This window comes from Aerococcus sp. 1KP-2016, assembly GCF_002252085.1.
Lineage (GTDB): Bacteria > Bacillota > Bacilli > Lactobacillales > Aerococcaceae > Aerococcus.
Genome location: NZ_NEEY01000002.1, coordinates 1 through 57,671, shown reverse-complemented (window position 1 = coordinate 57,671; position 57,671 = coordinate 1). Strand labels below are relative to the sequence as shown.

The 57,671-nt window shown below is 38.2% G+C and carries 51 protein-coding genes, 1 tRNA gene, 2 other RNA genes and 2 pseudogenes; 48 read left to right on the top strand and 8 right to left on the bottom strand.

The features are described from left to right. Positions 1–17 precede the first annotated feature (17 nt). Positions 18–89, bottom strand: a tRNA-Arg gene (locus tag B9P78_RS00905). Between the two features lie 214 nt (positions 90–303). Here B9P78_RS00905 and clpP point away from each other — a divergent pair. The 9 genes and pseudogenes from clpP to B9P78_RS00860 form a co-directional block, all read left to right on the top strand. Further along, positions 304–903, top strand: a pseudogene (gene clpP, locus B9P78_RS00900) (ATP-dependent Clp endopeptidase proteolytic subunit ClpP); the annotation flags it as partial. Between the two features lie 280 nt (positions 904–1,183). Next, positions 1,184–2,221, top strand: a complete 1,038-nt coding sequence (locus tag B9P78_RS00895) for a sugar-binding transcriptional regulator (RefSeq protein ID WP_094517720.1) — start codon at positions 1,184–1,186, stop codon at positions 2,219–2,221. Positions 2,222–2,258: 37 nt separating this feature from the next. Continuing rightward, positions 2,259–3,272 carry a type I glyceraldehyde-3-phosphate dehydrogenase gene (gene gap / locus B9P78_RS00890; protein ID WP_094517719.1) on the top strand — a complete coding sequence of 338 codons (1,014 nt, stop codon included), beginning with the start codon at positions 2,259–2,261 and terminating at the stop codon, positions 3,270–3,272. 105 nt (positions 3,273–3,377) lie between these two features. After that, positions 3,378–4,571, top strand: a complete 1,194-nt coding sequence (gene pgk, locus B9P78_RS09915; protein WP_094517718.1) for a phosphoglycerate kinase — start codon at positions 3,378–3,380, stop codon at positions 4,569–4,571. A 48-nt stretch (positions 4,572–4,619) separates the two neighbouring features. Further along, the gene (gene tpiA / locus B9P78_RS09910) at positions 4,620–5,372 is read left to right on the top strand and encodes a triose-phosphate isomerase (RefSeq protein WP_094517717.1); all 753 of its coding nucleotides are present in this window, start codon (positions 4,620–4,622) and stop codon (positions 5,370–5,372) included. A 3-nt stretch (positions 5,373–5,375) separates the two neighbouring features. After that, positions 5,376–6,908, top strand: a complete 1,533-nt coding sequence (gpmI, locus tag B9P78_RS00875) for a 2,3-bisphosphoglycerate-independent phosphoglycerate mutase (protein WP_094517716.1) — start codon at positions 5,376–5,378, stop codon at positions 6,906–6,908. Between the two features lie 92 nt (positions 6,909–7,000). Continuing rightward, a complete protein-coding gene (gene eno / locus B9P78_RS00870; RefSeq protein WP_094517715.1) occupies positions 7,001–8,302 on the top strand; it encodes a phosphopyruvate hydratase in 1,302 nt (433 codons plus the stop codon). A gap of 212 nt (positions 8,303–8,514) precedes the next feature. Further along, entirely contained in the window at positions 8,515–10,158 is a 1,644-nt protein-coding gene (locus B9P78_RS00865; RefSeq protein ID WP_094517714.1) for a peptide ABC transporter substrate-binding protein, read from the top strand. Between the two features lie 196 nt (positions 10,159–10,354). Continuing rightward, a complete protein-coding gene (locus B9P78_RS00860) occupies positions 10,355–12,046 on the top strand; it encodes a peptide ABC transporter substrate-binding protein (protein ID WP_094517713.1) in 1,692 nt (563 codons plus the stop codon). 436 nt (positions 12,047–12,482) lie between these two features. Here B9P78_RS00860 and B9P78_RS00855 read toward each other — a convergent pair whose 3' ends face one another. After that, positions 12,483–12,857: a DUF3899 domain-containing protein gene (locus B9P78_RS00855; protein ID WP_094517712.1), complete on the bottom strand. Its 375-nt coding sequence runs from the start codon at positions 12,855–12,857 to the stop codon at positions 12,483–12,485. 60 nt (positions 12,858–12,917) lie between these two features. Between B9P78_RS00855 and opp3b the strand changes: the two genes are divergently transcribed. From opp3b to B9P78_RS00805, 10 genes are all read left to right on the top strand, one after another. Then, positions 12,918–13,862 carry an oligopeptide ABC transporter permease gene (opp3b, locus tag B9P78_RS00850; protein ID WP_094517711.1) on the top strand — a complete coding sequence of 315 codons (945 nt, stop codon included), beginning with the start codon at positions 12,918–12,920 and terminating at the stop codon, positions 13,860–13,862. 1 nt (position 13,863) lies between these two features. After that, positions 13,864–14,904 carry an oligopeptide ABC transporter permease gene (gene opp3C, locus B9P78_RS00845; RefSeq protein WP_094517710.1) on the top strand — a complete coding sequence of 347 codons (1,041 nt, stop codon included), beginning with the start codon at positions 13,864–13,866 and terminating at the stop codon, positions 14,902–14,904. Positions 14,905–14,918: 14 nt separating this feature from the next. Then, positions 14,919–16,094: an ABC transporter ATP-binding protein gene (locus B9P78_RS00840; RefSeq protein ID WP_094517709.1), complete on the top strand. Its 1,176-nt coding sequence runs from the start codon at positions 14,919–14,921 to the stop codon at positions 16,092–16,094. Next, positions 16,087–17,028, top strand: coding sequence for an ABC transporter ATP-binding protein (locus B9P78_RS00835; RefSeq protein ID WP_233487627.1), 942 nt, complete (start codon positions 16,087–16,089; stop codon positions 17,026–17,028). The genes B9P78_RS00840 and B9P78_RS00835 overlap by 8 nt, the downstream gene beginning before the upstream one ends. Positions 17,029–17,159: 131 nt before the next feature. Next, positions 17,160–17,393: a preprotein translocase subunit SecG gene (gene secG, locus B9P78_RS00830; RefSeq protein WP_094517707.1), complete on the top strand. Its 234-nt coding sequence runs from the start codon at positions 17,160–17,162 to the stop codon at positions 17,391–17,393. A gap of 159 nt (positions 17,394–17,552) precedes the next feature. Next, the gene (locus B9P78_RS00825) at positions 17,553–18,311 is read left to right on the top strand and encodes a carboxylesterase (protein WP_094517706.1); all 759 of its coding nucleotides are present in this window, start codon (positions 17,553–17,555) and stop codon (positions 18,309–18,311) included. Between the two features lie 4 nt (positions 18,312–18,315). After that, the gene (gene rnr, locus B9P78_RS00820; protein WP_094517705.1) at positions 18,316–20,778 is read left to right on the top strand and encodes a ribonuclease R; all 2,463 of its coding nucleotides are present in this window, start codon (positions 18,316–18,318) and stop codon (positions 20,776–20,778) included. A 19-nt stretch (positions 20,779–20,797) separates the two neighbouring features. Beyond that, positions 20,798–21,280 (top strand): SsrA-binding protein SmpB, encoded by a 483-nt coding sequence (gene smpB / locus B9P78_RS00815; protein WP_094517704.1) that lies wholly within the window; start codon positions 20,798–20,800, stop codon positions 21,278–21,280. A 785-nt stretch (positions 21,281–22,065) separates the two neighbouring features. Beyond that, the gene (locus tag B9P78_RS00810; RefSeq protein WP_094517703.1) at positions 22,066–24,036 is read left to right on the top strand and encodes a fructose-1,6-bisphosphatase; all 1,971 of its coding nucleotides are present in this window, start codon (positions 22,066–22,068) and stop codon (positions 24,034–24,036) included. A gap of 17 nt (positions 24,037–24,053) precedes the next feature. Then, positions 24,054–24,782 (top strand): histidine phosphatase family protein, encoded by a 729-nt coding sequence (locus B9P78_RS00805; protein WP_094517702.1) that lies wholly within the window; start codon positions 24,054–24,056, stop codon positions 24,780–24,782. Positions 24,783–25,177: 395 nt separating this feature from the next. On the opposite strand, the gene ssrA is transcribed toward B9P78_RS00805, so the two are convergent. Next, positions 25,178–25,542: a transfer-messenger RNA gene (ssrA, locus tag B9P78_RS00800) on the bottom strand. 153 nt (positions 25,543–25,695) lie between these two features. On the opposite strand from ssrA, the gene B9P78_RS00795 reads away from it, so the two are divergent. The 16 genes from B9P78_RS00795 (at position 25,696) to B9P78_RS00720 (ending at position 38,621) form a co-directional block, all read left to right on the top strand. Further along, positions 25,696–25,923, top strand: a complete 228-nt coding sequence (locus tag B9P78_RS00795; protein WP_233487626.1) for a CsbD family protein — start codon at positions 25,696–25,698, stop codon at positions 25,921–25,923. Positions 25,924–26,038: 115 nt separating this feature from the next. Further along, positions 26,039–26,986 (top strand): nucleoside hydrolase, encoded by a 948-nt coding sequence (locus B9P78_RS00790; RefSeq protein WP_094517700.1) that lies wholly within the window; start codon positions 26,039–26,041, stop codon positions 26,984–26,986. An 11-nt stretch (positions 26,987–26,997) separates the two neighbouring features. Further along, entirely contained in the window at positions 26,998–27,702 is a 705-nt protein-coding gene (locus tag B9P78_RS00785; protein WP_094517699.1) for a DNA alkylation repair protein, read from the top strand. Between the two features lie 101 nt (positions 27,703–27,803). Continuing rightward, positions 27,804–28,145 carry a DUF2187 domain-containing protein gene (locus B9P78_RS00780; RefSeq protein WP_094517698.1) on the top strand — a complete coding sequence of 114 codons (342 nt, stop codon included), beginning with the start codon at positions 27,804–27,806 and terminating at the stop codon, positions 28,143–28,145. 449 nt (positions 28,146–28,594) lie between these two features. Then, entirely contained in the window at positions 28,595–28,822 is a 228-nt protein-coding gene (locus tag B9P78_RS00775) for an acyl carrier protein (RefSeq protein ID WP_094517697.1), read from the top strand. 47 nt (positions 28,823–28,869) lie between these two features. Next, positions 28,870–29,826, top strand: coding sequence for a nitronate monooxygenase (locus B9P78_RS00770; RefSeq protein WP_094517696.1), 957 nt, complete (start codon positions 28,870–28,872; stop codon positions 29,824–29,826). Between the two features lie 79 nt (positions 29,827–29,905). After that, positions 29,906–30,838 carry an ACP S-malonyltransferase gene (gene fabD, locus B9P78_RS00765; RefSeq protein WP_094517695.1) on the top strand — a complete coding sequence of 311 codons (933 nt, stop codon included), beginning with the start codon at positions 29,906–29,908 and terminating at the stop codon, positions 30,836–30,838. Positions 30,839–30,853: 15 nt separating this feature from the next. Then, entirely contained in the window at positions 30,854–31,588 is a 735-nt protein-coding gene (fabG, locus tag B9P78_RS00760) for a 3-oxoacyl-[acyl-carrier-protein] reductase (RefSeq protein WP_369824298.1), read from the top strand. Positions 31,589–31,599: 11 nt separating this feature from the next. Next, the gene (fabF, locus tag B9P78_RS00755) at positions 31,600–32,841 is read left to right on the top strand and encodes a beta-ketoacyl-ACP synthase II (protein ID WP_094517693.1); all 1,242 of its coding nucleotides are present in this window, start codon (positions 31,600–31,602) and stop codon (positions 32,839–32,841) included. Between the two features lie 3 nt (positions 32,842–32,844). Next, positions 32,845–33,348 carry an acetyl-CoA carboxylase biotin carboxyl carrier protein gene (gene accB / locus B9P78_RS00750; protein WP_094517692.1) on the top strand — a complete coding sequence of 168 codons (504 nt, stop codon included), beginning with the start codon at positions 32,845–32,847 and terminating at the stop codon, positions 33,346–33,348. 17 nt (positions 33,349–33,365) lie between these two features. After that, positions 33,366–33,800: a 3-hydroxyacyl-ACP dehydratase FabZ gene (gene fabZ / locus B9P78_RS00745; RefSeq protein WP_369824293.1), complete on the top strand. Its 435-nt coding sequence runs from the start codon at positions 33,366–33,368 to the stop codon at positions 33,798–33,800. Between the two features lie 92 nt (positions 33,801–33,892). After that, positions 33,893–35,272 (top strand): acetyl-CoA carboxylase biotin carboxylase subunit, encoded by a 1,380-nt coding sequence (accC, locus tag B9P78_RS00740; RefSeq protein WP_094517691.1) that lies wholly within the window; start codon positions 33,893–33,895, stop codon positions 35,270–35,272. Between the two features lie 16 nt (positions 35,273–35,288). Beyond that, a complete protein-coding gene (gene accD / locus B9P78_RS00735; protein ID WP_369824292.1) occupies positions 35,289–36,194 on the top strand; it encodes an acetyl-CoA carboxylase, carboxyltransferase subunit beta in 906 nt (301 codons plus the stop codon). Positions 36,195–36,237: 43 nt separating this feature from the next. Further along, entirely contained in the window at positions 36,238–37,026 is a 789-nt protein-coding gene (gene accA / locus B9P78_RS00730; protein WP_369824297.1) for a carboxyltransferase subunit alpha, read from the top strand. A gap of 158 nt (positions 37,027–37,184) precedes the next feature. Further along, positions 37,185–38,195, top strand: a complete 1,011-nt coding sequence (locus B9P78_RS00725) for a hypothetical protein (RefSeq protein WP_094517688.1) — start codon at positions 37,185–37,187, stop codon at positions 38,193–38,195. A 21-nt stretch (positions 38,196–38,216) separates the two neighbouring features. After that, positions 38,217–38,621 (top strand): ribonuclease HI family protein, encoded by a 405-nt coding sequence (locus tag B9P78_RS00720; RefSeq protein ID WP_094517687.1) that lies wholly within the window; start codon positions 38,217–38,219, stop codon positions 38,619–38,621. Positions 38,622–38,725: 104 nt separating this feature from the next. On the opposite strand, the gene B9P78_RS00715 is transcribed toward B9P78_RS00720, so the two are convergent. The 3 genes from B9P78_RS00715 to gpsB form a co-directional block, all read right to left on the bottom strand. Beyond that, the gene (locus tag B9P78_RS00715) at positions 38,726–39,874 is read right to left on the bottom strand and encodes a class I SAM-dependent RNA methyltransferase (RefSeq protein WP_094517686.1); all 1,149 of its coding nucleotides are present in this window, start codon (positions 39,872–39,874) and stop codon (positions 38,726–38,728) included. A gap of 116 nt (positions 39,875–39,990) precedes the next feature. Further along, an RNA gene (rnpB, locus tag B9P78_RS00710) (RNase P RNA component class B) lies at positions 39,991–40,352 on the bottom strand. Between the two features lie 37 nt (positions 40,353–40,389). After that, complete coding sequence (gene gpsB / locus B9P78_RS00705; RefSeq protein ID WP_094517685.1) at positions 40,390–40,806, bottom strand: cell division regulator GpsB; 417 nt, start codon at positions 40,804–40,806, stop codon at positions 40,390–40,392. Between the two features lie 202 nt (positions 40,807–41,008). Between gpsB and B9P78_RS00700 the strand changes: the two genes are divergently transcribed. From B9P78_RS00700 to dtd, 5 genes are all read left to right on the top strand, one after another. Continuing rightward, positions 41,009–41,500 (top strand): hypothetical protein, encoded by a 492-nt coding sequence (locus tag B9P78_RS00700; protein WP_094517684.1) that lies wholly within the window; start codon positions 41,009–41,011, stop codon positions 41,498–41,500. Positions 41,501–41,536: 36 nt separating this feature from the next. Further along, positions 41,537–42,445, top strand: coding sequence for a 50S ribosomal protein L11 methyltransferase (gene prmA, locus B9P78_RS00695; protein ID WP_369824296.1), 909 nt, complete (start codon positions 41,537–41,539; stop codon positions 42,443–42,445). A gap of 1 nt (position 42,446) precedes the next feature. Beyond that, entirely contained in the window at positions 42,447–43,205 is a 759-nt protein-coding gene (locus tag B9P78_RS00690) for a 16S rRNA (uracil(1498)-N(3))-methyltransferase (protein WP_094517683.1), read from the top strand. A 94-nt stretch (positions 43,206–43,299) separates the two neighbouring features. Then, a complete protein-coding gene (locus tag B9P78_RS00685) occupies positions 43,300–45,555 on the top strand; it encodes a bifunctional (p)ppGpp synthetase/guanosine-3',5'-bis(diphosphate) 3'-pyrophosphohydrolase (RefSeq protein ID WP_094517682.1) in 2,256 nt (751 codons plus the stop codon). Positions 45,556–45,578: 23 nt separating this feature from the next. Continuing rightward, positions 45,579–46,028 carry a D-aminoacyl-tRNA deacylase gene (gene dtd / locus B9P78_RS00680; RefSeq protein WP_094517681.1) on the top strand — a complete coding sequence of 150 codons (450 nt, stop codon included), beginning with the start codon at positions 45,579–45,581 and terminating at the stop codon, positions 46,026–46,028. A gap of 793 nt (positions 46,029–46,821) precedes the next feature. Here dtd and B9P78_RS00675 read toward each other — a convergent pair. Further along, a complete protein-coding gene (locus tag B9P78_RS00675) occupies positions 46,822–48,177 on the bottom strand; it encodes an N-acetylmuramoyl-L-alanine amidase (protein WP_094517680.1) in 1,356 nt (451 codons plus the stop codon). A 418-nt stretch (positions 48,178–48,595) separates the two neighbouring features. On the opposite strand from B9P78_RS00675, the gene hisS reads away from it, so the two are divergent. From hisS to B9P78_RS00635, 8 genes and pseudogenes are all read left to right on the top strand, one after another. Further along, positions 48,596–49,885 (top strand): histidine--tRNA ligase, encoded by a 1,290-nt coding sequence (gene hisS / locus B9P78_RS00670; protein ID WP_094517679.1) that lies wholly within the window; start codon positions 48,596–48,598, stop codon positions 49,883–49,885. A 25-nt stretch (positions 49,886–49,910) separates the two neighbouring features. Further along, positions 49,911–51,680 (top strand): aspartate--tRNA ligase, encoded by a 1,770-nt coding sequence (gene aspS, locus B9P78_RS00665; protein WP_094517678.1) that lies wholly within the window; start codon positions 49,911–49,913, stop codon positions 51,678–51,680. A 128-nt stretch (positions 51,681–51,808) separates the two neighbouring features. Then, complete coding sequence (sppA, locus tag B9P78_RS00660; protein WP_094517677.1) at positions 51,809–52,834, top strand: signal peptide peptidase SppA; 1,026 nt, start codon at positions 51,809–51,811, stop codon at positions 52,832–52,834. 1 nt (position 52,835) lies between these two features. Then, the gene (locus B9P78_RS00655; RefSeq protein WP_094517676.1) at positions 52,836–53,483 is read left to right on the top strand and encodes an RDD family protein; all 648 of its coding nucleotides are present in this window, start codon (positions 52,836–52,838) and stop codon (positions 53,481–53,483) included. Between the two features lie 229 nt (positions 53,484–53,712). Beyond that, positions 53,713–54,222 carry a bifunctional pyr operon transcriptional regulator/uracil phosphoribosyltransferase PyrR gene (pyrR, locus tag B9P78_RS00650; protein WP_094517675.1) on the top strand — a complete coding sequence of 170 codons (510 nt, stop codon included), beginning with the start codon at positions 53,713–53,715 and terminating at the stop codon, positions 54,220–54,222. 155 nt (positions 54,223–54,377) lie between these two features. Beyond that, positions 54,378–55,288: pseudogene (locus B9P78_RS00645) on the top strand (aspartate carbamoyltransferase catalytic subunit). After that, on the top strand, positions 55,263–56,534 hold the full coding sequence (locus tag B9P78_RS00640; protein ID WP_094517674.1) for a dihydroorotase: 1,272 nt from the start codon (positions 55,263–55,265) through the stop codon (positions 56,532–56,534). Before B9P78_RS00645 ends, B9P78_RS00640 begins: the two are co-directional and overlap by 26 nt. A gap of 52 nt (positions 56,535–56,586) precedes the next feature. After that, a complete protein-coding gene (locus tag B9P78_RS00635) occupies positions 56,587–57,510 on the top strand; it encodes a dihydroorotate dehydrogenase (protein ID WP_094517673.1) in 924 nt (307 codons plus the stop codon). 73 nt (positions 57,511–57,583) lie between these two features. Here the strand turns inward: B9P78_RS00635 and B9P78_RS10625 are convergent. After that, a partial coding sequence (locus B9P78_RS10625) for an IS3 family transposase (protein ID WP_148138560.1) occupies positions 57,584–57,671 on the bottom strand: 88 nt, incomplete at its 5' end.

Sequence of the window (57,671 nt, the reverse complement as noted above, 5' to 3'; positions counted from 1 at the left end):
CCTAACAGTTTTACAAATGCATCCGGAGGGAATCGAACCCCCATCATAAGAACCGGAATCTTATGTGATATCCATTACACTACGGATGCGAACTATAAAAATAACTATTCAATAGATAAAAATACAATAACAGAATTAGTATACCTTATTTTAGGGTGTTATTCAAGCTGTCAATAGGCGCAATACTAGGACAAGAGACATGTGTCATGATAGAATACTAAAGGTAAGAAGAATCAGTCAATTTTGTTGACCAATTTTGACCATTAAGGTATAATACTATTGTAATCATCAAAGGAGGACAAATATATGAATTTAGTGCCAACAGTAATTGAACAATCTTCTCGTGGCGAACGCGCATACGATATTTATTCACGTTTATTAAAAGACCGTATTATTATGTTGAGTGGGGAAGTAAATGATGACTTAGCAAACTCAATCATTGCCCAATTGTTATTCTTAGACGCTCAAGATCCAGAAAAAGATATCTACTTATACATCAATTCTCCAGGTGGATCTATCACATCAGGGATGGCAATCTACGATACAATGAACTTTGTACATGCAGACGTTCAAACGATTATCATGGGTATGGCAGCATCTATGGGATCATTCCTTGCTGCAGCTGGTACAAAAGGTAAACGTTATGCATTACCAAATGCAGAAATTTTGATCCATCAACCACTAGGTGGGGCACAAGGTCAAGCGACTGAAATTGAAATTGCAGCGCGTCACATCCTAAAAACAAAAGAAAAAATGAACCGTTTATATTCAGAAATGACTGGTCAACCTGTAGAAGTTATTGAACGTGATACTGATCGTGATAACTGGTTAACAGCTGACGAAGCCAAAGAATATGGTTTGTTAGATCATATTATGGAAAAAAATGCGGAACTAAAAAAATAAGCAATAATTGATGACTAATCAAGGAGAAGCTGGCTTTCGTGCTAGCTTTTTTCTTTTACGATTTAAAGCTGAATGTTCTTTGTAAAGATTGTGCAAATGTCAAAAGTATTTATCAAATCGCTTGCATACGGTGTCGATTATTGGTAAGATACTTATGTAAGAGGTTGAGGAACGTAGGTTCCAAAATTTTTTACCGGTTGGTGGTCAAAAAAAGACATCCTGGACAATAAAAGTCCAATGTCTTTCACACTGAAATTTATGTACCAGGAAAGTGGAGACTATGGACAATCTATTTAACGATATTTTAAAAGTAGTTCCTGAACTTAAAGAGGATTATTTTGAAAGGATTCGTGTTCTACAACGGATTTTAAAAGATGGTCCGATTGGTCGAAAGGGATTGGCTGAAAATTTAGCCATGACTGAAAGACCCCTACGTACAATCACAGATATATTGAAACGACAAGGTCTGATTGATTCTTCACCCGCTGGTATGACAATTACTAGCCAAGGTGAAAGGGCAATTGCTACGGGCCAAGACTTGTGGCGTGATATTTCAAAAATTCATCTACATGAAAAAGCTTTGGCTGATGTGCTCAACATAGCAGATGCTCGGATTGTATCAGGTGACATTGATTTAGATAAAAACATTTTATTCGAAATGGGTTTACAAGTTTCAAAATATCTCGATAATAAATTGTCGGATGGTAATCATACGATTGCTATTACGGGTGGATCCACCATGCTAGCGGTCAGCGAGCATATTCAATTACATCATTCAGCTAATCGACACTTTACAGTGGTGGCGGCTAGAGGTGGCATTGGAGACGCATCAGCGACACAAGCTAACACAATCAGCGATATTTTAGCACAACGATTAAACGGTCATAATATCTCATTGTATGCGCCAGAAAATCTTTCTGAAGTTGCAAATAAAGCATTGATGAATGATCCTATAATCCAATCTACTTTAAGTAGATTAAAAGAGGCTAACGTTTTACTTTTTAGTGTTGGTAGTGCTAAAATTATGGCAAGGCGACGTGGACTTGATTCGAAGAGTAATTCTAAGATTAAGAAAGACCACGCTGTCGGCGAGGCGTTCGGATGTTTCTTCGATAAAGATGGACATATCGTTCACCGCGTGCCAAGAATTGGCCTTCAATTAGAAGATTTAGCAGATGTAGATTTGCCAATTCTAATTGCAGGTGGCAATATGAAAGCAGAAGCAATAAAGGCTTTTGCGAAACTTGCACCCAAGCAATTAGTGATTATCACTGATCAGGGTGCCTCAGATATGGTTTTAAATGGGGAATCCCATTAAAATAATTATGTATTTCTTTAAGGAGGAATTTTGTAGTATGGCAATTAAATTAGCAATTAACGGTTTTGGTCGTATCGGTCGTTTAACACTACGTCGTATTTGGGAAGAAAATGAATCTAATGTTGAAATCGTGGCAATCAACGATTTAACAGATAACGAATTCTTAGCTTACCTATTAAAATATGATACTGCTCATGGTACTTTTAACCATGACATCCAAACAACTGACAAAGGTATTTCTATCGATGGTAAAGAAATCGCAGTTTACTCAGAACGTGACGCTAACGACTTACCTTGGGGTGATTTAGGTGTTGATATCGTTCTTGAATGTACTGGTTTCTACGCTACTAAAGAAAAATCTCAAGCGCACATCAATGCTGGTGCTAAAAAAGTTATCATCTCAGCTCCTGCTGATGCTGAAACTAAAACAATTGTATTTGGTGTAAACGAAGACATCATCGAAGCTGACGATACTATTATCTCAGGTGCTTCATGTACTACTAACTGTTTAGCTCCAATGGTAAACGTGTTAGAAAAAGAATTCGGTATTAAACATGGTTTAATGTCAACAATTCATGCTTACACTGCTACTCAATCATTACAAGATGGTCCTAACGGAAACAAAGGTAACTACCGTAATGGTCGTGCTGCAGCTGAAAATGCTATCCCTGCATCAACAGGTGCTGCTAAAGCTGTAGGTCGCGTTATTCCTTCAGTTAACGGTAAAGTTCACGGTACTGCTATCCGTATTCCTATCGTAACTGGTTCTATGACTGAATTCTACTCAGTATTAGACAAAAAAGTAACTGTTGAAGAAGTTAACGAAGCAATGAAAAAATATGCTACTCCTTCATTCACTTACAACACAGATGAAATCGTTTCTTCTGATATCGTTGGTGTTCCAGCTGGTTCAATCTTTGACGCTACTCAAACTCTAGTTCAAGAGTCTGAAGAAGGCCAATTAGTTAAAACTGTTGCTTGGTACGATAACGAAGCTGGTTTCGTTTCTCAATTTGTTCGTTTAATCGAATACTTTGCTGCTAAACAATAATTGACATTATTGAACACAGCATTAATCAGTTGAATTTGGGCGGGAAGCTTCGCGCTTCCCGCTTTTTTTATTAAGTTTCTACTTTAGATAAGGAGTGCTATATACATGGCTAAGAAAACTGTCAAAGATATAGATTTAAAAGGTAAAGTTGTTCTAGAACGTGCAGACTTTAACGTACCAATGGACAAAGACTCAAATATTACTGACGATAACCGAATCGTTCAAGCATTACCAACTATTGAGTATATTCTTGAACAAGGTGGACGTTTAGTATTATTCTCTCATTTAGGTAAGGTTAAAACTGAAGAGGACAAAGCTTCTAAATCACTTCGTCCAGTTGCAGTTCGTTTATCTGAAAAATTAGGTAAAGAAGTTACATTTATTCCTGAAACACGTGGACAAGAATTAGAAGATGCAATCGCTAACTTAAAAGACGGCGAAGTATTAATGTTCGAAAACACTCGTTTCGAAGATGTTGATGGTAAAAAAGAAAGCAAAAACGATCCAGAATTAGGTAAATACTGGGCATCATTAGGTGATGTTTTTGTTAACGACGCATTTGGTACTGCTCACCGTGAACATGCATCAAACGTCGGTATTTCTAATAACTTAGAAGCCGTTGCTGGTTTCTTAATGGAAAAAGAAATTAAATTCTTAGGTGATGCTGTTAACGAACCAAAACGTCCGTTTGTTGCTATCTTAGGTGGTGCTAAAGTTTCTGATAAAATCAGCGTAATCGAATCATTATTGAATAAGGCTGACAAAGTCTTAATCGGTGGTGGTATGGCTTATACTTTCATGAAAGCAAAAGGCTACGAAGTTGGTGGATCTTTACTAGAAGAAGATAAAATTCCTTTAGCAAAAGATTTAATGGAACGTGCTGGCGATCGTTTAGTATTACCAGTTGATTTTGTTGTTGCTGATGCTTTTGACAATGACGCAAACACTGATATTGTTGAAGTTGATGGTATTCCTGCTGACTGGCAATCACTTGATGTAGGTCCTAAGACTGTAGAATACTATGCTGAACAATTATCTGATGCTAAAACTGTTGTTTGGAATGGCCCAATGGGTGTATTTGAAATGCCAAGTTTTGCTAAAGGTACTAACGGTGTAGGTGAAGCAATCGCTAACTTAACTGATGCAACAACAATCATCGGTGGTGGTGACTCTGCAGCAGCTGCTTACCAATTAGGTTTAGCTGACAAATTCACACATATCTCAACTGGTGGTGGTGCTTCTCTAGAATTCCTAGAAGGTAAAGAATTACCTGGTATCGCTGCTATCGCTAACATTTAATTATTTTGAACACTTGAACAAAACTTGTCGAAAAGGAGTTTTTCAAACATGCGTAAGACATTAATCGCTGGTAACTGGAAAATGAATAAATCTGCAGCGGAAGCTCATGAATTCGTTGCAGCTTTAAAAGAAGGTTTCCCTCAAACAGAAGCTGAATCATTGATCGCGCCACCAGCAATCTACATTGAATCATTAATCAAAGAAACTGAAGGCACTGATATTCAAATCGCTGCTCAAAACGTACACTATGAAGACGAAGGTGCATTCACAGGTGAAATCTCACCTGCAGCATTGGAATCATTACATGTACCATACGTGGTTATTGGTCACTCTGAACGTAGAGAACTTTTCGGCGAAACAGACGAAGATGTTCGCAAAAAAGCAGCTGCTATCTTTAGCCATAACATGACACCAATCATTTGCTGTGGTGAAACATTAGAAACTCGTGAAGCTGGCCAAGAAAAAGAATGGGTTAGCGGTCAAATCCGTGCAGCTCTTGAAGGCCTTACTGCTGATCAAGTTGCGCAAGCTGTAATTGCTTACGAACCAATCTGGGCAATCGGAACAGGTAAAACTGCTTCTGCTGATGATGCACAAGATATGTCAGCACATATCCGTGATTTAGTATTCGAAATCGCTGGTAAAGATGCAGCAGATCAAACCCGTATTTTATACGGTGGTTCTGTTAAACCTGATAATATTGCTGAATTATTAGAAAAAGAAGACGTTGATGGTGCGCTCGTAGGAGGAGCAAGTCTTGATGTAACTTCTTACATCGCACTATTAAATGGAGGTAAATAACTTATGTCTAAATCACCCGTAGCGATTATTATCTTAGATGGATTCGGTTGGAGAGAGGAATCTTACGGTAACGCTGTTGCCCAAGCTAATAAACCTAACTTCGATCGTTACTGGAATGAATTTCCACATGGTACAATGAAAGCTTCTGGGTTAGACGTTGGGTTACCTGATGGTCAAATGGGTAACTCTGAAGTTGGCCATACAAATATTGGTGCTGGCCGTATTGTATACCAAAGCCTAACTCGTATTGATAAAGCTATTTCAGATGGCGACTTCGCTGAGAATGAAGCCCTAAACGGTGCTTATACTCATGTGAAGGAAAACCATTCAGCTTTACACATCTTTGGTTTATTATCTGATGGTGGGGTTCATAGCCACATCCGTCATATTGAAGCATTAATTAAAGATGCAAAAGCTAAAGGTGTAGAAAAAATTTACTTACACGCCTTCCTAGATGGTCGTGATGTAGATCCACATGCTGCACCAGGATATATCGAAACACTTGAAAAAGTGATGGCTGAAGAAAATATTGGTCAAATCGCAACTGTTGCCGGCCGTTACTATGCTATGGACCGTGATAACCGTTGGGAACGTGTACAAAAAGCCTATGACGTTATTTTTAACGGTAAAGGTGAAAAAGGTACGGACGCAACTGAAATCGTTCAAGCTAACTACGCTAAAGGCGTAACAGATGAATTCGTAGAACCAACTAATCTAGTTGATAGCGAAGGTAATCCAGTAGCTTTAGTTCAAGATAATGATGCCATTATCTTTGCAAACTTCCGTCCTGACCGTGCGAGTCAATTGTCTGATGCAGTTACTGCAACAGAATGGGATCATTTTGAACGTGGAAATGAACCGAAAAACATCAAGTTTGTAACAATGACTAAATACCGTGATGATATTCAAGCTGATATCGCATTTAAACCAATTCCATTAACAAATGTATTGGGTGAAGTTTTAGCTAACAACGGCTTAAACCAATTGCGTATCGCAGAAACAGAAAAATATCCGCATGTTACATTCTTTATGAATGGTGGATCTAACGATGAATTTGAAGGGGAAAAACGTATTTTAATTAATTCTCCTAAAGTTGCAACTTACGACTTGAAACCAGAAATGTCTGCTTACGAAGTTACAGATGCATTAGTTGATGAGATTGAAAATGACCGTCAAGATGCTATTATCTTAAACTTTGCAAATCCTGATATGGTTGGTCACTCAGGTATGTTAGAACCAACAATCAAAGCTATCGAAGCTGTTGATGAAAATCTTGGTCGTGTAGTTGATGCTATCTTAGCTAAAGGTGGTCAAGCAATTATTTTTGCAGACCACGGTAACGCTGATACTGAACTTAACGAAGATGGATCACCAAATACTGCACATACAACTGTGCCAGTACCAGTTATTGTAACTAAAAAAGGTGTTGAATTACGCACTGATGGTCGTTTAGCAGATGTTGCGCCAACGATGTTAGATTTATTAAATCTTGACCAACCTGAAGAAATGACAGGGGAAAGCTTAATTAAACACTAAGCACCCTGATAAACATACCCACAAAAAAGTGGGTATGGTATACTATTTATGTAACAAATTTGAAATCACTTTAAATTTAAAGGAGAGAAATTATGTCTGCAATTACTGATATTTATGCTCGCGAAGTCTTGGATTCTCGTGGTAACCCAACTGTTGAGGCTGAAGTATATACTGAAGCTGGTGGCTTTGGTCGTGGAATCGTTCCATCTGGTGCTTCAACTGGTGAACACGAAGCTGTTGAATTACGTGACGGAGACAAAGGCCGTTATTTAGGTAAAGGTGTTGAAAACGCAGTAAACAACGTGAATACTGTTATCGCTGATGCAATTATCGGACTTGACGTAACTGATCAAATTGGTATTGACCAAGCTATGATCGATTTAGACGGTACTGCTAACAAAGGTAACTTAGGTGCTAACGCTATTTTAGCAGTATCTATCGCTACTGCTCGCGCTGCAGCTGATGAATTAAACATTCCACTTTACAACTACTTAGGTGGTTTTAACGCTAAAGTGTTACCAACTCCAATGATGAACATCGTTAATGGTGGTTCTCACTCTGACGCTCCTATCGCTTTCCAAGAGTTCATGATTATCCCTGCTGGTGCATCTTCATTCAAAGAAGCATTACGTTGGGGTGCTGAAACTTTCCACGCTTTAAAATCAATTTTATCTAAACGTGGTTTGGAAACTGCTGTTGGTGATGAAGGTGGATTTGCGCCACGTTTTGACGGTACAGAGGATGCTGTAGAAACTATCATCGAAGCAATCGAAGCTGCTGGTTACAAACCAGGTGAAGACATTTACTTAGGTTTTGACGTTGCTTCTTCTGAATTCTACGAAGATGGTATTTACGACTACGCTAAATTCGAAGGTGAAGGCGGAGCTAAACGTACTGCTGAAGAACAAGCTGCATTCTTAGCTGAATTAGTAGAAAAATACCCAATCATCACTATCGAAGACGGTATGGATGAAAATGACTGGGATGGTTGGAAGTTATTAACTGAAAAATTAGGTGAAAAAGTACAATTAGTTGGTGACGACTTATTCGTAACAAACACTGAAATTTTAGAACGTGGTATCTCTGAACACGTTGGTAACTCAATCTTAATCAAAGTTAACCAAATCGGTACTTTAACTGAAACATTCAACGCTATCGAAATGGCGAAACGTGCTTCATATACTGCAGTTGTTTCTCACCGTTCTGGTGAAACAGAAGATGCAACAATCGCTGATATCGCTGTTGCAACAAATGCAGGTCAAATCAAAACTGGTTCATTATCTCGTACAGACCGTATGGCTAAATACAACCAATTATTACGTATCGAAGATGAATTAGGCGAATTAGCTCAATACCAAGGACTAAACGCTTTCTACAACTTAGAAAACAAATAGTTTAATACAAGATACTCCGTCCCTTACGAATATTCAGACAGTTAACATTTAAGCATAGGTAGCTCGCTACCTATGCTTTTTTTGTTTATTTGATTTTATGATAGGAAAATACGAATTTTTTGTGAAATAATTCATCATTTTTTATTGACATAAATTTTCAATGAGATAAAATGAGAACAGTATTAATATTTAATTAGGGATGAGGGAATAATATGGGATTAAAAAGAAGTTTAATTGTAACATTAGCAACTGCTGCATTATTAGCAGCATGTGGTACAGGTAGCGAAACAGCGAGTTCAGGTACAGATGGAGAAGCGGCAGCAGTCGTAAACTATGTAGCACCTACAGAAATCGCTACAATGGACTCTGTAATGGTTACAGATATGAATAGTGCCAATTATATTGGACAAGTTCAAGACGGTCTTTATTGGGAAAATGATATGAATGAAATTGAACCAGCTTTAGCAGAAGCATTACCTGAAGTATCTGAAGATGGGTTGACATACACCATCAAGATGCGCGAAGATGCTAAATGGTCAAACGGTGATCCTATCACGGCCAATGATTTTGTTTATGCCATTCAATGTTTAGCAAATCCTGATACTGCAGCACCATATTCATACTTATTGGCTGGATTTGCAAATTCAGAAGCTGTATTGAGTGGAGAGGCACCGGTTGAAGAGTTAGGTGTTAAAGCCTTAGATGATTACACAATTGAAATTCAACTTGATACGCCAATTCCATATATCGAAAACTTATTAGCATTTACGCCATTATACCCTCAAAACCAAGCTTTTGTTGAAGAAGCAGGGGATGCATATGGAACAAACTCTGATAACATTGTATTCTCAGGACCATTCACTATGTCAAACTGGGATGGAACAGGTTTAACTTGGACTTTAGAGAAAAATGCTGATTACTATAATGCTGACAGCATAGCAATTGATGAAGTAAATGTTCAAGTTATCAAAGAAGGTTCAACTGCGGTTAACTTGTTTGAAGCTGGGGATATTGATAATGCACCATTAACAGGTGAACTTGCTAAACAATACCAAGGCGATGAAAATGCGGTACAACAAGCAAAAGCACGTAATTACTGGATGGCCTTTAACTATAATAACGAAGTTTTCCAAAACCAAAATTTACGTGAAGCGATTGACTATGCAATCAATAACGAAGAATTAGCAACAAATGTAATTGGTGATGGTTCTAATGCTGTAGCGACATTCGTACCAGAAAACTTCATCTTCAATCCTGAAACAGAGGAAGACTTTGTCACTGAAGTAGGTATTACTGATAAATATGATCCAGAAGAAGCAGCGCGTTTATGGGACTTAGCTAAAGAAGAGTTAGGCGTTGAAACTTTAGATCTTAACCTGTTAGGTGATGATGATGAAAAAGGTAAAACAACGACTCAATATATCCAAGGACAAGTACAAAATAACTTGGAAGGTGTCACAGTTAACCTTCAAAATGTACCGAAGAAAAACCGTTTAGCACAAGAGGATGCACGTGACTACGATATGGTAATCACAGGTTGGGCAGCTGACTTTGCTGATGGTATTAACTTCTTCGAACTATTAGAAACAGGTGGCCCATACAACCGTGGGGATTATACAAACACTGCATATGATGCAGAAATTGAAGCTGCACGTGGGGAAAACGCCAATGATCCTACTGCACGTTGGGCAAATTTTGTTGAAGCACAAAATATCTTAGTTGAGGATGCTGCGTGGGTACCACTATACCAAGAAGTAGAAACACAATTAAGAAATCCTAATTTAACTGGTATCACATTCAGATCAGTTGGTAATGAATTTGATTTACGTACAGCAACATTAGAAGCTGCAGAATAAATACAATATTTGAACAATGAATTCAAAAACCGCAAGTGATAATACTTGCGGTTTTCTTGTTTATTAGGGTTTTATGAATAATCTATGAAAAATATGAGAAGAATTGATTGACAACGGATTCATTATCTAGTAAATTATTGCCATATTGTAATAAATATCTTATTGGGTCAGAAGACTCGAAGATGGAGGAAGTATTATGGAAAGAAAAAATCTTTTAAAATCACTAGCAGTGATTGGTTTATCTGGTTTAGTTTTAGCAGCATGTGGTAACGGTGGCGACGACGCAGCTACATCTGATAGCAGTGCAGCAACAAGTTCTACTGCAACTTCTGGGGAAAATGTCTTAAACTGGACAACAAGTAGTGAATTACCAACTATGGATACTACCATGGTAACTGATACAGTTTCATTTGACATGATGAATAATGTAAACGAAGGTTTATATCGTCAAAATGCTGATAATGAATATGAGCCAGCAATGTTAGATGGTGAACCAACTATCTCTGAAGATGGCACAGTTTACACTTATAAAATCAAAGAGAACGCTAACTGGTCAAATGGTGACCCTGTAACCGCTGGTGACTTTGTGTTTGCATGGCAACGCTTAGTAAATCCAGATCAAGCAGCGTCATACTCTTACTTAGCTGATGGTATCATTCAAAACGCTACAGAAATCATCAATGGCGAAATGGAACCTAGTGAATTAGGTGTTAAAGCTGTCGATGACAAGACTTTAGAAGTTACTTATGCTAAACCAGTACCTTACTTAGAAGGTTTGCTATCAATGGCGCCATTCTACCCATTAAACCAAGCATACGTTGAAGAGCAAGGCGAAAATTACGCAACTAACTCTGATACAGTATTATCAAATGGTCCATTTACTTTAGCTGGATGGGACGGTACTAACTTAAACTGGCAATTAGTGAAAAACGATACTTACTGGGATGCTGAAAATGTTAAATTGGATGCTGTAAACTACCAAGTATTGAAAGAAACATCTACTGCAATCAACTTGTTTGATAGTGGTGAAATTGATTACACAACTGTTTCTGGTGAATATGTTGCAGCACGTGAAGGTGACCCTAACATGGCTAACGCACCTGAATCAACAGTATTCTACTTGAAGATGAACCAAGAACGTAATGGTGAAGAAACACCGTTAGCTAACAAAAACATCCGTACTGCAGTTGCTAAAGCAATTGATAAACAATCATTTGCTGATCAAGTACTACAAAATGGTTCTAAACCTGCAGACTACCTCGTTCCAGAAGGATTAGCATTTAACCCATCAACTGGTGCAGACTTCCGTGAAGACTCTGCTGCTGCAGCTGAATTCTTAACTTATGATGTAGCTGCTGCTCAAGAAGCTTTCAAAGCTGGTTTAGAAGAATTAGGTACAGACTCAGTTAGCATCGAATTATTAGTTGATGATACTGAAAATGCACAACGTTCTGCTGAATACATCCAAGGTCAATTACAAGAAAACTTACCTGGATTAGAAGTATCAATCGTTGCACAACCATTCAAGAACCGTATCGCTGCTGACAACTCTCAAGATTACGATTTACAAGTTGCAGGTTGGGGTGCTGACTACGCTGACCCAATTAACTACTTAGAATTGTTCATCACAGATGGTGGTAACAACAACTCTGGTTACTCTAACGAAGAATACGATGCATTGATCGCTAGTGCAGCTGGTGAAACAGAAGACTTAGATGCTCGTTGGGCTGACCTAGTTTCTGCTGAATCAATCATCTTAGAAGATGCTGGTATTGCACCACTTTACCAACGTTTCGGTGCTTACTTACAACAACCTACAGTTGAAGGTGTAGTTCATCACCAAGTTGGTGCTTCTACTTCATTCAAATGGGCTTCAAAAGCTGAATAATTTCGAATGAAATTACCACAGTAATATAAAAAACTACCTGTAAAGGTAGGTTTTTTTATTATATGATGATAATGTCACATATATTGACGTAAAAAGTTTGATGTGTTAGAATTTGTAATGCTTTTGATGAAAATATGAAAATATTATCATCAATTTTTTAAAAATTTTATTTTTTAGCACTCATAGGTAAAATCGGCAAATAACTGCGATATGAGTTGTTTTCCATCATTTAGTGGTAAATCCCTTAGTGTGAGAATGAATACTAGTGGAGGGAAGAGAAATGAAAATTGGAGGGTGATTTAGCTTTACACCAACTTACTAGAAGTTAGGTAGATAAATTAACATGATTACTAGTTAGAATGCCAATAGTTAGCATAGCTGTTAGCTAAAAAATTAAGGATAAAAAAAGAATGGCTAAATGCCACCCTTTATGGTCTTAAATGAAATAATAAGTAATGAGACAAGCTAAGCTAATTGCCAATAAAATACCACCGATTTTCAAGAAACCAATGTACCAGGTACCAATAGATTGGGACAATGTTTGTACATTTTTCTCGGAATCATCATTTTTTTTTGAATTTTTTTGTCCGATAACACCAGGTCTCCATTTACGCAGGCTATATTGAAATAGGTCAAAAGTCCCGTCTTTTAAGATTAATCCGAACATTCCGGCAATTAGAAATGAGGCACTAATGTAAAAATAGCTATTGCTTAAGTAAAATAAAGTGATACCCTCGTGCAAAAAAATTGATATAATGAACGGTATCGTGGCAAAAAGCAAGAGGATGCTTTTCCAGCGTTTATAAATCATTGTGAGATCAAATCCTTTCAATATGTCCATAATTTAACACAATATAGGAGGTGAAGCAATTTGAAATCGTATTACAAATATTTACTTCGTAGAGTATTTTATATGCTCTTAACAATATTTCTAATTGCAACAATTACATTTTTCTTAATGAAGCTTCTACCTGGTACACCGTTCCAAAATGAGGACCGACTATCAGCAGAACAAATCATCATCATGAATGAACGTTATGGATTAAATGATCCAGTCATTGTTCAGTATGCCCGTTATATGTTGGGTATATTTACAGGTGACTTAGGTGTATCTTTCCAATTTTCAAATACACCAGTAACTGAATTATTAGGTAGTCGTATCGGCCCATCTTTACAATTGGGTGCTCAAGCGATTATCCTTGGTACTTCTTTAGGTATCATTCTTGGAGTGATCTCAGCAATGTACAAAAACACTTGGATTGACTCAACTGCCACATTTGTAGCCATCCTTGGTCGTTCTATCCCTAACTTCGTATTCGCAGTATTACTACAATTAGTATTCGCAGTACAATTAGGTTGGTTCCCAATCGCTTTATGGGATGGTTCTTTTGCCGCAACTGTTCTACCAACAATTGCTTTAGCTATTTCACCATTGGCTGACTCAAGTCGATTCATTCGTACAGAAATGGTTGATGTATTGAATTCAGACTATATCGAATTAGCTCGTGCAAAAGGTTTGAGTAGAACTGCAGTAGCATTTAAACATGGGGTTCGTAACGCTTTAATTCCACTATTAACATTATTAGGTCCATTAACAGTAGCCCTAATGACAGGTTCGATGGTAGTTGAAAATATTTACGCAATTCCTGGTATTGGTGAACAATTCGTTAAATCAATCCAAACAAATGACTACCCAACAATCATGGGTGTAACAATTCTTTATTCTGCAATGTTAGTAGCAATGCTATTATTAGTAGATATTTTATACGGTATTGTTGATCCACGTATTCGAGTAAGTAACGAAGGAGGCGAATAATATGGCTGAAAATAATCAATCATATACATCTATTCCAGCTGATAAATTCCGCCCAGCTACACAACATGATCATATTGCTGAACGTGAACAAATTGCAGGTGAGTCATTAAACTTCCTTCAAGATTCATGGCGTCGATTAAAGAAAAATAAAATTGCTATTTTATCATTAATCGTTTTAATTATTGTCATTATTTTAGCTGTTTTAGCACCAGTAATCGCTCCAGCTGATCCAAATGTACAAAATGTTCAATTTGCTAACATCCCACCAAAAATTCCAGGTTTGGAAAATTTTGCTTGGTTTGATGGTAAATCATCAGTAGCTGGTACTGAAATCGACCAATACGCTGCGAATAATGTACCAGAAGATGTTTACTACTATTTAGGTACTGATGCATTAGGTCGTGACCTATTATCCCGTATTCTATATGGTACGCGTGTTTCATTGTTCATCGGTTTGATGGCAGCTTTATTCAACTTATTAATTGGTGTGCCTTACGGTATCATCGCTGGTTGGAATGGTGGCCGTATCGATAACATTATGATGCGTTTCTTAGAAATCTTATCTGGTGTACCTAACTTAGTAATTGTAATCTTAATGCTTTTGGTGTTAGAACCAGGTATTATGTCAATTATTATTGCCTTAGCTATCACTGAATGGATTTCAATGGCGCGTGTTGTACGTGCGCAAACAATGAAAATTAAAAACCAAGAATATATCTTGGCGGCACGTTCATTGGGTGAGGCGGCATGGAAAATTGCCTTCCGCCATATCTTACCGAACTTATCAGGTATCATTATTATCCAAACAGTATTCTCAATTCCGTCCGCAATCTTCTTCGAGGCGTTCTTGAGTTTCATCGGATTAGGTATTCCGGCACCAAATGCTTCATTAGGTACATTAATTAATGATGGTTATAAGACATTCCGCTTCTTGCCTCATTTAATGTGGTACCCAGCAGGTGTAATCTGTATCGTCATGATTGCATTTAACATGTTAGCAAATGGTTTACGTGATGCTCTAGATCCAAAAACGAATGATTAAGGAGTTGAGCAGAATTGAGTAACAAAACAGAAAATATTTTAGAAGTAAAAGATCTAGAAATTAATTTCAAAACGTATTCTGGTGATGTTCAAGCCATTCGTAAAGTGAATTTTGACTTGAAGCAAGGGGAAACGTTAGCCATCGTAGGTGAGTCTGGTTCAGGTAAATCTGTAACTGTACGTACCATTATGCGATTATTAGCCAATAACGCTGATGTTAAAGGTGGAGAAATCCTTTTTAACGGCGAAGATTTATTAAAGAAATCTGAAAAAGAAATGCAAGGTATCCGTGGAAAAGACATCGCGATGATTTTCCAAGATCCTATGACTTCTTTAAACCCTGTAATGAAAATTGGTAAACAAATTGCTGAACCAATTATCATTCACCAAAACAAATCTAAAAAAGAAGCATACGAACGTGCAGAAGAATTACTAACTTTAGTAGGTATTCCCAATGCATCTGAACGTATGAATCAATATCCGCATCAATTTTCAGGTGGACAACGACAACGTATCGTTATTGCGATTGCTTTGGCATGTAATCCTCGTATCTTGATTGCCGATGAACCAACAACAGCACTAGATGTAACTATCCAAGCACAAATCCTAGAATTGATGAAAGAATTACAAGAAAAAATTGATACATCAATCATCTTTATCACACATGATTTGGGTGTTGTTGCGAACGTTGCTGACCGTGTTGCGGTTATGTATGCTGGTAAAATCGTTGAATATGGTGACGTAGATGAAATCTTCTTCAATCCACAACATCCATATACTTGGGGCTTGATTGGTTCTATGCCTACATTAGATACAAAAGGTAAATTGGTATCAATTCCTGGTACACCACCAGACTTGTTAGATCCACCAAAAGGGGACGCCTTTGCTTTACGTTCTGATTACGCTATGGAAATTGATTACGAAATGCAACCACCAATGTTCAAAGTTTCTGACACACATTCAGCTGCTACTTGGTTATTTCATCCAGACGCGCCTAGGGTTGAAGCTCCGGCTGAAATCCAACGCCGTTATAAAATCTATGAAAGCTTAAAAGCTGGTATTATTCCTGAAGGATACAATGCTGGTGCACCTAAGGTTTCATTAGATGAAAATACTGAAGTTGTTACATCTAAAGATACAGAAGGTGTAATTACAACAGAAACTATGGAAGGAGATGACTCAATTGGCTAATGAACAAGAACCCTTATTAAAGGTAAGAAATTTGAAACAATACTTTGGTGCCGGCTCTAAAGGTGAAGTGAAGGCCATTGATGATATCTCATTTGATATCTTTAAAGGTGAAACTTTCGGTTTAGTTGGGGAATCAGGTTCTGGTAAAACAACTACTGGTCGTGCTGTAATGCGCCTTTATCAACCAACTTCAGGAGAAATCATCTTCGAAGGTAAAGATATTGCCAAACTAAAAAACCGTCACGAAATGTTAGATTTCCGTAAAGATATCCAAATGATCTTCCAAGATCCATATGCGTCATTAAATCCACGTATGAAAGTTGAAGATATCATTGCTGAAGGTTTAGAAATTCATGGTTTAGTAAAAACAAAAGCTGAACGTAAAGCTCGCGTTGCTGAACTTTTAGAACAAGTAGGTTTAAACCCACAACATGCAACTCGTTACCCACATGAATTTTCAGGTGGACAACGTCAACGTATTGGTATCGCACGTGCACTTGCAGTGGCACCAAAAATGATTGTGGCTGATGAACCTATCTCTGCACTTGATGTGTCGATTCAAGCCCAAGTTGTAAACTTGCTTGAAGAACTTCAACAAGAATTTGGTTTAACATTCCTATTTATCGCCCATGACTTGTCAATGGTGAAATACATTTCTGACCGAATCGCAGTAATGTATATGGGTAAAATTGTTGAACTAGCTGATGCAGATGAATTATACTACCACGGTTTACATCCATATACGAAGAGTCTGTTATCTGCAATTCCATTGCCAGACCCAATTTATGAACGTAGCCGTCAACGTATTACCTATAACCACGCACCATTAAATGGTGATGAATCAATGGTTGAAATTTCACCAAACCATTTTGTATATTGCTCTCCTAATGAAGTTGAGAAATACAAAAAAATGCGCGCAGCGCAAGGTGAATAATAAAATGAAACGAGGTTGGGATGAAAGTCCTAACCCCTTTTTCTTTATATGACGATACATATAATCATTAAATTGTAAGTGTCCTATACTTATGTTAAAATAGGTGTGTAGAACAAAACGGAGGGGTACTTTTGTATAATATATTATTGACAGTCTTGATTATTATCGCTTTCTTATTAATTCTAGTGGTTGTTGCACAACCATCTAAAGGAAATAGTGCAAGCAACTTAACTGGTGGCGGTGATGCCATGTTTGGTAAGAAGAGAAAAGCACGTGGTTTTGAAGCTGTATTGAATCGTTTTACAGTCATCCTTGGCTTAGCTTTTATGGTGATTGCATTACTACTCGCAAACTTATCTGCATAAAATTTGAGGCGGTTCTATGCATAGGACCGCTATTTTTTTGTTTACAGCCAAAACTATCGGGGTAAATAATTGATTTAAGTGGCATAAAACATACAATGAAGTAACAAATCATTTATTGAGTGAAAATAAACGAAGAGCATAAAGTAGGGTGAATATTATATGCAAACAAAATTACCAGAGCCTTTTTTCTTTGAAGGTAACGAGAAGGCAATTATCCTTTTCCATGCTTTTACTGGGACCTCTAATGATGTGCGGATGTTGGGTCGCAGACTAAATCGTGAAGGATATACGGTGTATGCGCCTCAATTAACGGGACATGCAACTGAAGATGTATTCAACCTTGTTGCCCCTGGTAACCCGCAAACATGGTTAGCAGATGGACAAAGAGCGTATGATGCATTAAAAGAACGAGGGTATCATAAAATAGCAGTTTTTGGTTTATCGTTAGGGGGCACAATCGCAACTAGTGTATTACTGAACAACGATGTAGTTGGTGGTGGCGTATTTAATACGCCAATTGTCACCAATCAACCAATCACTGAAAGCAATGTCCCAAAATCTTTCATGTTTTTTGCAGAAAATATGCAAAAAAAAATTGGCCTCAGTGATGCTGAAGTCCAAGCACAAAAGGGGCAATTGCAAAGCCAATTAACCGACACCCTACAAGGTATTGCTGCGATAAATACAAAATTACGAAGTCAGATTGATGAAATCAAAGTACCATTTTATATCGCTGCATCAGGTCAAGATGAGTTGGTTGATCCAACTGCTGGTGAGCAATTTGCGGATGCAATTACTACTGCACCTGTAGACTTAAACGTATTCCAATCTGCAACACACGTTATAACAGTAGGTAAGTACCATCATGAATTTGAAACAACTGTTATTGACTATTTAACAACATTAAACTGGGAGTGAAAAAGTGAGTAAAAATTTAAAAGAAATAAAAACAGAGGTGTTAGCCTTTCTGGCTGATACAAGCAAGAAGTACACAGCCCAGTCTTTAAGTCAGGCGATGGGCTATGACAAAGCAGAAGATTTTACAGTTGTCGTAAAGGCGATTGCAAAACTTGAACAAGAAGGTGCAATCCAAATTACTAAAGATGGTTCATTGCGCTTGAATCAAGCAAAACCATCTTATACGGGTAGTTTTACACAAAATGCACGTGGTTTTGGCTTTGTAAAGACTGAAGAACTAGAAAAAGATATCTTCATCGGAAAAGGTAAGACAAACGGTGCGCTCCAAAATGACATCGTCCGAGTAGAAATCACAAGAGATGAACAACCATTACAAGATAAGTCAGCTGAAGGTGTTATAGTTGAAGTCATTGAACGTCATACAACACGTTTAACAGGTGAATTTACACCATTCAATACTAAAGACCAAGAAGAAACTGGTTTTATTGGTAGTGTGAAACCACAAAATCATGGTTTTGATAATTTAACGGCCTTAATCAAAGCTGATGGCTTACATCCTGTTGAAGGAGAAATTGTTGTTGTAGAAGTAACTGATTATCCAGATCAACAACATCCTTTCGTGGTGGCTGGGAATGTTATTCAAGAAATTGGACATAAAAATGAACCTGGGGTTGATATCCTAGCTATTTTAAATATGTTTGAAATTCCGCATGAATTCCCTGCAGAGGTACTTGAAAATGCGAATGAAGTCCCCGAAACAATCGCAACTGATGATTTACAAGGCCGAACAGACTATAGAGATGTCATGACAATCACTATTGATGGTGCTGACGCTAAAGACTTAGATGACGCGATTTCATTAAGTAAATTAGATAATGGTAACTATCAATTAGGTGTCCATATCGCAGATGTTTCCCATTACGTGACGGAAAGTTCACCAATGGACCGCGAAGCCTATGAACGTGGGACATCCGTATACTTAACTGACCGAGTTGTACCCATGTTACCGCAACGATTATCTAACGGTATTTGTTCATTGAATCCAGAAGTGGATCGATTAACGATGACTGCGATTATGGAAATTGACCATAATGGTGGTATTGTGAATTATGATATCCATCCATCTGTGATTCATTCAAATTACCGTATGACTTATTCAGATGTAAATGAAATCATCACCAATAACGATGAAGCCTTACGTCAAAAATATAGTGAAATTGTCGACATGCTTGAAAATATGGCGCAATTACATGAAATTTTATATACAAAACGTGTCCGCCGAGGTGCGATTGATTTTGATTCTCGTGAAGCTAAGATCATCGTCGATGCGCAAGGGCATCCACAAGATATCGTCGTTCGCGAACGTGGCGTGGCTGAACGAATGATTGAATCCTTCATGCTAAGTGCCAATGAAACGGTTGCTGGACACTATACGAAGAAAATTTTACCTTTTATTTATCGGGTACATGAGCAACCAGATGAAGATAGAATGCAACGTTTCCTTGAATTCGTAACTGCTTTTGGTATTGTGCCACAAGGTACGAAATCATCGATTCGTCCAAAAGATATTCAAAATATTATTAAAGAAGTACAAGGGGAAACTTATCAACCAGTTGTTTCTATGATGTTATTACGTTCAATGAAACAAGCCCATTATGATGTAGAACCTATTGGTCATTATGGATTAGCTGCTGAAGACTATACCCACTTCACATCACCAATTCGTCGTTATCCTGACTTGATCGTTCACCGTATGATTCATTATTACAATGACCATAAACGTCCAGATTCTGAACGCCAAGAAAAGATGAAGGCGAAACTAGCTGACATTGCAGAGCATTCTTCTAAGATGGAACGCCGTAGTGTTGATGCTGAACGTGAAACAGATAGCTTGAAGAAAACCGAATTTATGTTAGATAAAATTGGCATGGAATTTGAAGGTATTATTTCTTCTGTAACCGGATTTGGCTTGTTCATTGAATTACCAAATACAGTTGAAGGTCTTGTTCATATTTCGATGATGAAAGATGATTATTACAACTTTGTGGCTAATCACTTAATCATGGTCGGTGAACGTACAGGTAAAACTTACCACATCGGTGATAAGGTTACGGTAAAAGTGATGGATGTGAATACAGATACCCGTGATATAGATTTTGTCCTAGTTAAGGGAGAAAACGATAGCGAGACTGGTCTTACACATCAAGGCAAGAATAAGGAATCTAACCGTAATAAAGGTCGCAAAGGTAACAATCGTAGCCGTCGTCGTAATAATAAAGGTGATGGTAAGGATAAACCAGCGCGACCAGAAGCAGCTAGCAAGTCTACTGGCTACAAAGGTAAGGCGAACCCGAATCCAAATAACAAACGTAGTAACAATAATAAAAACAATCCAGTAAATGCGAAGAAGAAAACTGCAGCTAAAAGTAATCGCAACTTTGTGATTCGTAAGAGCAAAGGGAAGTAATTTTTCCATTTCTAAGTAGGTGAATAAAGAATGGCAAAAAAACCAAAGCAAAAAAAATGACGACAATGTCTTAGCCAGTAATCGCAAAGCCAGTCATGACTTTACAATACTAGATACCATTGAGTGTGGTGTGGTGTTGACGGGTACAGAAATTAAATCTGTTCGTCAATCTAAAATTAATTTGAAAGATGGCTTTGCGCGTGTCGAACGTGGTGAAGTGTGGATGTACAATGTACATATCTCTGAGTTTTCTCAAGGGAATATCTTTAACCATGATCCTTTACGTCCCCGTAAACTCTTATTGAAAAAGACTCAAATTTTGAAGTTAGAGAAAGATATCCAACGTGAAGGTCAAACACTGGTACCGCTAAAAGTCTATTTAAAAAATGGCTATGCTAAAGTATTGTTGGGCATTGCAGAAGGTAAGAAGAAATATGATAAGCGTCGTGCTTTAAAAGAAAAAGATATGAAGCGTGAAGCGCAACGAGCTTTAAAATACTAATATATAAAACTGGTCAATAATCAAGTTGACCAGGTTTTTTGGCACTTCGACTTTTAATGTAGATAGCGTAATTTAAGTAAGAAACTTGAATTCATTTTATATGGATTTGAGTTTCTTTTTTATTTTAAATGAGCTTTGATAAAAGAAAATTCATCTTTTTGTCCGGCTTGTTTAGGTTTGTATATATACATCGTTAAATAACCAAAAAGTGGAAACCTCGGAAGGTTTTGGTTTCAAAAATGAGAAATTTTGCGCCACACAAAGGGCTGAACGTTCATTATTTTTAGAAAAGGAAACTTCAGGGTGTTTTGCGTTTCATTTTTCCTCATAAATACACTCAAGAGCAGTTATGGTTTCCAGTTTTCATCTATTTTAAACCGGATATAAACAATTTCGCAAAAATATGCAAAACTCCTCATCTAAGGGTATATTATGCCAGCCAAAGCGGGTAGATACGACAAAAGGGAACTTATTCATACAGGTAGGTCCTATGTTACGGGTTAGCGAGGACCCTATTCATTTGTCTTTTTGTGTTTTCATACAAAAAAGGTATGGACGGTTTCTAATCCACACCAAAAGTCGGAGACCCGTTTTTAGTATGACCATTAGGCATGAAATAGGTTTTCTTATGAAAAGAAAAACAAAGATTTGAGAAAATGCAGGCACTCTCATGGTAGAATACAAGTAATCTGTTATCTATTCATGTGCACCTAAGCGCAAGTTTCGTCGCGAATTTTGAACGGTGGATATGATAAGATGGTGAAAAGAAAGCGAGTGACTAATTGATGAATTATAATGATCGATATTTACGATTACTATCTGAACAGTTTCCAGATATAGCTTCAGTAACGACTGAAATTATCAACTTAGAAGCAATTATGGAATTACCAAAAGCAACCGAACATTTCATCAGTGATTTGCATGGTGAATATGATTCTGTTTCCCATGTGATTCGTAACGGATCTGGGAATATTAAAGAAAAGATTAGAGAAGTATTTCAAAATCGCTTATCTACAAGCGAAATGAATCAATTAGCAACCATTGTATATTATCCTGAAGAGAAATTGACGAGTATTTTAAAAGACATTCATGATGAAGCAGCACGTAATGAATTCTATACCTTGACCATTTCTCGCATGATTGAATTAGCACAATTCGTTGTATCAAAATATACACGATCTAAAGTCCGTAAAGCGATGCCTTCAGACATGTCTTATATCCTAGACGAATTGATATTCAAGGATTCAGTTCTTACTAATAAGGGTTCTTATTACTGGAATATCATCCAAAATGTCATTGAGTTAGGGGCAGCAAATCGTTTAATTTCGGCCTTATCTGAATTAATGCGAGAATTAGTGGTCGATCATTTGCATGTACTGGGTGATATTTATGATCGTGGTCCTGCACCAGATAAAATCATTGATCTATTAGCCAAACAAAAGTCCATCGACATTCAATGGGGCAATCATGACGCTATTTGGATGGGGGCAGCGTCAGGTTCTCGCGTACTAATCGCAAATGTATTGCGCATTTGTGCCCGATACGATAACCTAGAAATTATTGAAGATGCTTACGGTATATCCTTACGTCCATTAGTGGCTTTTGCGGAAACGACTTATCCTGATGAAGGTATTCATGAATTTTTACCAAAAATTGATGAGACAGTAGATCATTTCCCAGAAGAAATTAAACAAATTGCGAAAATGCAGCAAGCAATTACCATTATTCAGTTCAAATTGGAAGCCCAAGTCATCCAACGTCATCCAGAATTCCAAACGGACAATCGGCTATTTTTGGATAAAATTGACTTTGAAAAGGGCAGAGTACTCGTCGATGGACAAGAATATCCTTTGAAGAATACAGTCTTCCCAACTGTTGACCCGAGTGATCCCTTTAAGCTAACAGAAGATGAAGAGTATGTGATGGCCAAATTGCAAGCGGGATTCCTTAATGCCGAACGCCTTCAAAAACATATAGCCTATCTATATAGTAAAGGGTCATTATATAAAATTTATAATGATAATTTGTTGTATCATGGCTGTATCCCAATGAATGATGATAAGACCTTTAAGCAGGTTTATATCCACGGCCGTGCTTATTCGGGTAGAGCCCTTCTTGATCAATTTGAGAAGGCTATGCGCCAAGCATATGCTTCTAAGGGGCCAGATGAATCTGCCAACCCTGATTTAGATTACATGTGGTACATTTGGCAGGGGGAGGGCTCTTCACTATTTGGTAAAACGAAAATGACTACTTTCGAACGCTATTATATCGAAGATGCCAAAACGCATGAAGAACCAAAAAATATCTATTATCAATTACGAAATGATAAGGCATGTGCCGAAAGTATTTTAGAAGAATTTGGTGTTCCTGCAGATAAGGGACATATTGTGAACGGACATACACCAGTCAAAGAGCGAAAAGGTGAGGATCCAATAAAGGCTGAAGGCAAATTACTCGTGATTGATGGTGGTTTCTCCAAAGCCTATCAACCAACCACAGGCCTTGCTGGATACACCTTACTCTACAATTCATTCGGCATGCTTTTAGTCAGCCATCAACCATTCTCTAGTATTGAGGATGCAGTTGAAAATGAAACAGATATCGTATCTACCCGTCGAATTGTGGATAAGGAATTAGATCGATTAAAAGTACGCCAAACAGATGTTGGGGTAAAATTAAAAGACCAAGTAATTCAGTTGAAAAAATTACTACAAGCCTATAGAAATGGTACAATAAGACCTAGAGTAGTATAACCAAGGAGGAATTATTAATGTCAAAAGGTGTGACGATTTACTTCATGCGCCATGGAGAAACGTATTTAAATTATTACGGACGCATGCAAGGATGGGCAGATGCGCCATTAACGCCACGCGGTGAAGCCGATGTACGAAGAAGTGGTCGGGGTTTAGCTGATGTAGAGTTCTCAGCTGTCTATACTAGTGATTTACAACGTACCGTAAAAACAGCAGAACTGATTTTAGATGAAAATCATGCGACCGCTAAAGATATTCAAATTGAAAAAAGACCGGAATTTAGAGAAGTCTTTTTCGGTTCATTTGAAGGTTTAGAAGCCCGCGAGCTTTGGGCTAATGTAACTGCCATCGCAACAGAAAAAGCTGGTGAATACACGGGATTCACAACTGATGAAAGTGTTCGTTTAGAATTAGATACTTTTAAAGAAATGGATCCATACCATGATGCAGAAAACTTTATGGAATTTTGGATGCGTGTTGAATTAGGGTTAATTGATGTTATCACCAAACATCGAGAAACGGATAAAAAAATCTTGATTGTCAGTCATGGGATGACAATTCGTAATATGATTCACGAATTGATTCCACAATTTGAAATTGACGCAATGCTTGATAATGCAAGCGTATCTATCGTTAGATACCAAGACGGTCAATATCATTTGGAAGCATTCAATCAAACTGACCACTTTGCAGTGGACGAAATTAATGACGAAGAAACGGATTTAGACGCTTCTGATATGTCTTAGAAAACACACAAAAACTGCTGAGATGTTTCTCAGCCAAGTTTTTTGTGTGTACTTATATTTTATGATTTATATGTTTCTTATCTCGCATGAATGAGACCGTGCAAAATGTGTTTAGAAATGTGTTTAGAAATGTGTTTAGAAATGTGACTAGAAATGTGACTAGATTAATTCTAAAATGAATCAGAGTGTTCAAAAATTTTACATACAATTTTACATACTTTTTAATCAAAACAGTGATGATAATGATATAAAAAAGAGGTGTCTATCATAAGATAAACACCCCTAATCATGTACCCACATGTTTTTGTTAATAGACGAATACTTTCACCAATACTTTTATGAAACTGAATGAAACAGTGATAACAATAAAGGTTGTTAAAAGCTATTAATCTATAGAATGGAGGTGAGGGGATTTGAACCCCTGTCCAAACACTCCGATTGCACAACGTTTACCACTATAGTTGATTCTTAAATTTGCGCACTAGGGGTGAATCTACAAACCACTTAGATTGCTAGTCTGATTATTCTCTTTTCCTTACTCCAGACGGAAGCTTAGAACGTAACCTACTATAATAGGACTCGGAACCAGCGCATAGGTGACGCCGGGCGAATCTTAGCTAGCTGTTATTAGGCAGCGAAAGCTAAAGTGTTTGTTTGTTGTTTGTCAGTTATATTTAAACTGTGAACGTTGATACGAAGACGTAACCTCCGAGCAGTAGTCATACACCGGGCCATGCCTGTCGAATCCAATAACACCCCCGTGAATGTACCCATTATTATAACATATTTTGTGAATATGGGTCAAATAAAGCTTGCTCTTTGGCATAACAGGGTATATGCAAGGGCTATCATTAGTCTTCTACAAGATATATGGTATACTATATATACACTATAAATTAAAAAAGAGGTTGATATGATGTCAAATGAAAATAACGGTACTTTTGATAAAATCAAAGGTTCAATTAACGAAACTGTTGGTAAAATTACTGGAGACAAAGAGTTAGAAGGTAAAGGCAAAGGTCAACAAGCACGTGGCGAAGTTGAAGAAAAAGTAAATCAAGCCAAAAATGCATTTAACGATGCTAAAGATGATGCGCAAGGTCGTTTAGATGGCTTTACGAACAAAGACGAAGAAAAATAATTATCAAATAAATTAAGAGAAGTGATGGTCGTCATATGCGGCCATCACTTTTTTGTATTTTGGGTGTTTTAGTTTCTAAGGTATAATAAAGAAAACGACATTTGGAGGAATTTCTGTGAGAAGAGTAATAATAGATTCAGATACAGCTGGCGATGATACTACCGCCATCTTGATGGCATTAAAACATTTTAAAGTGGAAGGTATCACGATAGTCGCGGGTAATGTTGCGTTTGATCAAGAGGTAGATAATGCGCTAACAACGATTGAAACATTCAACCCTGATTACAAGGTGCCTGTGTATAAAGGGTACCAAAGTCCAATGATTGCACTACCAAATGAAGTGCATGATACTGTGGAAGAAATTCAGGGTGGTAATGGCATGGGGGATGCTGTTTTTCCAAAACCGCAACAAAAACCTGAGGAGCAACATGCTATTGATTTTATTATTGAAACAGTGAAGGCAAATCCTGGAGAGATTGAATTAATCGCATTAGCACCCCTAACAAATATTGCTATGGCAATTAAGAAAGCGCCTGAAATTGCTAAAGATATCAAGCATATATGGATTATGGGAGGGGTTAACAACCGGCTCGGTAACATGAACGTTTCTGCTGAATACAACTTTTACGTTGATCCAGAAGCAGCACGTATTGTACTCAATGCATCCACTGAAAAGACGATGGTAACATGGGATGCCAGCTTAGATTTTGGTGTCATTTACGAAGAAGATATCGAAGAAATTCAGGCAATTCAAACAAAAGGTTCGAAATTTTTCTTAGACATCAACATGTTTGTCCGTGCCTTTGAATTAGCCAAAAGGGGTATTGATGGCATAACCTGTACAGACTCATTATTGACCGCTGTGGCTGCCTTACCAGAACTAACTCTTCAAGCCACCAACTACTATGTCGATGTGGAGACACAAGGGCAATTTGCCCGCGGCTACAATATTGTAGACTGGGAAGAGGAATTTAAACGCACACCAAACTGCCGTGTCATCGAGCGTATTGATAGCCAAGCCTTTAAAAATGCCCTTAAAGATCTGCTTGCAGGTATGAGATAAGGAGCTGACAAATGGAAAATGCACAAGCTCTGATTCAAGAGTTGTATGCCAATGCAACGCCGGATGCTGCCGCAATGGCAAAATATCAGCGAAATCAGTTCCCGTTTTTAGGTATTCGGAGCCAGGATCGACGTGAGATTTTAAAACCTTACTTGAAAGCAGCCAAAGAACAAGCCAAAAATCAGTACCAAGCAAATTCAGATTTGCCAATGATTGATTGGCAATTTGTTGAACATACTTGGGCCTTAGGTGAACGGGAATTTCAATATATCGTATGCGATTATCTGGCAGCAATGAAAATCTACTTATTAGCGGAAGACTTACCCAAATTAAAAGTACTTATTACCAGTAAATCGTGGTGGGATTCGGTAGATTCTTTGGTAAAGACGATTGGTCATCTAGTGCACAAATATCCTGAATTAAGAGCTGAGATGGTCAATTGGAGTAAAGCAGATAATATCTGGTTAAAGCGTACTGCTATGATTCATCAATTGGGTATGAAAGATCAGACAGATACATTACTATTAGCGGTAACCTGTGAAAATTGCCTCGGTACAAATGAATTTTTTGTCGATAAGGGAATGGGTTGGATTTTGCGTGATTATGTAAAAACAAATCAAGCATGGGTTGCTAGCTTCTTAAAAAGCCATGAGAAACAGCTCTCCAATTTAACTTGGAGAGAAGCTAGCAAGCATTTTGCTATTGAAAAAGGGTGATAATTTCCATATATAGGGGTCCAAAGCGTTAAAGTTTAATTAACATACAAAATATGGTATAATAAGAAATAGAAGGCGCATGGATAACTAGGAGGCTATATATGAGTATTAAAGTCACAGATGAAATGCAAGTACTTGTCGGAACTGAATTACGTCGTGGTACCAGTAAATCGCGGATTGCATCGCTATTAGATTTACCCTACGATGAAGCAGTTGAAGTTATTAATGTTGTGAAAGATTCCGTACGACCAGACGTCGGAGATGAGATTCGTTTTACTTTCCGTGATAGAAAAATGGTCGGACAAATAGAAAAATTATTAACAAACTCAGCAGTTGTTAAGATTTATTGGGAATATTCTGATGAAGAGATGCGCGAAATTTGCGAATCTAAGACAATTGTAAATTTTAAAGATATTGATGAGTATGTTAAGGTGCCTTCTTAATAGATTCGTTTCAAGCAATATTTATTTTTCATATAGCAAGATAATGAGGCACACGATGCCAATCAATTTAATCTTGTGCACAATAATGTAATCAAACAAAATACGTGGAGCGTGGAAAGATATTTTCCAGGCTCTTTTTTCTTGGTGAAAGTTTTATTAAGTTATTCAGATAAAACTTTGTACAATATTTGTATTTTTGAAAACCGCTCATCTTTCATTTTCACATAGCCATTTTGCTAGTCTTCAAGCCGTTTTCATAAGCTTGCTTATTTTTTTACAGTAATCTAGTTTTAATAACTAGTTGACAAAGTTACTTATATAATTTAATATCTCGTTATTGACTACAAACGATGTCAATGAAAACAAAGTTTAATCATTGTAAAGATAACTAGTAACTTCTATAGGGAGTGCCTTTACATGATTTAGCTAAATTATGGAGGAAAATATTAATGACTACTTTAGAAAAAATCCAAGAACTAATCACTGAACAATTAGATTTAGAAGCTGGTGAAGTGAAAGCAACCACCAATATTCGTGAAGATATCGATGCAGATTCTTTAGACTTATTCCAAATCATCAACGATATTGAAGATGAATTTGACATCGAAATCGAAGACGAAGAAAAAATCAATACTGTTCAAGATTTAGTTGACTATGTAGAAGCTAATAAAGACTAATTCTAGTCCGATACTACTGGTCGATTAAGAGAGGAAGTAATCCTTAAGTGAAAACTGATTTTTGGGAACGAATAGGCGTTACCTATCCAATTATCCAAGGCGCAATGGCATGGGTTGCTGATGCTGATTTGGCATCGGCTGTTTCCAATGCTGGCGGTCTTGGCGTTATTGGAACCGGACATGATTCGGTTGAAGTGGTGCGTGCTAAAGTTGAAAGAATGCAAGAACTGACTGATAAGCCTTTTGCTGTTAACGTCATGTTGTTAAACGAACATGTGGAAGAAGTTGTTGCTTATATTTGCCAGTCTGGTGTAAAAATCATCACAACTGGTGCTGGTTCGCCAGGTAAATACATGGATCAATTTAATGCGGCAGGCATTTCAGTCATTCCTGTGGTAGCTTCCGTTGGTTTAGCCAAACGGATGGAACGCGAGGGCGTTCATGCTGTGATTGTCGAAGGTATGGAATCAGGTGGCCATGTTGGAAAACAAACAACGATGGCATTAGTACCTCAAGTGACAAAGGAATTAAATATTCCGGTAATTGCAGCAGGTGGTATTGGAGATGGTCGTGGTATGGCGGCAGCGTTTATGCTTGGCGCAATTGGCATTCAGGTTGGTACACGCTTCGTCGTTGCCCACGAATCTAATGCACATGATAACTTTAAAGATCGTATTTTAAAGGCCAAAGATATTGACACCGTATTAACTGGTGAAACAACCGGGCATCCGGTACGTGTATTACGTAATAAATTGACTAAGGAATACTTACGAGTGGAAAAAGAAGAAGCAAGTAAGGAAAATCCAGATTGGAATCGATTAGAAGCAATTGGTACGGGTGCTTTACGTCGGGCTGTAGTCGAAGGAAATCTTGATACAGGCTCATTTATGGCTGGTCAAATTGCTGGTTTAATTGATACGCGTGAATCAGTATCAGAAATCATTGAATCATATATGACTGTATGTAAAGAAACAATTGCTGCTCAAGCAAGTGAATGGCTATGATGCTAAGAATTTAATGAACATAGTGGAGCAGTGAGATGGTGAATACCTTTCACTGCTTTTCTAATCTAAGGAGAATGTTATGACGATTGCATTTTTATATGCTGGACAAGGTGCCCAATACAAAGGTATGGGACAAGATATACTGCATCACCATCCAGAATTAATTACCTATTTCGATCGTGCTTCAGCTATTTTGGGTTATGACATGAAAGCCCTGTGTTTTGAAGATGAGGACAAGATCCATCAAACAGAATATACACAACCAGCGATTCTAACGGTTTCAACTGCATTTAGTGCTTTATTAGAAGCAGAGAATATTAAAGCAGATTATGTAGCCGGGTTGAGTTTAGGTGAGTATTCAGCCCTTGTTGCAAGTGGTGTGCTTACTTTTGATGACGCCATCGACGTTGTAAGCCATCGTGGGCGATTTATGCAAGCAGCCGTTCCAGCAGGTGTTGGAAAAATGGTTGCGGTCATGAAAATGGACCGTAAAATCATCGAAGATATTTGTCTACAAGTATCACGCGATTTGGGTAAATATGTGGCGCCAGCTAATTACAATACACCCAAGCAAATCGTGATTGGTGGTTATACCCAAGCAGTCGACGAAGCAGTCGCTCGTTTAGCCGAAAATGGTGCTAAGAAAATGGTTACCCTTAATGTATCTGGTCCATTCCATACAGAATTACTAGCGGAAGCTTCTCATCAATTAGATGATTACCTAGATAATGTGACATTTAGTGACCAACAAATGCCTGTGATATCGAATACAACAGCACAACCACATGAAAATGGACATATTAAGGATTTATTAGTGGAACAAGTGATGCAGCCGGTTAAATGGTCTGATTCAATTGAATATCTAATTGCCCAAGGCGTAGATACTGTTATCGAAATAGGTCCAGGTAAGACCCTATCTTCATTTATGAAGCAAATAAATAAGGATATCCGCGTTTTTCGGGTGGAAGATGAGGAAACACTACAAGCAACCATCACAGGTTTGAAAGGATAGACAATGACTGAACAAATAGATACACAAGCAAAGACAGCCTTGATTACTGGCGGTAGTCGTGGTATTGGTGCAGCCGTTGCCCATAAATTTGCTGCAAATGGCTACCATATCATTATTCTATCTCGCTCTGGTTCTACACCAGAACATTTAGATGCTTTAGCAGCATATGGCATTGAAGTTCGCGACTTCAAAGGGGACGTGACAGATTTTTCTTTTGCTAAGGAAATTATGGACCTTGTAAAGAATGATTTCAAAAACTTAAATGTTTTAGTTAATAATGCTGGGATCACTCGCGACACGTTACTAATGCGCATGAAAGAAAGTGATTTTGATGCAGTTATCGACATCAATTTAAAGGGTACTTTTAATTTTATTCAAGCAGCCTCTAAACTGATGATGAAACAAAGAACGGGAGCCATCATCAACATTGCGTCAGTTGTTGGCGAAATGGGTAATGTTGGACAAGCGAACTATGCTGCATCAAAAGCTGGAATGTTAGGTTTAACGAAGTCTGCAGCACGTGAATTAGGTATGCGCGGTATCACTGTGAATGCAGTTGCCCCAGGTTATATTGAAACAGATATGACCGAGGAAATGCCTGAGAAGGCAAAGACAGCAATGCTCGAAAATATTCCATTAAGTAAACTAGGGCAACCATCTGACATTGCAGAAGCCGTGTATTTTTTAGCAACACAAAGCTATATCACGGGTACAACGCTTGATGTTAATGGTGGCTTATACATGAATTAGGAGGCAATACAATGACAAGACGTGTAGTCGTAACAGGTATGGGTGCAATCACACCTATTGGAAATGATGTCAAAACATTTTGGGCAAATTTAAAAGCAGGTATCCACGGCATTGGCCCAATCACAAAATTTGATGCTAGCGAATTAAATACAAATTTAGCTGCCGAAGTGAAAAATTTTAATGCGAAGGATTATATGGATCGTAAAGAAGCAAAACGTATGGATCCATATAGCCAATACGCAGTTGCAGCTGCTGGAGAAGCTGTAGCGGATGCTGGTTTAGATTTAAGTCAAGCAGATGTAGACCGGATTGGGGTATACCTAGGAACCGGTATTGGTGGTATTCAAGAAATTCAAACAGGCGTGATTAAAATGATGGATAAAGGCATTAAGCGGGTAAATCCTTTATTTGTACCTGTATCTATTTCTAACATGGGTGCAGCTAATATTTCAATGCATTTTGGGTTAAAAGGTCCGGCCTTAACTATGGTTACAGCCTGTGCTTCTGCAAATAATGCCATTGGTGAAGCCTTCCGCTACATCAAACACGGCTATGCTGATGTGATGCTTGCAGGTGGTGCTGAAGGTGCCATTAATGAAATTGGATTGGGTGGTTTTGATAACCTTACCGCAACAAGTGAAGCGACTGATCCAGACCGTGCATCTATTCCTTTTGACCAAGATCGTAATGGTTTTGTGATGGGTGAAGGTGCAGGGATTTTAGTATTAGAATCGCTTGAAGGTGCATTAGCACGTGGCGCGAAAATTTATGCGGAAATTGTTGGCTATGGTGCTACCTCAGATGCCTACCATTTAACGCAACCTTCTGCTGACGGATCAGGTGCTGCAAAAGCTATGTTACTTGCCTTAGAAGAAGGTGGCATTGCTAAAGAAGAAGTATCATACATTAACGCGCATGGTACTGGTACACCAGCGAATGATTCTTCAGAAACTGTTGCCATTAAGCGTGCCTTTGGTGAAGACTTAGCGTATAAAATCCCTGTTTCTTCAACAAAATCAGCTGTTGGTCACTTATTAGGTGCTGCCGGTGCAGTTGAAGCTGTGGCTAGTATCCTAGCTATCCATGACTCATTTATCCCGGCAACACTAGGTTTCAAAAATGCTGACCCAGCATGTGATTTAGATATAGTGCCAAATGTTGGACGTCAACAAGAAGTAAATGTAGCCATTTCAAATACCTTAGGTTTTGGTGGTCATAATACAGTTATTGCCTTTAAAAAGGTTGGTGAATAAGCTTTGAAACACGAAGAAATTCAAGCTTTAATTGATCAAATCGATCAATCATCGATTCAAGAATTTTCAATTAAAACCCAAACAGATGATGTATATATTTCAAAAATTAAAGATCATAAACAAGCAGAGCCTAGCTATGTAGCTGGTCAAGAAATGGAAAGCAACCCTGTTGTTTCAGCAGAAAGTGTTCATGCATCGACACCAACACCAGCTGTAGCGCCAGAAGTAAATGCTGTTTCTGAGGATGAAAATGCCACTAACGCTAATGTTCAAACGATCAATAGTCCATTAGTGGGTGTTGTATATTTAGCGAAAGATCCAGAACAACCAGCATTTAAATCCGTTGGGGACCGTGTTGAGGCGGGCGAAACAGTTTGTATTGTTGAAGCGATGAAAGTCATGAATGAAATTCCAGCCACGAGTGCGGGTGTAATTTCTAAAATTTTGGTAAGTGATGGCCAAATTGTTGAGTTTGACCAACCATTATTTGAATTGACAGAAAGTTAAGTTGAAGGAGTATATCAATGACAAATTATGCTGAGAAAAAAGAACCCGTATTAACAGCAATGCAAGTGCAAGAAATTATCCCAAACCGTTTTCCAATTTCATTCGTTGACCGTGTTGATGAAATTATTCCGGGTGAGAAAGTAGTTGCTCGTAAGAATGTCACTATCAATGAAGAATACTTTGTCGGTCATTTTCCCGGTAATCCAGTTATGCCAGGTGTATTACAAGTAGAAACAATGGCCCAAGTTGGTTCAATTCCATTGCTATCACAACCAGATTTCAAAAATAAAATCGCTTATTTGGCTGGTTTGGATGAAGTGAAATTCCGTAAAAATATTGTGCCAGGTGATGTGCTTGAAGTTACGGTTGAGATTGTGAAATTGAAAAACGCATGGGTATCGGTAAAGGTACGATACGTAATGAGTATGGAGAAGTGTGTTCGGAAGCTTTGATGACATTCATCATTTCAGAAGTAGATAAAATCGATTAAGCCAAAGCATGTATGACCATCTTTGGTCATGTCTAATAGAATAAGAGGTATTTGATGATTAAGAAAGTATTAATTGCGAATCGAGGAGAAATTGCTGTTCGCATTATTCGTACATGTATTGAGCTGGGGATTGAAACGGTAGCTGTTTATTCAGCGGCTGATAAGGATGCCTTACATGTGAAACTGGCTGATGAAGCTGTATGTATTGGTGGCCCAAAATCAGCTGATTCTTATCTAAATATGCAGTCTATTCTATCAGCTGCAGTGGTGACGAATGTACAAGCAATTCACCCAGGTTTTGGTTTTTTGGCGGAAAATAGTAAATTTGCACGCCTTTGCAAAGAAATGAATATTGAATTTATCGGTCCAAGCCCAGAAGTGATTGATTTGATGGGGGACAAACAAAATGCGAGAGACACCATGAAAAAAGCACATGTGCAAACGGTACCTGGTTCAGATGGTATTTTGGAAAATCCTGAATCAGGTATTGCCCAAGCAAAAAAAGTTGGCTACCCGGTTTTACTGAAAGCAACTGCTGGTGGTGGTGGTAAGGGTATGCGGATGGTCTACGATGAAGATCAGTTCATAGATGCCTACTACGAGGCTTCTCGTGAGGCTCAGAACGCCTTTGGTGATAACCGTCTATACATGGAGAAGGTTATTCATCCTGCTCATCATATTGAAGTGCAAGTCTTGGGCGATAAGTTCGGGCATGTGATTCATTTAGGAGAACGGGAATGTTCAATGCAGCGAAATCATCAAAAGGTCATTGAAGAGACACCAAGTCCCTTTATTTCAGAAGCGACACGAATGAAGGTTACGCAAGCAGCTGTCCGCGCTGCAGAACAATTACAATATGAATCAGCGGGCACCATTGAATTTTTAGTTGATAATGATCAAAATTATTATTTCATGGAAATGAATACGCGGATTCAGGTGGAGCATCCGATTACAGAGATGGTGACAGGTGTGGATATCGTAGCAGAGCAGTTGCGCGTGGCATCGGGATTACCTTTATCCTACGAACAAGCAGACATTCAATTTAGCGGTCATGCATTAGAGTGTCGTATTAATGCTGAAATGCCAGAAAAAAACTTTATGCCTGCTTCAGGCTCTTTTGATACTGCTCATTTTCCTGCTGGAGGATTAGGCATTCGTGTAGATTCAGCTATTTATGCTGGGTACAAGTTGCCACCTTATTATGATTCAATGGTCGCAAAATTAATTACACATGGAGATAATCGAGCACAAGCGATTAATCGAATGCTACGTGCGGTTTCTGAAATGACAATTACTGGTATCGCTACTAATCAACAATTCCAGTATGACTTATTATTTGATGAGGCATTCTTAAAAGGAAATTATACAAATGATTATCTGGAAACGAATTTCTTACCAAATTGGTTACAGGATCATCAAACAGTTACAAAGTAAGTAAGAAAGAAGATGAATGATGGGATTAAAACGCAGAAAAGCATACATTCCTATGCAAGAGGACGATCAAAGCAAACAGAAATTGCCAAAGGATCCAAATAATCAAGCCTTTGTACCGGATGGTATGTGGCAGAAATGCCCACAATGTCACCAAACAATTTTAACGGATGATTTAGGTGCGGAGAAGATTTGTCCACATTGTCAGTACCATTTCCGTATCTCATCAAGCGAGCGATTAGCGAATATCATTGATAAGGGCACCTTCGTTGAAATGTTTCAATTAAAAGAAACAGAAAAGGAATCGGACCCCTTAAATTTTCCTAGCTATGCTGAAAAAAAGGCTAAGGCGAGAACGAACACAGGTCTAGATGAGGCAGTGGTGACAGGTGTCGGTGAAATTTTTGGTTATCGTACTGCAATAGGGGTGATGGATTCTTTCTTTATGATGGGATCTATGGGTACTGGACTTGGTAAAAAAGTAGCAGCCCTTTTTACCTATGCCACTGAACACGGCTTACCAGTTGTTATTTTTACGGCTTCTGGTGGCGCTCGGATGCAAGAAGGTACCTTGTCATTAATGCAGATGGCTAAAGTATCGATTGCTGTTCAAAAACATAGCCAAGCTGGTTTATTATATATACCAGTGTTGACTGATCCAACAACGGGTGGTGTGACAGCTTCCTTCGCAATGGAGGGTGATATTACTATTGCAGAACCAGGTGCGCTCATTGGTTTTGCCGGGAAGCGCGTAATTGAACAGACGATACGCCAACAATTACCAGAAGGTTTTCAAACGGCAGAACATCAATTGCATCATGGTTTTATTGATATGATTGTGGAGCGATGGAAACAAAAAGTCGTCATTGCAGAGTTGATGCAATTGCACGGTGTGAGAAAAGGGGCGAGACATTTTGAAAATTAAAGCAGAAAAACTGTCGAAACTTGTTGCGTCACCGAATGCAAATATGAAGAGAAAAGTACCAGCTGATGTGGTAACTGCTTCACGCGATATCCACCGTTTAACAACATCTGAATTAGCGAAACTTGTCTGTGATGTATTCTATGAAATGCATGGGGATCGTCGTTACGGTGATGATGGCGCCATTATAGGTGGTGTAGGTATGATTAATGGTAAGTCTGTAACCATCGTGGGCACAGAAAAAGGACATACCGTTCAAGAGAATATCCAACGTAATTTTGGCTCACCCCATGCAGAAGGCTACCGTAAAGCGATACGTTTGTTCCAGCAGGCGGAAAAATTTCGCCGTCCCGTTATTACAATTGTGAATACGTCAGGCGCTTTTTGTGATGTAGAAGCAGAAGACCGTGGGATAGGACAAGCGATTGCTGAATCTATGCAGACTATGGCAGGATTAACCGTACCTACAATTACGATCTTGATGGGTGAAGGGGGTTCTGGTGGTGCGCTAGCTTTGGCTGTTGCCAATAAGGTATGGATGTTGGAAAATGCGATGTATTCTGTATTATCACCAGAAGGTTTTGCTACGATTTTGTGGAAAGACCCAAGCCGTGTGCCCGAAGCTGCGGAATATATGAAATTTACAGCCCCAGATTTGCTTGATTTCAAGGTGATAGATCAAATTATTCCTGAAAATTATGGTAATCGCGCCTTGAGCCATGATGAATTAGCAATTATGATCAAAGATATGCTATTGACAGAAATTGAGGTTCAAGAAGCAATGAGCGCTGATACATTATTAGCGGCAAAAGAAGCTAGATTCCAACAATTTTAATGAAATAAGCTGAAAGTGACTAAATTTTATGATTTGGTCGCTTTTTTGCGTGGCTAAGAATTGAATCTTTTCGTAGATATGATAGGATTAGCATATGTAAAATGTACTAGGACGCTGTTTTAGTCAAAAATTTATAAATGAAAAATAAGAGGATTAATATGATGAATCAAGATAATGATTTTGAAAGGTCATTTAAATTAGATGTAGAAGAAAGTATTCAATTAATGAAGCAAGGCAATATGACCGAATCCTTGAAAATGCTATTAGTTGCGCGAAGAAAACGCAAAAGTGTTGTCGACTTCCGTAATTACACGATTGGCGTTTTATATGAAGAAGAATTAGAAACGGATTTAGTGGATATTTTTGCTTTATTAATTGAAGTTTATGGGGAAAGAGTCATGGCGGACCCCGACATTATTGATGTAGAAGCTGAAGTGCCATGGAAAGAATTTTATCAATTCATTCAAAAAGTACTTCAAGGTCAAATTAAATTAAGTTTGCCGCAACATGGGATATTATCACCAATCATGCAAGTAATTATAGTCCCTGAAATGATGTCTAAAATTGCAGCTATCGAATTAGATCCGGATGATGAGCAATCGAATGTTGAGGCGCTTCATGGTTTGCATACCTTGTTTGATAAGTTGCTGTTAACTGAACGGCCGTTGACGATTTTAGAGAAAGCACAAATTAATCACCTTTTAGAATTAGAAGATGATGTTTCTGCTGAAAAACTGCTGTCGTTTTTAAATCGTGACCGTGATTTTGTCTTTCAATCAGAAATTTTGCAATATATTCATGCGCATAAACATGATGGACGCAAGATTACCTTGAAGGATATTTATGATGAAACGCATGAGATAAGCTTAAACGATTTATTTGAAATTGAAACCAATCAACGGTTCTTAGATTTGGTTTCATATGTTGAAGAGGTCTATGTTCATGAACCATATAGAGTAGCCTATTTAATGGAAAATATTTATGATATTTATACGGTAATGTATCCTTTTGTTGAGGAGTTAGGTGCTATTGATGCAGAAGATTTAGTAGAAGGACTCACACAGCTAATGGAAAGTGGGGACCCGCAACATATTGAAAATCAAGTACTGAAGGATATTTACGATTACTGGTTCTATGAGTATATGCAAAATTTTGCGAGTTTTGATTAAAGTGAACGAATAGGTGAGTAGATGTTACGAATAGCAATAGACGGTTCAGTCGATGGGCAATTTGGTGCAGCTGGTGTAGGCATCGTGATCATAAATAACGGTCAGCAAAGCCAAATAAAACATGTCCTGCAAGGCCAAATGGAAAATCATGAAGCGGAATTTCGAGCGCTCATACATCTTTTGACAGTGTTAGAAGAGGAATCGCTTGAGAATGAAATGATTATTTGCCAAACCGATTCCAAAATTGTATATGATGCCGTCCATAAAAGACATCATAAACGAGAACCCTACAAATCTTTATTGCTGGAAATTCTCAAACATTTGGATAATTTCTCCATGTTTACCCTGAATTGGGTACCTGATCGAGAGAATAGAGGTGCTGATAATCTGGCACGCCAAGCCATGCATGAAGCGAAACATAAATGATTGGTATGGAAATGAAAGAGGGCAAGGATGCAGGTTACCTAGTGTAGCTATCAAATTTGTTCAGTAAAAAGCAAGTCATCAACGACTTGGCTTTTTTTATGCGATTATACGTCTTTTCTTGGACGAGGTTTGCGTTCGCCCCAATATTGGAAGAAGTCTGTACGAATGGCACCATTGTAAAGTTTACGTTTTTTGGTGGCTTTTTCGCCATAGAAATTTTCAAATAATAAGTCTGAAGTCAAAATATACTTGCTCCAAGTTTTCATTGGACGGTATACATTACCCATTTGTTTGTATAATTTATGGACATATTCTTCGTCATTCAATCGTTCACCATATGGTGGGTTTGAAATGATAACGCCATATTCTTTCTTAGTAGTAAAGTCTGATAATTGCATTTGTTTAAAGGTAATTTGATCACCAACACCGGCAGAAATAGCATTGGCTTTAGCAATTTCAATCATTTGATGGTCAATATCTGTACCTAGGATATCTAATTGAATATCTGTACGAATAGCAGCTTTGGCAGCTTCTCTAGCTTTAGGGAATTCACGTTCTTTAAAGATATCCCATGATTCGGAAACAAATTCACGTTTCATACCTGGTGCAATATTTAAACCAATTAATGCTGCTTCGATTAGGATAGTACCGGAACCACAAGTAGGGTCATATAGCGGTTTGTCAGGGAACCAAGATGTTAACTTGATTAGCGCTGCAGCCATGTTTTCTTTTAATGGGGCGCCACCTTTTTCAGTACGGTAACCACGTTTAAACAGGGAAGAACCTGATGTATCAATTGTGATTAAGGCTTGATCTTTATGAATTGAAACTTCGATTGGGTATTTGGCACCGGTTTCTGGTAACATACCGCGGCGATGATAATGCTCGCTCAAACGATTTACAATTGCTTTTTTCACAATTTTTTGGACGTTTGGTACGGAATGAAGGGTAGAGTTGACTGATTTACCTGAAACAGGAAATTCAGCGTCCATTGGTAAGATATCTTCCCAAGGTAAGGCTTTAGTCGCTTCAAATAATTGGTCGAAGGTAACGGCTTCAAAGTCGCCCATTACAATCTTCACACGGTCTGCGGTTCGTAGATTGATATTGGTGCGAGCGATATCGTTCAAATCACCTTCAAAACGGGCACGGCCGTTTTCAACTTGAACTTCATAGCCCATGTCGCGTAATTCTCGTCCTACTAGTGCCTCAATACCGGCAGCTGCGGTTGCGATTAATGAATATTTTGTCATTTTATTACTCCTTTTGCGTGGTTGATAAGTCAACGTTCTATTACATACATTCTACCACGGATCTGTATCAATAAAAAAAGGTTGGACAGAATCCAACCTTTGGCCTGAGTGTAAATTTCGATAAGCCATGTTCTGTTCCCCGGTATTTCAGGTAGAATACCGGTTCGGTAATCATCTATCTACTAAATAATTAGTCTCTTCTTCCGTTTGTTTCCAGTTGAAGAACGCCCCTACCAAAGTTTGGGTTGCTCGCTCGAGGGGTTTACCGCGTTCCATTCAAATATTTTCATATTTGACTCGTTTCTGTGGCACTTTCAAACTTACTCGCGCATAGTCGAAGACCTTAGCGGGTTTCAGTTGCCGTCAAATTAATGCTTTAGCTTATTTATTGGCTAAACACGAACACTACAAGCATTGCAGCTTGTGCGAGCATGGACTTTCCTCAGGTATAAAAATATACCCGCGATTACCTGAAATTTACAACTTCTTATTATAACATACTTATCTTAAAAGTACTAGTTATTTTTGAAAACGATGGTGTGATCTGTTTCATCTTCATCAGCATCATCTTCGAAATCAGTAGCGGCTGCTGTGTTTGTAGCAGATGCCCCTTGTCCACCAAATACGGCTTTTTCCAATTTGGATAGACGGCGAAGAATATCATAATTAGTTGTACCTTTAGGTTGTGGTTGGCTACTTGCTTTAGAGCGTTGGCTAGTCGTTGAGCGGTCGTCAGCATCATTAGTATTTGGTGATGCGTGTTTTACTCGTTCTAGTTCGTTCTTAAGTGAGGCAATTTCCTTTTCATATGATTCATAATCACGAATGATTAAGTCTAGGAATTCGTCAACTTCTTCAGTATTGAATCCGCGTAATGCGGGTTTAAATTCTTTTTGTAGTATATCTTTAGTCGTTAGGTTACGATCGGCCATTTAACTTACACCTCATCATTTTTATTTCTATTATTTATTATAGCATAGCTTTCATTTTTTGTAATAAATGTAACATAATAAAACGTTAAGATTATGTCAAATTTGCTTATTTTGATTGTTCAATGAAGATGGGCGAATATAGTCATTTCCTTGTTGGTATATTATAATAAGTGAAAACACTTTGGAATAGGGGCGTAAGGAAATGCAAACAGTCTATAGCTATATAGAAAAAGCACTATCAGATAGTCATTGGACCATTCCATGGCGTGTATCGTATGTATCTGTTGCGAAGCAGGTTGTTGTCCAAGCTTATTTACCGGTTGATGACCTGGGGGAAATTCAATTATTGGACGGCAGAAATCAACCGTTAATGGCGGTTGATTATTTAGAGTTGAAATTTATTTTAACGGAAAATGCCATAACCGGCCAAGCTTCTGATGAAGTGATGATTATTCAAGCAATTGATGAGGGTCATTTTACAATTGGCTATTTGGATGTTGTTTATCAACAAATGAATCAAATGATTTATAATGGTCGTTTGCAAATCAAGGAATTACTGGCTGGTCAAGTGACCGCAATTGAAATCAGATGGCCCGAGGAAACAGTGGCACAAATGGTAGCGACTCGAAAATCTGTGAATCGCTATGATGAAACACAATTACAACTAGGAGATGATAAGCATGATGTGGTATGAGTTAACCATTGAAACAGACCATAAGAGTGAAAATTTATTGACGGAAGTCTATGGGGCTTAGAATCTGCGGGGGTTTCAATAAGAGACGAACAAGATTATATTGATTGGTCGGATGATGGTTTTGGTTCAGTCAAAAATGATCAACCCCACCCAGGTGCTTATGAAAAAAATCCTGTTGTACTAGGTTATTTTTCGGATGAAAAAGATATCGAAGCAATTATTGCAGCAGTGAAAACCTATCAAACAAACTACAATGAGGGCTTACCAGAAGACCAACAAATTGTGATTTATGATATTCAATTTGGCGAATTAGAAGAAAATGACTGGGAAACAGCATGGCAAGCATATTATGAACCCATTCATATTTCTCGCTTTATGGACATAGTGCCCATTTGGGAAAAGGATACCATCGAACAAGACCCTAGCAAATATACAATTTTTCTTGATCCAGGTATGGCTTTTGGTACAGGATCACATGAAACCACTAAGTTAGCCCTACAATTACTAGAAATTGGCTTAGTAGGTGGTGAGTCTGTCATTGATGTGGGTACAGGTTCGGGTGTCTTAGCTATTGCAGCCAAAAAATTGGGCGCTAGCGCTGTTCGTGCATATGATTACGATGGTTCTATCTTATCGATTACAGAACAAAACTTCGCTTTAAATGACTTAGAAGGTGAAATTGAAGTATCACAAAACAACATTTTGAATGGTATTCACACCCAAGTAGATGTGATTACAGCTAATATCTTGTTTGATATTTTAACGCCATTGATACCGCAAGCATACGAAAATTTGAAAGATAACGGTATTCTCGTTCTATCAGGTATATTCCATGATAAAAAAGATGAAATGGTGACACTATTAGAGGCAAATGATTTTGAAGTTGAGCAAATGAATAATATGGGTGAATGGTTTGGTATCTTAGCTCGTAAAGGACGCGAATAAGATGCAGCGATATTTTATAGATGAAGAAACTGTAACACTTAACGCAAACTATCAAATGGATAAAGAGGCGTCACATCATATGTTGACTGTGATGCGGATGCAAACAGGCGATAAGATTTATGTAGTCACTAAATCACAACAAGTTTTTATTGGCGAGTTGATTGATAATCAAAATAAAATTGCAACGATTCAGTTTGTTGAAGGACTGGCCGAAAACAAAGAGTTAGACACACCTGTTACCTTGTTTGTTGGTCTGCCTAAAAATGATAAATTGGAATGGATTGTACAGAAAGCAACAGAGTTAGGCGCCAGTCAAATTGTCCCTGTCGCGATGCGCTATTCGGTGACCAAATGGGACCAAAAAAAAGCTGGTAAAAAAATTGAACGTCTGCAAAAAATTGCCCAAGAGGCTGCAGAACAAGCTCATCGAACCCTAGTACCAAGTGTTGGCAATTTAGTAACCAGTAAAGAAATGGCTGGGATGGTTCAGCATTTCGATCAAGTTTGTGTGGCTTATGAAGAAGTCGCTAAGCAAGGTGAGAAACACCGTTTAGTTCAAGTGTTTGAACACTTAGAATCGGGGCAGCAACTGGCTTTTGTGACAGGGCCAGAAGGAGGATTTCACCCCGATGAAATTACCTTATTACAAGAAAATCATGACAATGTTGCGATTTGTGGCTTAGGGCCACGAATTTTACGTGCAGAAACAGCCCCCATGTATATGCTATCTGCCTTGTCATACGCCCGCGAATTGTTATAATCTAGCTATTTTACAAGGTTATTGGCGGTTGAATTAGGCTAAATATGGTAAAATAGATTAAATAGTAATTCTCGTTGAAAGTAGGTGGCCAACTATGCCAAAGAAAAAGAACTATACCAAACAAGAGGTGCTTGATTTATGCGCCCGCTACATGACGGAATCGAAGGTTGCCTATGTCTCAAAGGCTGCTGATTTCGCAGAACGGGCTCACCGTGATCAAATCCGAAAATCTGGGGAACCATATTTTGTCCACCCCGTTCAAGTTGCTAGTATTCTAGCTGAATTAAAAATGGACCCGGATACTGTCATCACAGGATTTTTGCATGATGTTGTTGAAGATACAGGTATGACGTTGGATGATATTGCATATTTCTTCTCGCCAACAATTGCGACACTCGTTGATGGTGTAACAAAATTAGGTAAATTTAAATATAAATCACATGAAGAACAACTAGCCGAAAATCACCGTAAAATGTTGTTAGCTATGGCAAATGACTTACGTGTCATTATGGTTAAACTAGCTGACCGTTTACACAATTTACGGACGTTAAAATGGCATCGCCCTGAAAAACAGGTTTCTATTGCGACGGAAACGTTGGAAATTTATGCACCACTAGCTGACCGTTTAGGGATGAATCAGATTAAATGGGAGCTTGAAGATACTTCGCTTCGTTATATGGACCCTGAATCCTACTATTCAATTGTACAATTAGTGGATGCAAAACGCGATGAACGTGCACAATTTATTCAACAAACGATTGAAGAATTACAAACCCAAGTAGAGGCTTCAATTACAGGTAAATTCGAAATTTATGGTCGTCCAAAACATATCTATTCTATTTATCGTAAGATGAAAGACCAAGGTAAGGAATTTGACCAAATTTATGACTTACAAGCCATAAGAGTTTTAGTTGAAACAGTTAGAGACTGCTATGCGGTTTTAGGTATCGTCCATACGAACTGGAAACCATTGCCTGGTCGTTTTAAAGACTATATTGCCATGCCTAAAGCAAACATGTATCAGTCTATCCATACAACTGTGGTAGGTAACCAGCCTAGCCCTGTTGAAGTGCAAATCAGAACCTATGAAATGCACGAGGTCGCTGAGTATGGGGTAGCTGCCCACTGGGCTTATAAAATGGGTAATCATGAAAAAGTTGAAGCATCGCCACTTGATGCCCAATTAGACTGGTTTAATCAAATTGCTGAATTGCAAGATGATTCAAAAGATGCGACTGACTTTATGGAAAGTGTGAAAGAAGATATTTTCCAAGATAATGTGTATGTCTTTACACCAACGGGTGATGTAACAGAATTACCAGCGGGTTCATACCCATTAGATTTTGCTTATTCGATTCACTCCGAAGTGGGTAACAAGACAATCGGAGTTAAAGTAAATGGCAAAATTGAACCCTTAAACTACCAATTGAAAAATGGTGATATCGTTGAAATATTAACATCACCTAATTCTGCAGGTCCTTCGAGAGACTGGGTTAATTTAGTTAAAACATCACGAGCTCGTAACCGAATTAAACGCTTCTTTAAATTGCAAGACCGTGACCAAGCCATGGAACAAGGAAAACACGCCTTGGAAGAAACGCTTGAAAATATGGGTTATAAACTAAAAGAAGTTTATAAAAAAGATGACGTGGCAAAAACCCTTGACCGCTTCAACTTTTCAACCGAAGAAGATTTATTTGCCGCTATTGGTTTTGGTGAATTATCATCAACGGCCGTTGCGAACCGTTTAACTGAACGTGATCGCCGTTTAAAAGCTGCTGAGAAGAATAGAGAATCTGTTGAAGATACATTAAAAGAATCTGAAGAGCAGAAGAAATTACAAAAGAACAAAAAAACGTCAAGTCATGTCCGTCGAAAAGCTAGTAAATCTAGTTCCGGTGTAATTGTTGAAGGGCTTGACTCTTTATTGGTTCGCTTAGCGCATTGTTGTAATCCTGTACCAGGTGATGATATCGTTGGTTACATTACAAAAGGTCGAGGTGTATCTGTCCATAGACGTGACTGTAAAAATGTTCAAGTTAGTGCAGATGAACAAGATCGTTTGATTCCAGTTGAATGGGAAGATGGACCGAAGAATACAGAAAACAACTATGAAGTTGAAATCGTAGTTGAAGGTGAAGATCGATCAGGTTTCTTAAATGAAATTTTACAAGTCATCACACCAATTGCGGGCTCAGTAACCAATATTATTGGCAACGTTAATCATGATGATAATTCAGTAAAAGTTCGCTTGCGTTTTATCATTCAAAATGTCAATCAATTAGATAAGATTATTGACCGCGTTCGTTCAATTCCAGATGTATACGTGGTATACCGGGCAAAAGAATAATTTACATAACGTGGAGGATAGCAATGCGAATTATTATTCAGAGAGTAACTGGAGCTAGCATATCCATAGAGGATAAGCTTGTAGGAAAAATTGACCAAGGATTTATGTTATTGGTCGGTGTCCATGATGAGGATACGCCTGAAACGGTGGCCTATATGGCACGAAAAATAGCAAATATGCGCATTTTTGGTGATGACGAAGGCAAATTAAATTTAGCGATTGGCCAAATCGGTGGTGCGATTTTATCTATTTCGCAATTTACTTTGTATGCACGTACCAAAAAAGGCAATCGTCCATCATTTGTTGATGCTGCTAAACCAGATCATGGATTAGCAATGTATGAATTGCTCAACCAAACCTTAGTTGAAGACTATGGATTACAAGTTGAAACCGGTGAATTCGGCGCAGATATGCAAGTTTCACTCGTTAATGATGGACCTGTAACGATTATTTTAGATTCAGATGAAGCATAATATGGCAATTATTTGTAATAACCGGAGTGAGGACTCGTGTCCTGACTTCGGTTTTTTGTTTGTCGGGCGATATAGCGGTGGCCTAGCCGCATTTAGCTGTTGATGCATAGATGGGTAAGGGGCGAGAAATGGCAAGAGTCACCTCGCTAAAAGGATAAATCAGGCATAAAAAAGAGGCTGGGACAAAAGATTAAAATCATAGATTTTTCGTCCTTACAGTGTACGTTCCTTGAGAGCCGTGGGACCATTGAAAGCCAAGGTCTTTCAATTTGAAATCGAGCCAAGGTCTCGATTTCATCCTATTTCACGGATAAGGAACTACACTTTCAGTCCTTTAACCTGTGCCCATGATATATTTCAATCAAAATTGATAAGAATTTTTTCAAAGTAAAAGGCATACACAACTCTTATTAAGAATTGTGTACGCCTTTTTAGAGGCCTTTTGTCCCAGCCTCTTGCTGTATGGTGAACGATAGTATTCCTGAATAATGCGAGATTCAGTACAAAAACGCGAAATTGTATCGAATAAAATGTCATTCGATAAATAAATGATGATTCTTACTGAATGACGGCTCAGTCAGTACAAAGTATAAAAGCTATCTCGAATGGGGTGATATTCAATAAAATAATTTCATTTCTTATACAATAGCCATTTATTCGAGATAAAAACCCAAAAAATTCTCGAATGACAGCCTCATTCGAGAATCGCAGTTTTTTATACAAGTACGGGACAAAGCTTCCTCAGGTATGGTTCTGTATTTATGTCCCAGCCTCGTTTTGTTAGTTGCAAGGCTTATTGATAATAAATGGTTAGGGCATTATAAATTGAATCAGCTACTTGTTGCCAGTAACTTTCTTGGCTAAAGATAGCAACGTCATTTGGATTTGACATATAACCCAATTCAATTAACATACCTTGTCCTTGTAATTCACGTATAACTTGGAAATCACCGAATTTAATACCATTTGAAGGTAAAAGGGACTGTTCCATTAATTGGGCTTGTACTTCTTCAGCGACAGGGATGGAATCATCACCATAGTAGTAAACGGTTGTACCGGTTGCTGAAACACCTTCTGTAGAGTCATAGTGGAAGGAAATCATTAAATCTGCGGAAGCTTGGTTTGCTGTATATGCAACATCACTTAATGGGACATCTGTATCAGAATCACGCGTCATAATGACGTTTACGCCTGCTGCTTCAAGTTTTTCTTTGACCGCTAATGCAGTTTGAAGGGTAACTTCTTTTTCGTATAAACCATCTGTTAGGGCACCAGGATCGACACCACCGTGACCAGGGTCTAATACTATTGTTCGACCAGCTAATGTTGATGTAGATGCTGCAGCTTTTGCTTCATCAGCCATAGCAGTTGAGTTAGATTCAGATAACCAGTTGACAATATAACCTTCCGTTCCGTCGACAGCTCGGACATGATAATATTCATTTTCTTGACCTAAATAAGCAAATTGTTCATTTAAGGCTGCTTTAGTAATAATATTGCCATCCGTTGTCGCGGCATCACGTAGGTTTACCCCGTCAGCTGTAGCGGTGACAGTGTAGTCGTAATCAGCTAGGAAGTCATCATAGCTTGATTGTTCTTCTGCAGTGATATCAGAACTTTGTTGGTAGGCAATTGTACCAGGCGTGATATCGATGTCTGTTTGTTTTACCCAACCGATTTCACCATCCAACTGTAATTGAACCCAACCTTCAGCTTGGTAAAGGATTTGATATTTGGAATCCTTAGCTGTCTTCGTGATAATTTCAGCATCATCAGTATTTTCTTCATAGACATTCATTTCATCCACTAGGGTAGTGGCAATAAATTGGTTGGCTTCGGCAGATTGACTATCCGCTAACCAAGTAGGAATCCAACCAATTTCATGATTATCGAATAAGATATAATACCAATTATTTTCCTGTTTCATCACGCGATAAGGAGTTGCCCCTTCTACCTGGGACTTGATATCGTAGGTTATGCCTGGCCCCTCTCGTAAGTTGATTACGTCAGTGGTGAGGGTGCGGTAGGACTTTTGATTGAATTGATATAATTGAAAAGAAGAGAAACCAACGAGTCCTATCACTAATACTAAGTAAATGAGATAGGCGACTTTATTTTGCTGGAAATGGTTCTCCGAACGATCGCTCATGTATGTGCACCTCAAGTTTTTTACTAAATTTCATTTGAAAATAATTGAAATAAACGATTTGAATTTTCATCATTACAATTCAGTTTACCTTTATTATTTTAATTGGACAACAAGAAAATAATGACTCTTGACACTTTTTTTATTTTCGTATAAGATTAAGGACGATAATCCGAAGATAGAGCAAGAATAAACGGTTGCATTCAAAGAGAGAGCTAGTTGGTGGGAAAGCTCAATGTTGTTTATTTGTAAACACTCTGGAGGAGAATAGTGCAAAGCTATTCCGTTTCGCTCGTTACGCGTAAAGCAACAGGAAGACCTGTTGAAACTAAGGTGGTACCACGATATTAACTCGTCCTTATGTTCACAATTGTGGATGTAAGGGCGATTTTTTGTTTTTAAATTTAAAAGGAGGGTTTACGTGATTCAGAGACCAAAAGGCACAGCTGATATCTTACCAGAAGATATGAGTATGTGGCATTATATTGAAGAAACAGCTAGAGAAGTGTTAGATCAATATCGTTACTTTGAAATTCGAACACCAATGTTTGAAAGTTATGAATTATTTTCACGAGGTGTTGGTGAAACAACAGATGTAGTGACAAAAGAAATGTATGACTTTTTTGACAAAGGTGATCGTCACATTGCATTAAAACCAGAAGGAACGGCACCAATTGTGCGTGCCTATGTAGAAAATAAATTATACGCGCCAGAACAAGTGAAACCGTATAAAGTATACTATATGGGGCCAATGTTCCGTTATGAACGTCCGCAAAGTGGGCGTTTACGTCAATTCCACCAAATTGGGGTTGAGGTATTTGGTGGGGCAAGCGCCCAAACAGACGTGGAAACTATTGCCTTGGCAATGGACTTATTCAATAAATTGTCAATTAAAAATATCAAATTAGTGATTAATTCATTAGGTGATACAGCGTCTCGCTTGTCCTATCGTGAAGCCTTGATTGAATATCTAACACCATTTACCGACCAACTATCTGAAGATTCGCAAACCCGTCTACATAAAAACCCATTGCGTGTATTAGATTCAAAAGATAAGAAAGATATTGAAATCGTGGCAAATGCGCCTAGTATCCTAGATTATTTATCTGAAGCATCTGCTGATCGTTTTGCCCGCGTGCAAGAATTGTTAACTACTTTGGGTATTTCTTATGAAATCGATTCTAACATGGTTCGTGGTTTAGATTATTATAAAGATACAATTTTTGAAATCATGTCAGAGGACAAGGTTTTCGGTGCCCAAACAACAATTTGTGGTGGTGGTAACTATACGGGTCTTGTTGAGGAGCTTTCAGATGGTAAAGAATCGGTTCCAGGTTTTGGTTTTGGTCTTGGGATTGAACGTTTAATCTTATTGATGAAAGCGCAAGAAACGGCTGTGCCAGAAATGCATACGTTAGATGTTTATGTTGTAAATATTGGTGAAGAAACTGATACAGCTGCCATGAAAGTACTTCAACATATTCGTCATGCTGGATTTACTGCAGACCGTAACTTTACTGGTGCCAAACCGAAGAAACAATTCCGTGACGCTAATAAATTAGGTGCATCACTCGTGGTAACGATTGGTGAGTCTGAATTAGCGAACAACCAAATCACAATTAAACATATGGATTCAGGTAAAGAATTAGCTTATCCAATTGAAAAATTTGCGGATGACTTTGCCGCTATCTATTCAGAAATGACAAAATAATAAAATTTAAAGGAGATTATAAAACATGCAACGCACTGTCTATAATGGAAATGTGTCCAACGAATTTGTTGGCCAAACCGTTACTTTAAAAGGTTGGGTACAAAAACGCCGTGACCTAGGTGGAGTTATTTTCGTGGATTTACGTGACCGTGAAGGTATCGTCCAAGCTGTATTTAACGTTGAAAATTTAGGGGATAAATTCGCTGAAGCTGAACGTCTTCGTTCAGAATACGTAATTGAAATTACTGGTGAAGTGGTTTTACGTGGGGAAGGTCTAGCTAACCCTAAACTTAAAACGGGTGATGTTGAAGTAATGGTTTCAGATTTAACAATCTTAAACACTTCAAAAACACCGCCATTCCCAATCGAAGATGATATTGATGTAAATGACGAAATCCGTATGAAATATCGTTATATTGACTTACGTCGTCCTAAAATGGCTAACAACCTAAAATTACGTCATCAAGTTGTATCAACGATTCATCGTTACCTTGATGATCAAGCATTTATCGAAGTTGAAACACCATACTTAACAAAATCTACACCTGAAGGCGCACGTGACTATTTAGTACCATCACGTGTACATCCAGGTGAATTTTACGCTTTACCACAATCACCTCAATTATTTAAACAATTGTTGATGTCTGCTGGTATGGATCGTTACTACCAAGTGGTTCGTTGTTTCCGTGATGAAGATTTACGTGGGGACCGTCAACCAGAATTTACACAAATTGACTTAGAAACTACTTTCCTTTCTCAAGAAGAAATCCGTGATTTAGTTGAAGGTATGTTAAAAACAGTCGTACAACGGACAAAAGGTATCGATATTACTGAAGCTTTCCCAATCATTACTTATGATGATGCGATGGCAAGATATGGTAACGATAAACCGGATACTCGATTCGGTTTAGAGTTAGTTGAAATTTCTGATATCGTTGATCAATATGAGTTTAAAGTATTTAACCAAGCAATTGAAAAAGGTGGTATTGTGAAAGCCATCAACATTAAAGGTGCGGGTGACAATTACTCTCGTAAAGATTTAGACGGTTTAACAAACTTTGCATCTACATATGGTGCGAAAGGTGTTGCTTGGATTAAAGTTACTGATGAAGGTCTATCAGGTCCTATCGGTAAATTCTTTAAAGAAAATCCAGCACCATTAATGGAACGCTTAGAAGCTGAAACAGGCGATATCTTAGTCTTTGTAGCAGACAAAGCATCTGTTGTTAACCAATCATTATCTGAAATCCGTTTGAAATTCGGTCGTGAATTAAACTTAATGGATAAAAACCAATTTAACTTCCTATGGGTAGTTGACTGGCCATTATTAGAATATGACGAGGATGCAAAACGTTTCAACGCTATGCATCACCCATTCACTATGCCGAATGAAGAAGATGCGGATAAACTTGCTGAAAGCCCTGAAGAAGTGCATGCACAAGCTTACGATATCGTGTTAAATGGTTACGAAATTGGTGGTGGATCATTACGTATCTACCAAAAAGAAATGCAAATGCAAATGTTTAAAGCTTTAGGATTCACTGAAGAATCGGCACAAGCTCAATTTGGTTTCTTATTGAATGCGTTAGACTTTGGTTTCCCACCACACGGCGGTTTGGCATTAGGTTTAGACCGTTTAGTAATGCTTTTAGCTGGTGAAGAAAATATTCGTGAAGTCATTGCCTTCCCTAAAAATGGTCGTGCATTTGATCCATTAACAGAAGCACCAAGCCCAGTTTCTGCTGCGCAATTAGAAGAATTGTCATTATCATTAACAACGATTGATTTTGATTAATGCCGAATGAATAAATAGAGATAAGTTAGGCTTTTAGTCTAGCAACATCATTTATAAATAGTAAATACATATTGGTATGGTAAAATATACACATATGTATTTACTATTTTTTTGATGGAGGATGAATAATGAACAAAAAATCATGGATCATTGCCATTGTTGCAGTGATTATCTTGGTACTTGGTGTCTTAGGCACAAATTTAAGCCAACAAACCAGTATGAATGGATGGATGACCAGTAATAGTAATCCTTTAACAAGTGTGCAAAACACGATTGAATCAGGGGATGTAAACCGTCAAATTGCCGTGTTAAATGTAGACGGCACGATTATGGATAATAGTGGTGCTAGTTCCTTTAGCGAGGGAATGGACTACCAAGGTATTTTAGATGCTGTTGAAGCGATTAAGGGTGATGAAACAGTAAAAGCTTTAATGTTAAATGTAGATTCACCAGGTGGTGGCGTTTATGAAAGTGTTGAATTATATAACGCGTTAGCAGATTTAAAGGAATCACGTGATATCCCAATTTACGTTTCTATGGGGCAAACTGCCGCTAGTGGTGGGTATATGATTTCAATGGTAGCAGATCAAATCTATGCTGATGCTGAGACAACTACAGGCTCAATTGGTGTTATCATGCAAATTCCAAACTTTTCAGGTTTTATGGAAGAACATGGGCTAGCAATGGATACCTATAAATCAGGGGCACTAAAAGATATGGGTTCTTCTTACCGCGAAGCATCGGATGAAGAAAAAGATGTGTTAAATGGTTTAATTAACGAGAAATATAATCGTTTTGTTGAAATTGTAGCTCATGGACGTGGCCTGTCTACAGATGAAGTGAAAAAGCTAGCTGACGGTCGGATTTACACAGGTCAACAAGCTGTGGATAATGGTCTAGTTGATGCTATTGGCTATGAAGAGGACGCTCTAGCTGCTTTGAAAGCAGATAACAACTTGGAAGGCGCAAGTGTAGTCGATTATACGCCATCACAAGCAACTAGTTGGGTAAACGACTTTGTTGGCTTATTATCCAAAAATAACCTATTTACAGGAAATGAAGCTTCAAATGTTGCAGATGAAATGACACAAATTTTGGATGTACTTGAATCGACATCAACACCTCAATTCTATTATATGTACGGAGGTGAATAATATGTTTGGTCGCAAAAAGAAAGAAAAAGTAGATACAGTTGCGTTGCCCAAATTGAATGATCGCGTTTATGAAGGGTCAATCGAAAGTGCTTTTCAAGCGGGCCGAGCACAACGTAAGATAAAGAGTTTACAAACCTCACCACAAGAAATCTTTGCCAACTATCGTCGCAATTTAAAAATGGACATTACTGATGGCTATGCGCGCAATTTATATGCCGGTTTTTGGGTGCGATTGTTTGCATTTGTCATTGATATGATTATGGTCTATGCCTTACAAGCATTGGTAAGTGGGCTTGCAAATGTCTTGACACAAGGTCAATATGCTAGTCTAGATGTAGGTATTCTATATGTCATCAAACAAGTCGTGTTGATACTATACTTTACTTTAGCGAGTTTCTTTACAAACGGGCAAACGATTGGAAAAGGTTTACTTGGACTGCAATTAGTAAAAGATAATCAATATAAATTATCATTTATGACTTGTTTTGTTCGTGAAGGCTTGGGGAAATTTATCTTGTCAACCTTACCGTTTCTAGGTTTAATGGTCGTATTTTCTAGTAAACGTCAAAATTTCATGGATTATTTTACAGATACAAATGTGATTTCATTAAATCAATTTGCTATGTTATACGAAGAAAATGTGATTTAATGCACCTTTATCAAGCAGCAGGGCAGAAGTTGGATATTCTGTCTTGCTTTTTTCTTGAAGAGTATTATAATGATTTTAATGAAAACCTTTAACTTGCGTCCAGAGAGGCGAAAAAGGCACGATACGTTTTGTCATGAATTATATGGCTAGGACTGTTTCTTTTTTGCGCACGCAATAGAGGAACAGTCCTTTTTTGTTGAATGCAAAGAAAATTTATGGAGGTATTCCCATGGTAAAAGTGATTATGAACGAAAAAGAAATTAGTCGCGCACTAACCCGTCTAGCCCATGAAATTATCGAACGTTACAAGGGTATTGATAATTTAGTTTTGGTGGGTATTGAAACACGCGGTGTACCATTAGCCAACCGTTTAGGTGCAAAAATTGCTGAAATTGAAGGTCGTATTCCTGTAGAAGCAATCAATATTGAGGCTTATCGAGATGATGCAGAGGGTGACGTTGCGCCTGTTGCTAATAGTGAAGTAAATTTAACAGGTAAAAAAGTGATTCTAGTTGATGATGTATTATATACGGGTCGTACAACACGTGCTGCTCTTGATGCGTGCGTTGATTTAGGTCGTCCTGCTGAAATTGCGCTTGCTGTTTTAGTGGACCGTGGTCATAGAGAGTTTCCAATCAAAGCTGACTTTGTTGGTAAAAATATTCCAACTGCCAAAGAGGAAGAGGTAAAAGTGTCATTGAACGAAATTGATGGCGCAGACGAAGTTTTAATAAAATAATAGTTGACGATTACTTTAAGTTGGTCCGAGAGACTACAAGTGATTTTCCTATTCTCTAAATCTAGCTAGGTTAGTTTTAGGTGATATTCATATGGGAGAAGTGCATGTAGGTCCTTGGACACACATGCACTTTTTTGATGAAAGTAGGGAAATACATGCGACATTTTTTGACAGTGGAACAATTTACCAACGAAGAATTTATGATGCTTGTGAAACGTGCTTCGGATTTTAAACATGGTCGCGATACTTTTAAGAGTGATCGTACCGTGGTCAATATGTTTTTCGAAAATTCAACGCGAACCAAAATGAGTTTTGAAATGGCGGAACATAAAATTGGCATGCATCAAATGAATTTTGATGTAACGACGTCTTCGGTCAATAAAGGGGAGTCACTTTACGATTCAGTGTTAACAATGCAAGCAATTGGCGCGGATGTGGTAGTTATTCGACATCCGGATGCCAATTATCCTGATCAGTTGGTCAATCTGGATGTGCAAGTTGTGAATGCAGGATCAGGAACTGGTCAACATCCATCCCAATCATTGCTAGATATTATGACGATTTACGAAGAATTTGGTGATTTTCGTGGACTAAAAGTAGCCATTATCGGCGATATTCTATATTCACGCGTGGCCGTGTCTAACATGATGATGCTCAATCAATTAGGAGCAGAAGTGATTTTTGCTGGACCAGACCAATATTTCGATAAACGTGACGAGAAATACGGTGAGTGGATGTCTGTAGACGATGCTGTGAAAACGGCCGATGTCGTTATGATGCTGCGGGTACAATTAGAACGACACCCTAACGGTGATAAGCCTTTTGAAAAGGATGAATACCATCGTTATATGGCTTAACCCGTGAACGTTATTTAACCATGAAAGATACTGCAATTATTATGCATCCAGCGCCGGTTAATCGAGATGTCGAGATAGCGGATGAATTAGTTGAAAGTGAAAAGAGCCGAATTGTACAGCAGATGTCTAATGGTGTATATGCGCGTATTGCAATTTTGGAATGGGTATTGAAAGGAAGATATGATGAGCTTAGTAATCAAAAATGGTAAAACGGTAGTAGCAGGTAACCAATTAAAATCAATTTTTTTAAAAATTGAAAATGGAAAAATTGTAACCGTAAGCGAAAAAGATAATATTGTAGCTGGACCAGAGGATCAAGTGATTGATGTAGCGGGAAAACTAGTAAGCCCGTCATTAACAGATGTGCATGTTCATTTTAGAGAGCCTGGTTTTGAAGGAAAAGAAACGATTTTAACAGGAAGTAAAGCGGCGGCACGTGGGGGCTATACACGCGTGGCTGCTATGCCAAACTTAAATCCAGCACCGGATACGCCAGAAAAATTTGAAGCAGTACAAGCATTGATTGATCAAGATGCTGTTATCGAAGTTTTACAATATGCACCGATTACAAGTGAATTAAAGTCTGATGAATTAGTAGATATGGCGCATATCGATGCCTTTGCCTTTACCAATGATGGTTTTGGGGTGCAAACAGCTGGCACCATGTACCTTGCAATGCAGGAAGCAGCGCGTGTGGGCAAACCAATTGTTGCCCATACAGAAGACGAAAGCTTATTATTTGGCGGTGTTATGCATGAAGGTATTAAGAATAAAGAATTAGGTTTACCGGGTATTTTGAGCGTTACGGAAAGTAGCCAAATTGCTCGTGATATCCACTTAGCGGAAGCAACAGGCGTCCACTATCATATCTGTCATGTTTCAACAGAAGCTTCAGTTGCAGCTATTCGGGACGGTAAAGCGCGTGGCGTTCATGTAACTGCGGAAGTTGCGCCCCATCATTTAATTTTAAATGAACTAGACATTACAAATGATGACGCTAAATTCAAAATGAACCCACCTTTACGTGGTGAGAAGGATCAAGCAGCTTTGCTAGAGGGGCTGTTAGACGGTACCATCGATATGATTGCAACTGACCATGCACCGCATACCGCTGAAGAAAAATCAAAAGGTTTCCTGCATTCACCATTTGGTATTGTAGGTATTGAAACTGCCTTTGCACTAATGTATACGCATTTTGTAAAAACAGGGGTTTTGACCTTAGAAACACTAATCGAAAAAATGGCCATTAGCCCAACAAGCGTATTTGGTTTTGACACGCCAAGTTTAACAGTCGGATCAGATGCGAATATCGCCGTCTTTGATTTGGAAGCGAGCTATACAATTGATCCGAAAGAGTATCTATCTAAATCAACGAATACACCATTTAACGGAGAAACCGTATACGGTATGTGTGCTTTAACCCTTTTTGAAGGGCAAATTGTATATCAAGCCTAATTCGTTTAGTTGCATAAAGAAGAGTCAGTTGCCAGTATTCAAGGAGGAAAATATGTCTCGATTAAGCGTACAGTTACCAGGATTACTATTAAAGAACCCAATTATGCCAGCGTCTGGTTGTTTTGGTTTTGGTGAAGAATTTGCAGATAAATATGACTTAAGTATTTTAGGCGCATTAGTCGATAAATCAACGACTTTAGAGCCTCGTGTAGGTAACCCATCACCTAGATATTTCCATTCTGGTGAACGCATTTTAAATTCTGTAGGTCTTAAAAATCCCGGCGTGGAAGCTGTTTTAGCGGAAAAATTACCTTATTTAGCGCAATTTGACGTGCCTATTATCCAAAGTGTTGCGGGTTCAACCGTTGAGGACTATGAGCAAGCTGTTGCGGCATTGTCCAAGGCCGAAAATGTTAAAGCCATTGAACTAAATATCTCTTGCCCAAATGTGAAACAAGGCGGGTTACAATTTGGAACTGATCCTGAAATTGCTGCTGACTTAACTCGTCGTTGTAAAGCGGTCACTGATTTACCGCTTTATGTAAAATTAACACCAAACGTAACAGACATTGTTGCCATTGCGAAAGCAGTAGCAGCTGCGGGTGCTGACGCATTGGTATTAATTAATACCATAACGGGTCAAACTTTCGACTTAGAAACACGTAAACCAGTCCTAGGTGGTGTGACAGGTGGTTTATCAGGGGCCTCTGTAAAATATGTTGCACTGCGTATGGTGCGCCAAGTAGCGAGTGCGGTTGAAATTCCGGTTATTGGTGTGGGTGGCATTGAAACGGTTGATGATGTCTTAGAGATGATGATAGCAGGGGCGACGGCAGTTCAAATTGGTTCTGCAAATTATGCGAATCCAATGGTTTGTAAAGAAGTGATTGAAGCCTTACCAGCACGCATGGATGCCCTAAATATGTCTACAATAGAAGATTTAATTCTAGAAATGAAAGCCGAAATTCGTGGATAATACGAGATAATAGAAAAAAGGAGGATGTTGCCATTGAACCCCTACCAATAAACTGAACAAATAAAAAAGAACATTATACTGCCCACAAAAGATGATCCCGATAAGCAGTCGGGGTCATCTTTTTTAATTTTTTCTGATAACGATGATTGTTGTAAAATTCA

Coding starts and splice junctions, on each gene's coding strand:
- B9P78_RS00895 (WP_094517720.1), top strand. CDS start 1,184: ATGGACAATCTATTTAACGATATTTTAAAAGTAGTTCCTGAACTTAAA.
- gap (WP_094517719.1), top strand. CDS start 2,259: ATGGCAATTAAATTAGCAATTAACGGTTTTGGTCGTATCGGTCGTTTA.
- pgk (WP_094517718.1), top strand. CDS start 3,378: ATGGCTAAGAAAACTGTCAAAGATATAGATTTAAAAGGTAAAGTTGTT.
- tpiA (WP_094517717.1), top strand. CDS start 4,620: ATGCGTAAGACATTAATCGCTGGTAACTGGAAAATGAATAAATCTGCA.
- gpmI (WP_094517716.1), top strand. CDS start 5,376: ATGTCTAAATCACCCGTAGCGATTATTATCTTAGATGGATTCGGTTGG.
- eno (WP_094517715.1), top strand. CDS start 7,001: ATGTCTGCAATTACTGATATTTATGCTCGCGAAGTCTTGGATTCTCGT.
- B9P78_RS00865 (WP_094517714.1), top strand. CDS start 8,515: ATGGGATTAAAAAGAAGTTTAATTGTAACATTAGCAACTGCTGCATTA.
- B9P78_RS00860 (WP_094517713.1), top strand. CDS start 10,355: ATGGAAAGAAAAAATCTTTTAAAATCACTAGCAGTGATTGGTTTATCT.
- B9P78_RS00855 (WP_094517712.1), bottom strand. CDS start 12,857: ATGATTTATAAACGCTGGAAAAGCATCCTCTTGCTTTTTGCCACGATA.
- opp3C (WP_094517710.1), top strand. CDS start 13,864: ATGGCTGAAAATAATCAATCATATACATCTATTCCAGCTGATAAATTC.
- B9P78_RS00825 (WP_094517706.1), top strand. CDS start 17,553: ATGCAAACAAAATTACCAGAGCCTTTTTTCTTTGAAGGTAACGAGAAG.
- B9P78_RS00810 (WP_094517703.1), top strand. CDS start 22,066: ATGAATTATAATGATCGATATTTACGATTACTATCTGAACAGTTTCCA.
- B9P78_RS00805 (WP_094517702.1), top strand. CDS start 24,054: ATGTCAAAAGGTGTGACGATTTACTTCATGCGCCATGGAGAAACGTAT.
- B9P78_RS00795 (WP_233487626.1), top strand. CDS start 25,696: ATGATGTCAAATGAAAATAACGGTACTTTTGATAAAATCAAAGGTTCA.
- B9P78_RS00785 (WP_094517699.1), top strand. CDS start 26,998: ATGGAAAATGCACAAGCTCTGATTCAAGAGTTGTATGCCAATGCAACG.
- B9P78_RS00780 (WP_094517698.1), top strand. CDS start 27,804: ATGAGTATTAAAGTCACAGATGAAATGCAAGTACTTGTCGGAACTGAA.
- B9P78_RS00775 (WP_094517697.1), top strand. CDS start 28,595: ATGACTACTTTAGAAAAAATCCAAGAACTAATCACTGAACAATTAGAT.
- fabD (WP_094517695.1), top strand. CDS start 29,906: ATGACGATTGCATTTTTATATGCTGGACAAGGTGCCCAATACAAAGGT.
- fabF (WP_094517693.1), top strand. CDS start 31,600: ATGACAAGACGTGTAGTCGTAACAGGTATGGGTGCAATCACACCTATT.
- fabZ (WP_369824293.1), top strand. CDS start 33,366: ATGACAAATTATGCTGAGAAAAAAGAACCCGTATTAACAGCAATGCAA.
- accC (WP_094517691.1), top strand. CDS start 33,893: ATGATTAAGAAAGTATTAATTGCGAATCGAGGAGAAATTGCTGTTCGC.
- accD (WP_369824292.1), top strand. CDS start 35,289: ATGATGGGATTAAAACGCAGAAAAGCATACATTCCTATGCAAGAGGAC.
- accA (WP_369824297.1), top strand. CDS start 36,238: ATGAAGAGAAAAGTACCAGCTGATGTGGTAACTGCTTCACGCGATATC.
- B9P78_RS00725 (WP_094517688.1), top strand. CDS start 37,185: ATGATGAATCAAGATAATGATTTTGAAAGGTCATTTAAATTAGATGTA.
- B9P78_RS00720 (WP_094517687.1), top strand. CDS start 38,217: ATGTTACGAATAGCAATAGACGGTTCAGTCGATGGGCAATTTGGTGCA.
- B9P78_RS00715 (WP_094517686.1), bottom strand. CDS start 39,874: ATGACAAAATATTCATTAATCGCAACCGCAGCTGCCGGTATTGAGGCA.
- gpsB (WP_094517685.1), bottom strand. CDS start 40,806: ATGGCCGATCGTAACCTAACGACTAAAGATATACTACAAAAAGAATTT.
- B9P78_RS00700 (WP_094517684.1), top strand. CDS start 41,009: ATGCAAACAGTCTATAGCTATATAGAAAAAGCACTATCAGATAGTCAT.
- B9P78_RS00690 (WP_094517683.1), top strand. CDS start 42,447: ATGCAGCGATATTTTATAGATGAAGAAACTGTAACACTTAACGCAAAC.
- B9P78_RS00685 (WP_094517682.1), top strand. CDS start 43,300: ATGCCAAAGAAAAAGAACTATACCAAACAAGAGGTGCTTGATTTATGC.
- dtd (WP_094517681.1), top strand. CDS start 45,579: ATGCGAATTATTATTCAGAGAGTAACTGGAGCTAGCATATCCATAGAG.
- B9P78_RS00675 (WP_094517680.1), bottom strand. CDS start 48,177: ATGAGCGATCGTTCGGAGAACCATTTCCAGCAAAATAAAGTCGCCTAT.
- aspS (WP_094517678.1), top strand. CDS start 49,911: ATGCAACGCACTGTCTATAATGGAAATGTGTCCAACGAATTTGTTGGC.
- sppA (WP_094517677.1), top strand. CDS start 51,809: ATGAACAAAAAATCATGGATCATTGCCATTGTTGCAGTGATTATCTTG.
- B9P78_RS00655 (WP_094517676.1), top strand. CDS start 52,836: ATGTTTGGTCGCAAAAAGAAAGAAAAAGTAGATACAGTTGCGTTGCCC.
- pyrR (WP_094517675.1), top strand. CDS start 53,713: ATGGTAAAAGTGATTATGAACGAAAAAGAAATTAGTCGCGCACTAACC.
- B9P78_RS00640 (WP_094517674.1), top strand. CDS start 55,263: ATGAGCTTAGTAATCAAAAATGGTAAAACGGTAGTAGCAGGTAACCAA.
- B9P78_RS00635 (WP_094517673.1), top strand. CDS start 56,587: ATGTCTCGATTAAGCGTACAGTTACCAGGATTACTATTAAAGAACCCA.